This window comes from Paraburkholderia caledonica NBRC 102488 (assembly GCF_000685095.1).
Lineage (GTDB): Bacteria > Pseudomonadota > Gammaproteobacteria > Burkholderiales > Burkholderiaceae > Paraburkholderia > Paraburkholderia caledonica.
The window spans coordinates 1-57,671 of the sequence record NZ_BAYE01000023.1; the positions used below are offsets into that span (position 1 = coordinate 1).

At 60.5% G+C, this 57,671-nt stretch carries 45 protein-coding genes (1 of these 45 running past the window's edge); 14 read left to right on the top strand and 31 right to left on the bottom strand.

The features are described from left to right. Positions 1–48: 48 nt before the first annotated feature. Positions 49–387 carry an IS66 family insertion sequence element accessory protein TnpB gene (tnpB, locus tag BCA01S_RS28900; protein WP_027779895.1) on the top strand — a complete coding sequence of 113 codons (339 nt, stop codon included), beginning with the start codon at positions 49–51 and terminating at the stop codon, positions 385–387. Between the two features lie 63 nt (positions 388–450). Further along, the gene (gene tnpC / locus BCA01S_RS28905) at positions 451–2,031 is read left to right on the top strand and encodes an IS66 family transposase (protein ID WP_027779896.1); all 1,581 of its coding nucleotides are present in this window, start codon (positions 451–453) and stop codon (positions 2,029–2,031) included. Between the two features lie 1,162 nt (positions 2,032–3,193). Here the strand turns inward: tnpC and BCA01S_RS28925 are convergent. Continuing rightward, complete coding sequence (locus tag BCA01S_RS28925) at positions 3,194–4,276, bottom strand: SGNH/GDSL hydrolase family protein (protein ID WP_244146125.1); 1,083 nt, start codon at positions 4,274–4,276, stop codon at positions 3,194–3,196. A gap of 389 nt (positions 4,277–4,665) precedes the next feature. On the opposite strand from BCA01S_RS28925, the gene BCA01S_RS28930 reads away from it, so the two are divergent. Further along, positions 4,666–5,571 carry a LysR family transcriptional regulator gene (locus BCA01S_RS28930; protein ID WP_027779899.1) on the top strand — a complete coding sequence of 302 codons (906 nt, stop codon included), beginning with the start codon at positions 4,666–4,668 and terminating at the stop codon, positions 5,569–5,571. Positions 5,572–5,821: 250 nt separating this feature from the next. Here the strand turns inward: BCA01S_RS28930 and BCA01S_RS28935 are convergent, their stop codons facing one another. Next, positions 5,822–6,697, bottom strand: a complete 876-nt coding sequence (locus tag BCA01S_RS28935; protein WP_208459235.1) for a LysR family transcriptional regulator — start codon at positions 6,695–6,697, stop codon at positions 5,822–5,824. Between the two features lie 133 nt (positions 6,698–6,830). Between BCA01S_RS28935 and BCA01S_RS28940 the strand changes: the two genes are divergently transcribed. From BCA01S_RS28940 to BCA01S_RS28955, 4 genes are all read left to right on the top strand, one after another. After that, entirely contained in the window at positions 6,831–7,517 is a 687-nt protein-coding gene (locus tag BCA01S_RS28940; RefSeq protein ID WP_027779901.1) for a glutathione S-transferase family protein, read from the top strand. 288 nt (positions 7,518–7,805) lie between these two features. Next, complete coding sequence (locus tag BCA01S_RS28945) at positions 7,806–8,243, top strand: nuclear transport factor 2 family protein (RefSeq protein ID WP_027779902.1); 438 nt, start codon at positions 7,806–7,808, stop codon at positions 8,241–8,243. 183 nt (positions 8,244–8,426) lie between these two features. Beyond that, positions 8,427–8,807: a DUF2917 domain-containing protein gene (locus BCA01S_RS28950; protein WP_027779903.1), complete on the top strand. Its 381-nt coding sequence runs from the start codon at positions 8,427–8,429 to the stop codon at positions 8,805–8,807. Between the two features lie 294 nt (positions 8,808–9,101). Continuing rightward, a complete protein-coding gene (locus BCA01S_RS28955; RefSeq protein ID WP_027779904.1) occupies positions 9,102–10,373 on the top strand; it encodes an APC family permease in 1,272 nt (423 codons plus the stop codon). 708 nt (positions 10,374–11,081) lie between these two features. Here the strand turns inward: BCA01S_RS28955 and BCA01S_RS28960 are convergent. The 12 genes from BCA01S_RS28960 to BCA01S_RS36585 form a co-directional block, all read right to left on the bottom strand. Then, positions 11,082–11,861: a carbon-nitrogen hydrolase family protein gene (locus tag BCA01S_RS28960; RefSeq protein WP_027779905.1), complete on the bottom strand. Its 780-nt coding sequence runs from the start codon at positions 11,859–11,861 to the stop codon at positions 11,082–11,084. Positions 11,862–12,038: 177 nt separating this feature from the next. Continuing rightward, positions 12,039–13,187, bottom strand: coding sequence for an FAD-dependent oxidoreductase (locus tag BCA01S_RS28965; RefSeq protein ID WP_027779906.1), 1,149 nt, complete (start codon positions 13,185–13,187; stop codon positions 12,039–12,041). A gap of 485 nt (positions 13,188–13,672) precedes the next feature. Beyond that, a complete protein-coding gene (locus tag BCA01S_RS38150; RefSeq protein ID WP_156955098.1) occupies positions 13,673–13,798 on the bottom strand; it encodes a hypothetical protein in 126 nt (41 codons plus the stop codon). 280 nt (positions 13,799–14,078) lie between these two features. Continuing rightward, positions 14,079–14,783, bottom strand: coding sequence for an ABC transporter ATP-binding protein (locus tag BCA01S_RS28970; RefSeq protein WP_027779907.1), 705 nt, complete (start codon positions 14,781–14,783; stop codon positions 14,079–14,081). Positions 14,784–14,800: 17 nt separating this feature from the next. Next, positions 14,801–15,574, bottom strand: a complete 774-nt coding sequence (locus tag BCA01S_RS28975; RefSeq protein WP_013340264.1) for an ABC transporter ATP-binding protein — start codon at positions 15,572–15,574, stop codon at positions 14,801–14,803. Positions 15,575–15,592: 18 nt separating this feature from the next. Continuing rightward, the gene (locus tag BCA01S_RS28980; protein WP_027779908.1) at positions 15,593–16,762 is read right to left on the bottom strand and encodes an ABC transporter permease subunit; all 1,170 of its coding nucleotides are present in this window, start codon (positions 16,760–16,762) and stop codon (positions 15,593–15,595) included. A gap of 22 nt (positions 16,763–16,784) precedes the next feature. Then, the gene (locus tag BCA01S_RS28985) at positions 16,785–17,735 is read right to left on the bottom strand and encodes a branched-chain amino acid ABC transporter permease (RefSeq protein ID WP_027779909.1); all 951 of its coding nucleotides are present in this window, start codon (positions 17,733–17,735) and stop codon (positions 16,785–16,787) included. A gap of 1,065 nt (positions 17,736–18,800) precedes the next feature. After that, positions 18,801–20,198, bottom strand: a complete 1,398-nt coding sequence (locus BCA01S_RS35450; protein WP_042319759.1) for an FAD-dependent oxidoreductase — start codon at positions 20,196–20,198, stop codon at positions 18,801–18,803. A gap of 1 nt (position 20,199) precedes the next feature. Next, positions 20,200–20,514, bottom strand: a complete 315-nt coding sequence (locus BCA01S_RS28995; RefSeq protein WP_027779910.1) for a ferredoxin family protein — start codon at positions 20,512–20,514, stop codon at positions 20,200–20,202. Continuing rightward, positions 20,511–22,721: a molybdopterin-containing oxidoreductase family protein gene (locus BCA01S_RS29000; protein ID WP_084166984.1), complete on the bottom strand. Its 2,211-nt coding sequence runs from the start codon at positions 22,719–22,721 to the stop codon at positions 20,511–20,513. The genes BCA01S_RS28995 and BCA01S_RS29000 overlap by 4 nt, the downstream gene beginning before the upstream one ends. Then, a complete protein-coding gene (locus BCA01S_RS35455) occupies positions 22,666–24,129 on the bottom strand; it encodes an aldehyde dehydrogenase family protein (protein WP_042319762.1) in 1,464 nt (487 codons plus the stop codon). Before BCA01S_RS35455 ends, BCA01S_RS29000 begins: the two co-directional genes overlap by 56 nt. Positions 24,130–24,183: 54 nt before the next feature. Beyond that, positions 24,184–25,074, bottom strand: a complete 891-nt coding sequence (locus tag BCA01S_RS36585; protein WP_052369520.1) for a nuclear transport factor 2 family protein — start codon at positions 25,072–25,074, stop codon at positions 24,184–24,186. 86 nt (positions 25,075–25,160) lie between these two features. Between BCA01S_RS36585 and pdxR the strand changes: the two genes are divergently transcribed. After that, a complete protein-coding gene (gene pdxR, locus BCA01S_RS29015; protein WP_042319788.1) occupies positions 25,161–26,603 on the top strand; it encodes a MocR-like pyridoxine biosynthesis transcription factor PdxR in 1,443 nt (480 codons plus the stop codon). A 208-nt stretch (positions 26,604–26,811) separates the two neighbouring features. Here the strand turns inward: pdxR and BCA01S_RS37460 are convergent, their stop codons facing one another. Continuing rightward, positions 26,812–28,254, bottom strand: coding sequence for an ISKra4 family transposase (locus BCA01S_RS37460; RefSeq protein WP_084166985.1), 1,443 nt, complete (start codon positions 28,252–28,254; stop codon positions 26,812–26,814). A gap of 151 nt (positions 28,255–28,405) precedes the next feature. Continuing rightward, on the bottom strand, positions 28,406–29,353 hold the full coding sequence (locus tag BCA01S_RS29035) for a 5'-nucleotidase (protein WP_027779914.1): 948 nt from the start codon (positions 29,351–29,353) through the stop codon (positions 28,406–28,408). Between the two features lie 399 nt (positions 29,354–29,752). Between BCA01S_RS29035 and BCA01S_RS29040 the strand changes: the two genes are divergently transcribed. Together BCA01S_RS29040 and BCA01S_RS29045 are read left to right on the top strand one after the other, a co-directional pair. Further along, positions 29,753–30,532, top strand: a complete 780-nt coding sequence (locus tag BCA01S_RS29040; protein WP_027779915.1) for a hypothetical protein — start codon at positions 29,753–29,755, stop codon at positions 30,530–30,532. Positions 30,533–30,699: 167 nt separating this feature from the next. Beyond that, entirely contained in the window at positions 30,700–31,146 is a 447-nt protein-coding gene (locus BCA01S_RS29045; protein ID WP_027779916.1) for a hypothetical protein, read from the top strand. Between the two features lie 217 nt (positions 31,147–31,363). On the opposite strand, the gene BCA01S_RS29055 is transcribed toward BCA01S_RS29045, so the two are convergent. Then, positions 31,364–32,221, bottom strand: coding sequence for a hypothetical protein (locus BCA01S_RS29055; protein WP_027779917.1), 858 nt, complete (start codon positions 32,219–32,221; stop codon positions 31,364–31,366). 202 nt (positions 32,222–32,423) lie between these two features. Here BCA01S_RS29055 and BCA01S_RS29060 point away from each other — a divergent pair, with 202 nt between their 5' ends. Both BCA01S_RS29060 and BCA01S_RS29065 read left to right on the top strand, forming a co-directional pair. Next, a complete protein-coding gene (locus tag BCA01S_RS29060; RefSeq protein WP_244146096.1) occupies positions 32,424–32,708 on the top strand; it encodes a hypothetical protein in 285 nt (94 codons plus the stop codon). 71 nt (positions 32,709–32,779) lie between these two features. Continuing rightward, positions 32,780–33,190 carry a hypothetical protein gene (locus BCA01S_RS29065; protein ID WP_027779919.1) on the top strand — a complete coding sequence of 137 codons (411 nt, stop codon included), beginning with the start codon at positions 32,780–32,782 and terminating at the stop codon, positions 33,188–33,190. Between the two features lie 22 nt (positions 33,191–33,212). On the opposite strand, the gene BCA01S_RS29070 is transcribed toward BCA01S_RS29065, so the two are convergent. Continuing rightward, entirely contained in the window at positions 33,213–33,989 is a 777-nt protein-coding gene (locus BCA01S_RS29070; RefSeq protein WP_027779920.1) for a hypothetical protein, read from the bottom strand. Between the two features lie 177 nt (positions 33,990–34,166). On the opposite strand from BCA01S_RS29070, the gene BCA01S_RS29075 reads away from it, so the two are divergent. After that, the gene (locus BCA01S_RS29075; RefSeq protein ID WP_027779921.1) at positions 34,167–34,685 is read left to right on the top strand and encodes a hypothetical protein; all 519 of its coding nucleotides are present in this window, start codon (positions 34,167–34,169) and stop codon (positions 34,683–34,685) included. Between the two features lie 6 nt (positions 34,686–34,691). Here the strand turns inward: BCA01S_RS29075 and BCA01S_RS29080 are convergent, their stop codons facing one another. From BCA01S_RS29080 to BCA01S_RS35470, 9 genes are all read right to left on the bottom strand, one after another. Continuing rightward, entirely contained in the window at positions 34,692–36,326 is a 1,635-nt protein-coding gene (locus BCA01S_RS29080) for an ATP-binding domain-containing protein (RefSeq protein ID WP_027779922.1), read from the bottom strand. 24 nt (positions 36,327–36,350) lie between these two features. Then, positions 36,351–37,370 carry a WYL domain-containing transcriptional regulator gene (locus tag BCA01S_RS29085; RefSeq protein WP_027779923.1) on the bottom strand — a complete coding sequence of 340 codons (1,020 nt, stop codon included), beginning with the start codon at positions 37,368–37,370 and terminating at the stop codon, positions 36,351–36,353. A gap of 72 nt (positions 37,371–37,442) precedes the next feature. Next, positions 37,443–38,261, bottom strand: coding sequence for an SIR2 family NAD-dependent protein deacylase (locus BCA01S_RS29090; protein ID WP_027779924.1), 819 nt, complete (start codon positions 38,259–38,261; stop codon positions 37,443–37,445). After that, positions 38,258–39,814: a hypothetical protein gene (locus BCA01S_RS36590; RefSeq protein ID WP_052369524.1), complete on the bottom strand. Its 1,557-nt coding sequence runs from the start codon at positions 39,812–39,814 to the stop codon at positions 38,258–38,260. Before BCA01S_RS36590 ends, BCA01S_RS29090 begins: the two co-directional genes overlap by 4 nt. A 35-nt stretch (positions 39,815–39,849) precedes the next feature. Continuing rightward, positions 39,850–41,958 carry an exodeoxyribonuclease V subunit alpha gene (gene recD / locus BCA01S_RS29100; protein ID WP_027779925.1) on the bottom strand — a complete coding sequence of 703 codons (2,109 nt, stop codon included), beginning with the start codon at positions 41,956–41,958 and terminating at the stop codon, positions 39,850–39,852. Further along, positions 41,955–45,776, bottom strand: a complete 3,822-nt coding sequence (recB, locus tag BCA01S_RS29105) for an exodeoxyribonuclease V subunit beta (RefSeq protein ID WP_027779926.1) — start codon at positions 45,774–45,776, stop codon at positions 41,955–41,957. Before recB ends, recD begins: the two co-directional genes overlap by 4 nt. Beyond that, positions 45,773–49,429, bottom strand: a complete 3,657-nt coding sequence (gene recC / locus BCA01S_RS29110; protein WP_027779927.1) for an exodeoxyribonuclease V subunit gamma — start codon at positions 49,427–49,429, stop codon at positions 45,773–45,775. Before recC ends, recB begins: the two co-directional genes overlap by 4 nt. Positions 49,430–49,575: 146 nt before the next feature. Next, a complete protein-coding gene (locus BCA01S_RS29115) occupies positions 49,576–50,412 on the bottom strand; it encodes an SIR2 family NAD-dependent protein deacylase (RefSeq protein ID WP_027779928.1) in 837 nt (278 codons plus the stop codon). Positions 50,413–50,722: 310 nt separating this feature from the next. Next, positions 50,723–50,863, bottom strand: a complete 141-nt coding sequence (locus BCA01S_RS35470) for a hypothetical protein (RefSeq protein WP_169740546.1) — start codon at positions 50,861–50,863, stop codon at positions 50,723–50,725. A gap of 235 nt (positions 50,864–51,098) precedes the next feature. On the opposite strand from BCA01S_RS35470, the gene BCA01S_RS29125 reads away from it, so the two are divergent. After that, positions 51,099–51,440 carry a hypothetical protein gene (locus BCA01S_RS29125; RefSeq protein ID WP_244146095.1) on the top strand — a complete coding sequence of 114 codons (342 nt, stop codon included), beginning with the start codon at positions 51,099–51,101 and terminating at the stop codon, positions 51,438–51,440. A gap of 21 nt (positions 51,441–51,461) precedes the next feature. On the opposite strand, the gene BCA01S_RS29130 is transcribed toward BCA01S_RS29125, so the two are convergent. The 4 genes from BCA01S_RS29130 to BCA01S_RS38820 all read right to left on the bottom strand — a co-directional run. Continuing rightward, entirely contained in the window at positions 51,462–52,439 is a 978-nt protein-coding gene (locus tag BCA01S_RS29130; protein WP_027779930.1) for a hypothetical protein, read from the bottom strand. Then, positions 52,436–54,355, bottom strand: a complete 1,920-nt coding sequence (locus BCA01S_RS29135) for a P-loop NTPase family protein (RefSeq protein WP_027779931.1) — start codon at positions 54,353–54,355, stop codon at positions 52,436–52,438. The genes BCA01S_RS29130 and BCA01S_RS29135 overlap by 4 nt, the downstream gene beginning before the upstream one ends. Beyond that, positions 54,333–56,504, bottom strand: coding sequence for a hypothetical protein (locus BCA01S_RS29140; RefSeq protein WP_027779932.1), 2,172 nt, complete (start codon positions 56,502–56,504; stop codon positions 54,333–54,335). Before BCA01S_RS29140 ends, BCA01S_RS29135 begins: the two co-directional genes overlap by 23 nt. Before the next feature lie 62 nt (positions 56,505–56,566). Continuing rightward, positions 56,567–57,671, bottom strand: partial view of a helicase-related protein gene (locus BCA01S_RS38820; RefSeq protein WP_027779933.1) — the 3' portion only. It continues 1,610 nt past the right edge of the window; only the last 1,105 of its 2,715 coding nucleotides appear in the window; its start codon lies beyond the right edge, outside the window — the gene reads right to left on this strand; it ends in the stop codon at positions 56,567–56,569.

The following is a 57,671-nucleotide window of genomic DNA, read 5'->3' on the forward strand; positions in this document are numbered from 1 at the left end:
GACATCAGAGGCAGCACAATGCGCCGCCTGGCTGCGTGAGTGGCTCGCGTGATCCGCATTGATGAAGCGTGGCTGGCGGTCGATCCGCTGGACATGCGCGCCGGCTTCGATACGGCACTGGCGCGTGTCGTCAAGGTATTTGGTGCTGCGCATCCGCACCATGCTTACCTGTTCGCCAACCGGCGGGCCAACCGCCTGAAGGTGCTGGTCCACGACGGTATCGGCATCTGGTTGGCGTCGCGACGGCTGAACGAAGGGCAGTTTGTGTGGCCTCACTCTGGTAGCGAACCGAAGCATCATGCGCTCACGCAGGAACAACTCGCAGGTCTTGTGGTCGGCTTGCCGTGGCAGCGTATCGGCCCGAACGGTGTGATCCGCGTCGTATGAGGCCAGCAGGGACGTAAACTGTTGCGCTTCCACGGTGTCTGGGGTTCTGGCAGACTGGCCTGCATGAACCTGCCCGCCGATCTCAACGCCCTCAGCCCGGAACAGTTGCGCACGCTTGCAGAGCAGCTGATTGCCCAGGTCCAGGAGAGAGAGCGGGAGCTTCAGGACAAGACCCGGGAGGTCGATGAGAAGGAACGGGAACTGCATTACCGGCAGACCCGTATCGACCAGCTGACTCATGAGATCTCGATCCTGAAGCGCCAGCAGTTCGGCCGGCGCAGCGAACAGCTGGGCAGCGAGCAGATGAACCTGCTGGATGAAGCGATCGACGCGGATCTGGTCGCCATCGAACTGGAACTCGAGCAGCTTAAGCCGGACACCCCCACCGCCCCGTCGCGCCAGCAGCCTAAACGCACAGGGCTGCCAGCACAGCTGCCGCGCACAGAGATCCATCACGAGCCCGATAGCAAGATGTGCCAGTGTGGCTGCGAGCGTGTACGGATTGGCGAGGACATCAGCGAGAAGCTGGATTACACGCCAGGCGTCTTCACGGTTGAGCGGCATATCCGTGGGAAGTGGGTGTGCAAGAACTGCGAAACGCTGATTCAGGCGCCGGTGCCCGCACACGTCATTGACAAGGGCATCCCCACCACGGGACTGCTGGCGTCGGTGCTGATCAACAAATACGCGGATCACTTACCCCTGTATCGTCAAGAACAGATCTTTGCGCGCGCGGGTCTCGCGATACCGCGCTCGACACTGGGCGCCTGGGTCGGCATGTGCGGCGTGCAGCTGCAACCGCTGGTCGACGCGCTCCATCAGGAAATCCTGCAACAGGGTGTACTGCACGCAGACGAGACGCCGGTGCAGATGCTCAGTCCCGGCTCGGGCAAGACGCACAGGGCCTACCTCTGGGCGTATACACCGGCGCAGTTCAGCACACTGCGCGGCGTGGTCTATGACTTCGCCAACAGTCGTGCGGGCGAACACGCCCGCACCTTCCTTGCCGGCTGGCAGGGCAAGCTGGTTTGCGACGATTACAGCGGGTACAAGGCGGGATTCCAGCAAGGCATCACTGAAATTGGCTGTGCGGCGCACGCGAGGCGCAAGTTCTTCGATCTGCACGCCAATCACAGCAGCCAGATCGCCGGGCAGGCTCTGCCTTACTTCGCAAGGCTTTACGAAATCGAACGCGACGCGGCCGTGCTGGATGCCGAAGCACGCCGAAGGCGACGTCAGAGTCTGGCCAAACCGGTGTGCGACGCCTTTTACGAATGGATGGCGGCGCAGCGCAAGCTGGTTTCGGAGGGCTCGGCGATTGCGAAAGCGCTGGATTACAGCCTCAAAAGATGGGAGGCGCTCACGCGCTATCTCGACGATGGGCACGTGCCCATTGATAACAACTGGGTCGAAAACCAGATACGTCCATGGGCCATCGGCAGAGGCAACTGGCTGTTCGCCGGCTCGCTGCGAGCAGGTCAACGCGCCGCCGCAATCATGAGCCTGATACGCTCGGCACAACTCAACGGGCACGATCCGCACGCCTATCTGAATGACATCCTCACGCGGTTGCCGACCCACAGAGCGAGTGAAGTCGCGACGCTGCTGCCGCATCGCTGGCAACCGACTGCGATCGTCGGCTAGCTCCACCCGTCAAGACGGGTTTGCCGAGCGCTTACGGTCGCTCGGCCTCCGGAACCGATTTAGGATCTCGATCGATATAGAGCAGATAGCGCAGGCGCCACGCGCGGTATAGTACTTGTCGCCTTTTAGGCTCTCCATCAAGCAGAGTTACCAGTGCAAGTTGAAGGTGAAGCGTAATAGGCAACAGGTGCCTTTGGAAGTTCTGCACTGCGTCAACCGAAGGGTTGCATCGGTCGCTGACAAATTGAACGCTAACTTCTTGTTTCAGATATCGCACTTAGGGCGTTCTCCGCCGGCTACCGGCTACACCGACGGTGCGAACATCCGCTCGCCACTGCACCAGATCATGCGCAGACAGACCGCCCTGGCGACCGCAACCGTTTAACGCTTCGTCGACCCAACTGTGGCTCTTACGCTTTGCAATTGATCGGTCTAATCAGCGAGGCGACCTTAATCGGCGCTCGTCAGGCACACGGTGCAACATCCGAGGACTCTGTGCTTTGGACGCTGTTGCGCTGGCAAAGGGGCGACCGTGACGCGGTAGATGAGCGCTCGTTATGGCAACCGTGAGCCCCGCCACAAGCTTGTTGCCGACGAACGCGCCGAGTTGCAGGCAGTCGCGGGCTTGCCCAAATTCGGTAATCTGCCACCACGCCAGATCGTGCCGCGACTGGCAAACCAGTAACACTATATCGCCACGAACCGAGTTCTAGCGGCTACTGATAGCCGAGGAGCAACTCGCCCATCGGTGCAGCGAACTGTCAATCCATGCGCACAGCAAAGCGCGTTGGTTTGCGCCACGCATGGCTATCCGCTCAAGCGGTTCGATGACCCTGTTTGCCGCGCGAAGTTGGGTGCATCGGTGCGCCGGCACAGCAATGACATCGTCACAACGCGATCCGGCTTGCGCCTTCGGCGCGCCGTCATGCCAGCTTTGACCACGACATGCGGCATCGACGCGCGGCGGTGCATGGGTGTGTCGGCACCCTATCCGCTCCGATGGACAGCGTTTACGCGCTGCAGTTGCGCGTAAGTGCTGTCCATCCGAACCAGGATCGAAACAACAGTGCGGCAAGCACTCCGCAGCGGGATGACAAGGGGCGAAAGGCCCGCCGTCGTTGGAACGGCGTGCCCGCGGCAATAGGTTGTGAACAGTACGATATCAGTGCCTCCCCCTCGTGGCTTCAGACGGCTCCGCCTCCGATTTGCCTAGTTCCGGCAACAACACATCAAGTGGAATTTTGTCCGCCAAGACACGGTTTCCCGCGTCGCCGGGGTGCAAGTGGTCCCCCGAGTCAAACGCAGCGTTCAATCGTGACGGGTCCTCCCTGTCCCTTGCAAAAAGGTCAAAATCGAGCACAGCGTCAAAAGCTCCGCTCTTGCGTATCCATGAGTTCAGGCTCTGGCGCATGGCGTCCTTATCGGCGTTGAAATAGTTGTCCAATGGTGTACCGCGCAGCGCGTCGCGAAATGGCATCAAAGTCACTCCGACAATGCGGACGCCCCGGCGGTGAGCCTGCGCGATGAGCTGACGGAACCCGTTCTCTAGCGAGCCCAGCGACGCCTGCTGTCCGTTGGGATCGAAGGCCGTGCCTGGCCAGCTGATATCGTTGATACCTAGCAGTACGATGGCTGTACGAACGCCAGGTCGGTCGAGCACATCGCTCTCAAAGCGGGCGAGCGCATTGACACCCATCTTGTCGGATAGCAGCCGAGCCCCTGAGATGCCCGCGTTGATGACAGCGACGCCATGCGGTTCAAGTCTGGCCGCCAAGAAGTCCGGCCAGCGAGAATCGGCATCAACAGACGCGCCGTTACCGTCGGTAAGTGAGTCGCCGATCACGGCCACCGCCTCTCGTGCCGGACCGTCGGATTGCACTTCAACGCCCGTCAGCAGCGTGCGGGTGGTGATGGTCTCGGTTGAGGTTTTACGTGCGTCGATGGTAGGCGCGGTGGTCTGATCGCCACCAGCGATCCAGGCTGTTTGCCGGCCATCCCAGTGAAACGTCGTCGTTGGCGTGCTGGCTGGCAAGAAAACGCTGACCGTCACATGCTGTAAGGCTTGAACTGGAAGGTCAATCGGGTCGCTCAGGAGCGGAGCACCAGCGGGGATCGTCGCTGAAGTTTGCCCGCCAAAGGTAACTGTTCGCAGCGATTGCTTCTGGATCGCCGACCCGCGGCAGCTTAACGCCACCGATGCGCGTCCGACGACCAGCGGATGCTGACCATAGGCATTCGAGAACACCAGTCGCAAGCGAGCGCCTCCAAGACTGACACGCGCTACCTGTCTAACAGTCTGATTCCGCAAAACAGCGGGAATGTTCGTCGAGAAGGGAAAATCGGCGCCCCACGTTGGTTGAGGGCTGGCGGCCCAGCTTGCCACCCAGTTCCCTGGAGCAGACAGCTGCACTGTCTCCGATCCAGCAGCAGATGTGGCGATGGCGAGTGAAGTCACCAGCAGGGTTGATGTCAGACGCGATAACCGATTCGTGTGTCCGATAGCATCTGAGGAGATAGCAAAAGAAGACATATTCGTAACGTCGATTGGTTTGTCGATGATTGCTATATTCTGGATCCAAGGCGGCAGTTAGACTAGACTGACTCGACTACAAACAACTGTGAGCTGAACTCATTATGGCCAGACTGGAAGTCAACCGCTCAGGCGAACTAGAGGTATTCGTCCGAGCGGTCGAGTCAGGCGGTTTCACGGCGGCCGCTCGTGACTTCGGGATGACGCCTTCAGCAGTCAGCAAGCTGGTTGCGCGGCTCGAACAGCGTCTTGGCACTCGGCTGATCAACCGATCGACACGCAAGCTTCAGCTGACACCTGAAGGGTGTGCGTTCTACGAGCGCGGCATCCGTATCTTGGCCGACCTCGATGAGGCAGAGCGTTCCGCAGGCATCCACGGCACACCGCGAGGTCGCCTCCGGGTCAACGCAAATGTGCCGTTCGGCCATCATTTCCTGCTGCCGCTGGCTTCCGAGTTTCTCGCACGTTATCCCGATGTGGCGCTCGACATCGTGCTCACCGACCAGGTGGTAGATCTGCTGGAACAACGTACCGATATCGCCGTGCGAGCTGGTCCGCTCAAGGCCTCAACGCTGGTGGCCCGCAAACTGGGCGAGACTCGCATGATGATCGTGGGGGCACCCGCTTACTTCGCGCGCCACGGATGCCCACTCACGCCGAAAGCGTTAGGGCAACACAACCTGCTGGGTGCCAACTACGTCCGCGCCCAGCAAGGCTGGCCGCTGCAGGAGGGCGATGTTCATATGACCGCCACCGTCACAGGCAACGCACAGGCCAGCAACGGTGAAGCATTACGCGACCTAGCATTAGCGGGGCTGGGTCTTACCCGGCTCGCCGCATTCCAGGTGCGGGAAGACATAGTGGCTGGCCGCCTGGTTGCCGTGCTCGAAGACTTCAATCCCGGCGACAGAGAGGAAATCCACGCGGTTTTCGTCGGACACGGCGACTATCTGCCTTTACGTGTTCGCGCGTTTCTCGATTTTCTTGTCGAGCGCGTGATGCTTGTGTGAATGTGTGAACGGGCGGCAAACATCCTCACCTTCATGAACGGGCGCAGTCTGATCAAACAACTGGCACCGCTGGCAATCGTGTGTGCACGCTGGCGCCGCGGCTCACTATCCGCCGCATTTCTTGCATCGGTGGGCGGACCACGGAGGCCTGGAACGGCCCAGATTTTGGCGTCCCCCCGCTAAGCCGTGGCGGCTACGTCTGTGCGGGCAGCGTCGCACACTGGACGTTATGCTTCGGTTTACCGCACAGCTAGGGCAGGGTGAGGTGCTCGGCCAGATACGAGTAGACAGTCGAGACTTTCGGGATATACCTGGACTCGGGGTGCCTGAGTAACCACAGTTGGGTGTCGCACTCGTCCACCGGGTCGGACAACTGGATCAGGTCAGTACGCTCATGTGCGAGGAATAGAGGGATCAGTCCCACACCGAGTCCCGCGGCAATCGCCTCGGTGACGGACACGATGCTGTTCACCTTGTATCGAGGCGTGATGCTCGGGTGGTGCCGCTTCCTCCATAGCACGGACGGATGCCCCGGGAGATCATCGTCCGGCGCGATCCAGGTAAATCTGGCCAGATCTGCCGTACTGAGCGTCGGGATGTAATCCCCGCCGGACCCGAACAGGGCCACCCGTATGCGTCCGAGGCACTTGCCAATCAGGTGATCCGGTGGCTGCATTGTGGCGCGCACTGCGATATCTGTATCACCGTTGCTGAGGCTCACCTTCTGGTTGCTGGTATCTAGCACAAACTGCAACAGCGGCTGGCGCGTCGCCAATCCGTTCAGCACAGGCAGAATCAGCCGTTGCAGAATCGTATCGGTCGAGTTGATCTTGACCGTCCCGGTGATCAACCCATCCCGCCGCGGCAGTGTGACGGCATGAACGTTCTCGAGCACCGACTCGATCTGTTCGGCATGTTTCACAAGGTTCAACGCAAGCTCGCTGGGTAGTGAGCCAGCGCGGGAGCGTTCAAACAGACGCTCGCCCAAGCCCTCCTCGAGCCTGCGGACCATCCGGAACACAGTAGAACTGTCGACCCCCAGGCGTTTCGCCGCCTCGGCCATGGTGCCGGCCCTGACCAGCGTCAGCACAACTTCCAGGTCCGAGGGCGCTAACTTGAATTGCATTTTTGCAAGTACCGGTTGCATAGATGTCTATTTACGAGGCCTACGTGCAAATGCAATCGTATGGCAGACCCGTAATCTCGATCATATATCGAGGCGACGGAACGGTCATCGATCTTTCAAAGCGGATACACGAATGTCACTGGTACTGGTCAGTCACCATCTTTGCCCATACGTCCAGCGCGTAGCTATCGTGCTCACCGAGAAAGGCGTGCCGTTCGAACGACGCGACATTGATCTATCAGAAAAGCCAGCTTGGTTCGCGGCTATCTCCCCGCTGGGCAAGACCCCTTTGCTCCTGATAGACGATCAGCCGATCTTCGAATCGGCGGTGATTTGTGAGTACCTCGACGATGTCTTCCCTCCCCGCTTGCATCCCGCAGCTCCGCTCGAACGTGCGCGACACAGGGGATGGATGGAATTCGGATCGTCGATGCTCAATACCATCGCGAAATTCTACGGCGCATCTAATCGTGCCGCCTTGGACCAACAGTGCCTCGAGCTCATGTCGAAATTCCGGTTGGTAGAGGCGGAACTCGGAGCTCCTCCGTTCTTCGCGGGCACGAATTTCGGTATGGTGGACGCAACGTTCGGCCCCGTCTTCCGCTATTTCGATGCATTCGCGCGTGTCGCCGATTTCGGCATATTCGACGCCACCCCCAAGGTCAATGCGTGGCGCCACGCCCTTGCCGCGCGCGATTCCGTCGCTAACGCGGTCGCGGCTGACTATCCGGATCGGCTTGATGATTTTTTACGCACGCGACGTTCTGAGATATCCAGAATGATGGAACTGGGAGATTCGAAACGCCAAGTGCTCGCCTGATGCTGACCACATTGCATCGCATTGGCGACAGCGCTGTGTAGCGCGCTCGACAGTGACGCGGTCAATCGCAACGTCTATCGCCAGTACGACACCCGGCGCAAGCGACCTTCCTCACCGTTTGGCAAATGCGCTCTACCAGCGAAGTCCCGTCCACCGACTTGCTCTCAAAAAGTACCAGCCAGGTTGCGTCTTTTGATTTCATGATTGGCCTTATGTATTCGAGATGATTGGCATGATCTGTCAGGCCAGTTTGGCATAGCATCCTGAAAACAATCATAGGGACATGCAATGACATCAGCCGAACTGGTTCAACGTAATCGTGCAGCGCTTGATCGCTTCCTTGCAGCATGGGCGACGCGCGATCCCGACGCTGTGCTGGACAGCGTGCATCAGGATTTCGTGTACTCAGCATCGGTCGGGCCGGAGCCTGGGTCCACTTGGCGCACGCGCGAGGCGATCCGTGAAGGTCTGAAGGCCATGTTTGCATATGACGAGGGTTGTGAGACGGAGATCAGTGACATCCAGATTCACGAAGAAGTCGGTTTCCAAACCTGGGTGTATCGGTTCAAGCACAAAGACGGCTCTCACCACACCTCGTATGGATGTGATCTGCTTCGATTCAAGGACGGAAAACTGATCGAAAAAAATGCCTTCCGCAAGGTCCTGACACCTCCCTTGAGTGACACCGAAACCACGGGATCAGAATCCAGCTCGATAGAAGTCTAGGCCGCAGTCATCGATCAACAATTTCCCTAATGTCGAACAGTGACCGTCAATGGTCGATCGCTTCTCGGCTCAACACAATGCCGTTTGACGACTCCAAGCAATTTCAAGATGGTCGTGAGCGTGCTGGCGCAATGCTGGACATGACGACGGGCGCGTTCATGCACCCGGATGCTGGAGAGCAACATGGAACAGGCAAGTCTGCAGTGCATGCGTGAGGACGCGAATCTGACTGTGCGTCAGCAGAGCGGGCATCTGCTGAAGGTGGCGGTACATTTCTCGGTTGCGCCCGGCGCGACGCTATCATGGCGGGCCCAAGCGGACAGTGTCCTCATGGCTAAGGGCACAGGACTTTGGCTGACGCGCATCAGTTCGCCCTACGATCACTGGCTTGCGCCAGGACAAACGTTCCGACTGAAACGCGGCGAACTGATATGGCTCAGCACGGCCGGCGAGCGTGTGGCGCGTGCGTCGCTGACTTATGCGCTGCCCGCGAGGGCCGGCTTCATTAGGCGCTGGCTGACACGGCTCACGCTCTTAGGCCTCGGACCGCCAACGCCGCGTTGAGAAGCTTCGCCAACAACGGGCCGAGTAGGAACAATGTTTCATTGAACCGCATATTGCTGCGTCGTCTGCGCCAACCTTGACTCTGCTCGCTTAGGGCGGTACCAGGATTGTCAGAAACGCGTGTTCTCTGATTGCCCGAATTCTGCGTCTGGGATGCAACTGTCACGAAGGAATGGTCACTGCGCGACGCGGCGCAGTGACCATCCGATCGCGGAAAATGCAAAAAAGTGAATCGAGCGAGATTCAAACAATGAACGTATTCGTGTTATCAAGCATCCAAGAGGAGCCCCACGCATGAGTGCGACGTCTTCCGCGGGGACTCTGACCGCTCTGCAAGGCGCGGCGTTATACGTCGGTGCGGTGCTGGGCACTGGAGTAATCGCATTGCCTGCGTTGGCGGCCGCCACAGCGGGTCCCGCATCTTTGCTGGCATGGCTCGCGCTCGTACTTCTATCAGTGCCGCTCGCGGCGACCTTTGCCGCACTCGGCGCGCGCTATCCAGACGCCGGCGGCGTCTCCACCTATGTACGCAAAGCATTCGGACCACACGCCGCAGCCGTCGTTGGCTGGTGTTTTTACTTTGCTGTGCCGGTGGGATCTCCGGCGACCGCGATGTTCGGCGGTGCCTACGTGGCGTCGGCGCTCGGCGGCGGCCAGTCGACAGTGCTTATCACCGCAGCGGCCCTGATCGTCATCGTGACACTGACCAATCTGTGCGGCATAAGCTTGTCAGGACGCTTGCAACTGTTGCTGGCCGCGCTACTCGTCGTCCTGCTGTTGGCGGCCGTCACTGCGTCGATACCGCACGCGCGGCTCGCCAATCTACACCCCTTCGCGCCGCACGGCTGGCTCGCGATCACCAGGGCCGCGGCGCTACTGGTGTGGAGCTTCGCCGGTTGGGAAGCGATCAGCCACCTCGCCAGCGAATTCCGCCGCCCCGCGCGCGATCTGCCAATCGCGGCGGGCATCGCAGTAGCGGTGGTTAGCGTGCTGTATATGTCGATCGCTACTTCGAGCGTGATGGTGCTTGGGCCAGCCGGCAGTACGTCTAACGCTCCGCTTGCGGAATTGCTGGCGTCAGGGCTGGGCGACAAGGTTCGGCTTCTTACTGCGGCCGCGGCGCTGCTTCTGACGCTCGGTACGATGAATGCGTATTTCGCAAGTGCGGCCAAACTCGGCGCTGCCCTCGGCCGCGATGGTGCGCTTCCCGCGTGGATATCCGCTGGGAGCCGTGTCGGCGATGTGCCGCGGCGCAGTCTTTGCGTAGTCGCGGGACTAACAGTGCTGGCGCTAGGCGGGGCAGCTTGGACGGAAATCGGCCCGCGGCCCCTCGTGCTGCTGACGACGGGCTCGTTCGTTGCTGTCTACGCAGTCGGCACCGCGGCCGCTTTGAGACTGCTGCCCCGCGGCAGCTGGCCGCATCGCTCCGCGTGTATCGCGCTTGTTGCAGTCGTAGGGCTGTTCATGGCGACCGGCTGGTATCTGCTTTGGCCGCTGCTGATGACTGTAGGCGCGTTGACATACTTGCGGTGGCGCTCTACGGGAGTAGAGGCTAGCAGTCCGTAATCGATGGCGCATTTGGATTCTCACTCGCCAAGTGGCACGATAGTCGCGAGCGTCATACAACGCGAAGTCGCGCCTAGAAAATATTCAAGTTGTCGCCGCAACGTTTAGATTTCAGACGGCCTTTCACTCTTGGTTATCGCGCTGCGGAGTGCCTGCCAGGCGGTCGGCTCGATCCAAGTTCAGATGCACAATACTTACGCGCTGTGAGTAGCGCGTGCGACCTTTGCATCGAAGCGGATTGCGTTGCCGAGCGCTGTCGTAGAGCGCCAAGCATCGACCCAGAATGTCTCGGCCGAGGTTCCCATGACGTTGCGCCGGTGTCGAACCGGATCACCCCGTGACGATGCTCTTCGTTCTGCCAGCGCGCCGGTGCGCTCAACCAGGTGCGCGCGGTGAACAGAGTGTCGAATGCCTTGAGCGAATAAGCAGGCCAGCACTTATGTCTTGAACCGCGGCTGCAATCGGGGTTACGTGGTGCTTATGATTACAGCGGTTCCGCTAAGCATGGCGGCATGCCACAGATCCGCCTAGCGGCGAGCTCTGCCAACATTTATCATTCCCGGAGCGAGGAAAACTCTGGGTGCTGTGGGCTCAGGTCACCGAGCTCGTGAGAATGCACGGCGGTTGAATCACTCACCGCCGACCAGAGCTCCGGACGTGCGTCGCTCAAGCCGTGCTGCAACGTTCCAACGACCCTTGGAACCTTTCCTAATGCAACTCTCGCACATAACACGGATATTCGCTTTTCTGAGCGCGTGCGCGCCCCAAATCAATCGTAGCCACAGCGAGTGCGGCATGCGCCGATGTCTCTCCAGTCACCACGCCGTCTAATGCCATGGCAAATCCAGTGCCTCCAAACTCTTGCCCGAAGTGACCTAGGCCTTGGCGATTGGAGCTGACGAAGTGGGCGCCCGAAACTATAGCTGCCAACGACCCTGCGGCTTTCCAGCTGTGAATAGACGCCCCGCTAGCTCTCGGGCACACAAGCAGGTCTGCCCCCGCCCGCCCGTAGCCGCGAGCGTGTTCATTGAAGAACAATTCAGTACATAAAAGCACTCCGACTCTCACGTCGCCGACCGATACGATTTCGAAGCCCTCTCTTCCGCGGTCAAACCAGCTTTCCTCGAAGAAACCCGGCTCCTGCGGGAAGAACTGTTTGTGGTGAATGAACCGGTAGCAGTCATGTTCCAGAACGAACGCCTCGTTCGCCAACCTCCCAGCGAACGCGACGGGTCTCGATGAAATGATTGAGGCAACCTGGAGCGTTCGCAACGCTGCTAGTGCTTTCTCATGCAAATCGACCCATCGTAGAGCAGCATCTTCGTCGTACTCAGCACGTTCAGGGAGCCATTTGCCGAACGGCATTTCGTTGGTTACGAGAATATCCGCCCTTGCAGCATCAACGTTCCGTCGAATCCCTTCCCAGAGTCTTCCTTCTGTCGCAAGGCCGTCCGGCCACTGTACATATGCAATTTTTACCTGTTCCATATTTCCTCACGTAGTACAGGTCCAGCTTGACGTCTCAAATTCACTCCGACCAGCAATTCTCCGTACAACCAATTCGATCGAGCCACATTATCAAAACGCCTTATCGCAACAATTCCGGTCTTGATGCGCGTCTAGAGGGCAAGATGGCAGCAAGTCTCGACGGGAGATCACACTCACCTAGTGGCCCAGTTCGGCCAAGTTGCGCGCGAACGCGGACCGAAGCGGCGGGAGTTGGCCAAAGAAGCTGATAAGCGAGTTGCGCACCGACCTGCCAGCAGCGGACCTTACTGTCGCAATCCGCGTCATCCGATCAGTCGTCGCGACGACGTCCTTGGCGACGGCGTGCCGACTGCGCGCCCATTCGTCCAGACCCGCTTCGCCTCCGCCTCGCAAAACCGCGTCCAATGCGCGGGCGAGTGAAACTGCGTCCTGGATGCCCGTATTCATGCCCTGCCCGCCCGCGGGGCTGTGCACGTGTGCGGCGTCACCGCAGAGCAGTACTCGGCCCTTGCGCAGCGAGCGGGCGACTCTGTGCTGAACGCGAAAGCGAGATGTCCAAATCGCTTGCGCGATGCGCCCGCAGTGGCTCGGACCCCGGCGGTGCAGTAATGCTTCGAAAAACTCTACCGACGGATCCGACAACGCATCATCCACCGTTGCGACGATGCGATAGCGGTTGTCAGGCAGCGGTGCGACCACGACGAGCCCTTCCGGCGCGAAGAACAGCGATACCTCCTCGTTGTCGAACGGCCACTCCATACGGACGTCGGCGAGAACAAAGCTTTGCGCATAGGCGCCACCCTCAAAGGGAATATCAGTTTGTTGTCGAACGACGCTGCTCGCTCCGTCGCATCCGACAAGCCACGCCGTTTCCATTCGCTCCACGCGCCCGCCGGTGCTGATGCTGAGCTCGGCAGCGTCTGCGCTCGCTGAAATGCCTAAGACTTCAGCGGGACGCTTGACAGCACCGCCCATTGCTTGCAGTCGTTCCAGCAGGTGTCGCTCCATCTGGTTTTGCGGGCACATCAACGTAAAGTTGTAGCGGCTGTCGATCTTCTGAAAATCAATCTCGGCAAGAACGTTGTCACGGTCGAGGATGCGAAAGATCGGAACCTTGATGCCGTCTGACAGCAGTGCCGGGACAACGCCGAGCGGTTCGAGAGCCTCTAGCGTACGGGCCTGCACTACGGCTGCCCGGGACGTGTTGGCGCCTTCGGCCTGCCGATCGAAGACTGTCGGGCTATGCCCCAGACGGCGAAGCTCTGCGGCCAGTGCGAGGCCGCTTGGCCCCGCGCCGACAATGACGATATCTTGTGTGCAAGACATGAGACAAAACCCCTTTTAAGATGGTGCGGCCGGTGCCCATAGTCATGGGATACGGCGCCCCCTACTTCACTGAGCGTGTCAGAAACGATGCACCGCGTAGCACGCTCTGACGTTGTGGTCCTCGCTTGCCAGCACCCCCGCATTGGTGGCTCTGCCACCCAAGGAGAACGTGGGTGCCGCAACACGTCCAATGAATTTGCACAATATTCGCGGTTGCCAGACGTCCGGCACCAATCCAGGGCTGGCTCGTGTTGAAGGCGATCCGCTTTGCTGCAAATCGCGGAGGGCGGCACGGCATCCCATTCAATTGGGTGGCTTTTCGCCAGTCAACGATCAGCGCTCGCCGGTCGCCGTCGTAACGCTTATGCGAAGCAGCGGGTCACATCAAATGGTTTTCGGCCATTAGCATGTGGAAGCACGCGCGGGCGAGCCTGTGGGCCAGGGCCTTGCGTGCGATCACCGAATTCGTGGTGGCTCTCTTGCGCTCATACAACTGCCTGGGCTTCAGTGCTAAAGTGCATCGCGAAGTTGGCTGCTTCGATGAATGCCCGGCACAGGTATGGATTTCCGTTCCAGGTATTGCCATCGCTTCTTTTCTTGCCGTTGTTCATGCGCTGGCTGTCCGCGCACCGCGCATAGGAGGCGAAGTTGCCGTCACTGGCGGGTGCGCTCGGCTACTGCACTCGGTCAGTGCAATCGAAATCGGCTGCTCAGGCAGTCGAGGGTGCTGTTCGCTCACTTGACACCGGGCCCGCTGATGGGCGTCAACGAACTGATGGCATCAGGGCATCGCCTCTCACAACAACGTTATGCTCGCTACATGATCATTAGGGCCGTGCAGACCATCTTCGAAGCGCCAGAAGTGAGCTCGTGGCGCGTACCGCAAACAACTTACTCCCCTAGATAAGCCGCCCGCACCTTCGGATCATCCAGCATCTGCTTTGCGTCGCCCGACATCGTGACGAGACCCGAGTCCATCACATAGCCGCGGTTCGCCGCCTGCAACGCGAGACGCGCGTTCTGCTCGACGAGCAGCACGGTCATGCCTTCACCGGAAATCGCGCGCACCACTTCGAAGATCTTCTCGACCATGATCGGCGACAAACCCATCGACGGCTCATCGAACAGCAACAGCTTGGGACGCGAGATGATCGCGCGCGCCATGGCCAGCATCTGCTGTTCGCCGCCCGAGAGCGTGCCCGCGTATTGCGTGGCGCGCTCCTTCAGACGCGGGAAAAAGCCGAACATGCGATCGACGTCGGCCTTGATGCCGTCGTTGTCGGTGCGCAGATAAGCGCCCATCTGCATGTTCTCGATAATCGACATGCGCGCGAAGATGCCGCGGCCTTCCGGCACCATCGCGAGACCACGCTTCAGAAGCTCATGCGGCGGCACGCCCTTGATCGACTGACCCATGTACTCGATGTCGCCTGCGGCATACGGCTTGAGCCCTGTGATCGCCTTCATCGTCGTGGTCTTGCCCGCGCCGTTCGCGCCGATCAGCGTGACCAGCTCGCCCTGCGCGACCTCGAGGTCAATGCCCTTCACTGCCTGGATGCCGCCGTAATTGACCTGCAGGCCCTTGATTTTCAACATTGCTTGCGTCGTGGACATCAGTGGACTCCTGCACCCAGATAAGCTTCGATCACCTTCGGATCCTTCTGCACGTCTTGCGGCAGTCCTTGCGCAATCACCTTGCCGTAGTCGAGCACCGTCATCTGGTTGCACAGACCCATCACGAGCTTCACGTCGTGTTCGATCAGCAGGATCGTCTTGCCGTCGGCGCGGATCTTGTCGAGCAGTCGCGTGAGTTCGACTTTTTCCGTTGCGTTCATGCCGGCAGCGGGTTCGTCGAGCGCGAGCAGCTTCGGATCGGTTGCAAGTGCACGCGCAATTTCGAGGCGGCGCTGGTGGCCGTACGACAGGTTGCGCGACGTGTAGTCCGCGTACTGCGCGATGCCGACGTACTCGAGCAGTTCGATCGCGCGTTCCTTGATCTCACGCTCTTCCTTGCGCTCGGCCGGCGTCTGGAACACCGCGCCCAGCAAGCCGTGTTTCGTGCGCACGTGCCGGCCGACCATCACGTTTTCCAGAGCGGTCATGCCGCCAAAGAGACGGATGTTCTGGAACGTACGGGCAATGCCTGCCTTCGCCACCTGATACACCGCTGTCGGCGTGTAGTTCTGGCCGTCGAGCTTGAAGTCGCCCGAATCAGGCGTGTACAGGCCCGTAATCACGTTGAAGAAGGTTGTCTTGCCGGCGCCGTTCGGGCCGATCAGACCGTAAATCTGGCCGGCCTTGATTTCGAGGCCGACGTCGGACAGTGCCTGCAAACCGCCGAAGCGCTTGTTGACGCCCTTTACCGACAGTCGAATGTTATCGCTCATGTTTTTTCTCCCTGTCCGTCAGGCGCGCACCGGCTTCTTGCCGGCACGCTTCGACAGTTTCGCAATCTTGTCTTCGTGCTTCGGCGACGGCCACAAGCCTTCTGAGCGATACAGCATGATCAGCACCATCGCGAGTGCGTAGACCAGCTGGCGGATCACTTCCGTGTCGACGATTTCATGGCCGAACAGCATGTGCTGCAGCGGACCCATCGTCGAGCGCAGGAACTCCGGCAGCACGGCGAGCAGCACCGCGCCGAGAATCACGCCAGGAATGTGGCCCATGCCGCCCAGCACCACGCAGGCCAGCACGACGATCGACTCCGGCAGCGTGAACGATTCCGGCGACACGAAGCCCTGGAACGCGCCGAACATCGCGCCCGACAGGCCGCCGAACGACGCGCCCATCGCAAACGCGAGCAGTTTCACGTTACGCGTGTTGATGCCCATCGCCTTGGCGGCGATTTCGTCTTCGCGGATCGCGGCCCATGCACGGCCGATACGCGAGTGCTGTAAACGCGTACAGACCCAGATCACGAGCAGCGCGGCAAGCACGAACAGGTAGTAGTACGAGTACACCGACGGGAACTGGAAGCCGAACAGCGAGTGCGTCTGCGCGAGACTGAAGTCGCCCAGGTGCACCGAATCGATCCCGGTAATGCCTTTCGGGCCGTTGGTGATGTTCACCGGACGGTCGAGGTTGTTCAGGAAGATCCGGACGATTTCCCCGAAGCCCAACGTCACGATGGCGAGATAGTCGCCTCGCAGACGCAGCGTCGGTGCCCCGAGTATCACGCCGAAAAACGCCGCCACCGCCATCGCGCACGGCACGATGATGAGGAACGGCACGTGCAGTCCGTTCGGTGCGAGATGCGCGATCCACTCGAACTGCGAGGTCAGATGCGGCGAGGACAGCAGCGCTGCGGTATAGGCGCCAACCGCGTAGAAGGCGATATAACCCAGGTCGAGCAGGCCGGCAAAGCCGACCACGACATTGAGACCGAGTGCAAGCATCACGTACAGCATCGCGAAGTCGAGCACGCGAACCCAGTAGTTGCCGCCGGCGGTGCCGATGATCATCGGCGCAGCGATCACGAAGAACGCGGTGATGATGCCGACGGTCAGCGTCTTCGCCAGGTTCTTCTCGGGAATGAGCGTCGTGGACGGCTCGATCGGTTGAATTGAGGTCATTTGATTTACTCCTTGGCCTGGATCAAGCGCGATCCGCAACGCGTTCGCCGAGCAGACCCGACGGACGGAACACCAGCACGATGATCAGCACGATGAACGCAAACACGTCCTGATAGTTACTGCCGAACACGCCACCGGTCAGGTTGCCGATATAGCCGGCGCCCAACTGTTCGATCAGCCCCAGAATCACGCCGCCGACCATCGCACCGCCGAGATTGCCGATACCGCCGAGCACCGCCGCGGTAAAGGCCTTCAGGCCAGGGATGAAGCCCATGTAGAAGTGCGCGTTGCCGTATTCGGATGCGATCATCACGCCGGCGAGCGCAGCAAGCGCCGAGCCGATCATGAAGGTGGCCGAGATCACGAAGTTCGGATTCACGCCCATCAGCGAGGCGACGCCCGGGTTCTCGGCGATCGCGCGCATCGCGCGGCCGAGCTTGGTCTTGTGCACGAGCAGCAGCAGGCCTGCCATGACGAGGAACGCGACAACGATGATCACGATTTCAGTCATCGAGATCACGGCGCCAGGCGTCGTGTCGGTGGCCTTGATCACGTTCAACGGATCGGTGGGCAGAAGCTGCGGGAAAGGCAGCGGGTTGCGCGACCAGATCATCATGGCGAGCGTTTGCAGCAGGATCGACACGCCGATCGCGGTGATAAGCGGAGCGAGACGCGGCGCCTTGCGCAGCGGCCGGTAAGCCACGCGCTCGATCGTGTAGCCCACCACCGCGCAAACCACGGCGGCGATTGCCAGCGCGATGCACAGAGTCGGCACATTGCCGAGGCCAGGGAAGTGGTTTTGCAGCACGCCTATGGCGGAGAGCGCGACCATCGCGCCCACCATCAACACATCGCCGTGAGCGAAGTTGATGATGCCAAGAATGCCGTAAACCATCGTATAGCCCAGTGCGATGATGGCATAAACGCTGCCCAGCACCAGTCCGTTTAGGATCTGCTGAACCAGAGTATCCATGTCTTCTCCATTCGGCACCTTAAATGTGCGCGCATTAATACGGATTCAGTTACACCGAACTTTTTTACGCCGCTGCTGTTGGGACGGTCTTGCCGGTCGGAGACGGCCGGCAAGGGGGAACCTATAAATAAAACCGGCCATCGATTGCCTCTCCCGTCTCGAAGACGGCGGAACTCTTTGTCCGTCATCTCGTACAGCGGCGCATTGTTGATCATTGCAGCCCGCTCATATTCCCGACCGTCATTCCCGTCATGGGCTTGCCCACTCAATTCTTCGCCGGTGGGTCAATAATCCGCATCGCCGAATCACGTCATTGAATCTAACGAAACTGCCGAAATCGTTTGGCGGCCTGAAACAATTTAGCGCTCCGGTCCGCGCCAGTACACGCCCAGTGTTCGCCTCTCGAGCAGAACAGTTGCACGATTGGACCCAAAACAACCTCCAAGCGGTTATCGTCCCGGCCCGGAATGCGCAATGACACTATCGCCGCTAAGCCAATCCGCCATGCCGGCAATCAAACCGTCGCCCTCAACTAACACAACGGTATTTTGAAGGGGTAGCGCTTGCGCGTGCCTGGAAAGCGCGAACCAGCAACGCTCTGCTTTGCATGGTCCGCTCTTCGGTGACAATTGGAGCCTCAGCGTATGCGTCACTGGATCAACCAGACCGTGGACTCAACGCTCATCAGCATTCGCCGCTTCGGTTGCGAAGAACTGGTGTGGCGGAAGACTCTGACAGTGCAGGCCGCAACTTGCTCGCAACGTAAGCAACCGCCGCGCCATGACTCCCCGACGCGGTGATCAGACTCGCTTTTTCGGCTTCCGCATGTTCAGAACGGTATTGAAAGCCCCAGCGGCCTGAAGGACCCGGCGAGTTGAGTTTCCCGGACGAGCTAAAAGTAAAGATCCAAGGCGCTTGATTCCAGTTCCGAAGTAGGCGCCCTATGAATGTTGGGCCCGATCGTGCATAGAACACCGCAATGTCTTGGCGAAGATGCTCATTGATTTGCGTTGGCGCACAGTTGCACACTTGCGACGTCAAAGCAGCGTCGGAACAGACACATAGTCAAAAGTTATGTTCTGCAATAATCCTTTCGCTATCGTTATATCCGCTCGAAATCCTGATCAGTTCTTCGATGGACGTAATCTTTTCTCTCACCTTGCCGCTTGTTGATCCCCGGCATTTCTCGTATTGATCGATTGTTTTCCATGCTTCCCAGCTAACCGCTGAAACACCCCGGGTTGCTAGCGACGCTATGAACTGTTGACGGATTTCGCCCGAAACAATCCGCGTCGATAACCCATTGAGCACGTGCATGACCGTTTCGCTGCTATCGACGCGATTTGTTCCAATGATGCCTGTCGGTCCTCGTTTTATCCAGCCGGTCACATAGAGCCCGCGCACGGGGTTTCCTTCCAGACCATACACTTGTCCCTCGCGATGCGGAATGGTTCCGGTGTCGCTGTCAAACGGTACGCCTGAAATTTCCACCCCTCGATACCCGACGCAGCGAATAAGCAGGTCACAGGGAATCTCGACGGTAGAAGATGTCGGAACCGCACGCTGTGCAAACGGCGCCCCTCGCAGTGCGTTAACCTTGCATTCCAGCGCCCTGATGTGCTGATTGCCGCGTGCACGCGTCGGTGTTCTGAGGAAATCAAACGACAGGGTTTTTCCCTCGACGTTCGAAAGTCGTCCATTAGACACGGCTTCGGAGAGCAATTTGTAGGTCTTTCCTTGGGGACTAGTCGGATCGAGTATCTCTAGGTTGCTCTCAGCATTGAGCGTCAACGCACTCGGATCCGTCGATATGGAACAGCCATCGATCGCTGCCAGCTCGCGCAGTTCAGCAGGAGTAATCTTCATCTGGGCGGGACCACGCCGACCTACAATGTGGATAGACTCGACTTTGCTCCGTGATAATTGCTCGAGTGCGTGACTCGCGATGTCCGTCATTCTCAGTCGTTCGATTGGAGAGAGAAGTATGCGGGCAACATCACATGCGACGTTGCCTTGTCCGACAATTGCTACGGACCGAGTGTTCGTGAGATCGATTTCCAGATCGGCACAGTCTGGATGGCCGTTGTACCAATTCACAAACTGGGTAGCATGCAAAATACCTTTCAGTTCTTCTCCCGCAATTCCGAGATCAGCGCCGTTGCTTGCACCAGTAGCAACAATCACTGCTGAATACGCATCGAGTAGCTCGTCGACAAGAACGTCCCTGCCGATTTGGACGTTTCCAAAGAACGCAAATCGGGACGACGAAGCTATCTTCTCGAATACCTGCGTGACTAGCTTAATTTTTTGATGGTCCGGCGCAACCCCGAAGCGAGCCAAGCCGAACGGAACAGGCAACCGCTCATACATGTCGACATGCACGGATGGATGGCTACACAGCAACTTTTCCGCGGCAAAGAATCCACTTGGTCCACTACCTACGATGGCGACGTGCGGAATCATATTATTCGACTCCGTAACCTAGCATCGTCCGCCTGTTCTCCGCGTTCGGCAAAGGGACGAGTTTTTCGGTAATTGGCGGACAGCTTTCCGAGTTTTTAGCGTTGATCTGGATCCAGTCCTGTTTGTCTTCCGGCAAATCAAACTCGTCGAAGATTGCGTGGACCGGACACTTGGGAATGCACGCGGCGCAATCAATACAGACGTTTGGATCGATATAAACCATATCATCACCTTGCCGGAATGCCGCGACCGGACACACCGTCACACATTCGGTAAATCTGCACTCTGTGCAGTTGTCGGTAACAACGATTGTCATATATTGGTCTCCTCGTCGCGATGCGACATTCTTTTGACCTGAACTAAAGTGTCGTGAAAAGAAGCGCCACCGCCCCAGTCGCTCAGGGTGTCGTTAGTCAATTCATTGGCGACACCTGAATTTTGCGGTCCGCGCGCCGGCCACGCGAATGGCATGGTCACGAGTCCAGGCCCCACCTTTTCGCTCAGTTTCGCGATCACCTCGACTTTTCCACGATCGTTGAACACCAGTACTTGGTCCCCGTTGGAGATACCTCTTGCCTTCGCATCCTCTGTGGAGATTTCAAGCACACAGGGCCCTTCCGATCGACGGTGTCGCTCCATATTGGAGTAGCAGCTGTTCAGGAAATGCATCGACTTTGTCGTGACCAGTGTCAGCGGATAGCGAGCATATAAGACAGGATCCCCAGCGGGACTTTCGATCGGTGCAGTGAACGCCGGAAGAGGATCAAATCCTTGTTCGGCTAGCGACGGGGACAGAAATTCGAGTTTTCCTGAGGCCGTCGCGAAACCTCCCGTAGCGAATGGCAGCCAGCCATCAGGCATACCGACTCGTCGCCACCCGTCTTGCGACAATGTCTCGAATGTGACATCGGCCATCCACGGATGGTCTACATCCAAAGCATCGCGTACGAGTTCCTCGTCCGTTGCAAAGAGCGCGGGCTCCGTCAAATTCATTGCCTTGGCAAGTCGTCGGAAAAATTCGGTGTTTGACACGCATTCGCCAAGAGGCTTGATAGCCGGACGGTTCAAGGCAATATTTAAGAATCCCCATGATGGAACGAGGTCTAACTGCTCAATCTCCGTTGCGGCTGGAAATACATAGTCGGCGTATTTGCACGTATCGGTGACGAATTGATCTAAGACGACCGTCAGAAGATCTTCTCGTTCTAGTCCAACTCTTACTTGAGACGCGTTAGGTACTGTAACGGCGGGGTTGCAGTTATAAACCAGAAGCGCGTCGACGCCCGGTTCTAAAGTGGTTGATGTCAGTACATCTCCCAGTTTGGCCATGTTCAGTGTGCGACTCTGCTGACGGCCCAGATCAGGCCGAAGGAGTTTGTCGAAATTGAGCATCTCCCCGAGGTAAGAGAAGGTCGACCGTGTCAACCCACCGCCACGCAACCTCCATGCGCCCGTCAGGGCCGGAAGACAAGCGATGTTGCGAAACATCATCGCCCCGTTCTCATGGTGCTCGAGCCCGATCATGAGCCGAATGCAGGCCGGCTGCGTCGTGGCGTATGCGCGTGCAAAGAGTTCGATCTCGTCGACCGACAGCCCGGTGATGGTCGCAACGCGTTCTGGTGGAAAATCAGCAAGTCGCTCTTGCAACTGCTCGAACCCTACCGTGTACGCTTCGATGTAGGCGCGGTCGTGGAGGCCTTCGCGCACAATGACATGCATCATGCCCAAGGCCAATGCTCCGTCGGTCCCCGGCAATGGGCGGATATGCCAGTCGGCCGCGTCCGCAGTCCGTGTCTTGATGGGGTCGATCACAACAATTTTTGCACCGGCTGACTTTGCATCTCTGATAGTCGGCCACAGATGCAAATTGTTCGCCATCGTGTTAGTGCCCCACAGTACGATGAATTTGCTGTATCTAAGGTCGAGTGGGTCGATACCTTTCGCGTCACCTTGGGTCGCGGACAAGCCTGCGCTTGCGGTATCTCCACAAAGTGATCGTACCAACCCACTGGTCCCAACATACGATGCGAATCTACGATCGAGTGAAGAATACTGCAACAGCCCCTGCGACCCCGCAAAACTATAGGGCAGAACTGCTTCCGGACCCTTCGCGGCAATCACGCGTTGAAGTCGCGCCGCAACTTCGCTCAAGGCCTGTTCCCAACTGATCCTTTCGAAGCGGCCATGACCTTTGGGGCCTACACGCTTGAGCGGATAGAGCACCCGGTCTGCGTGGTAGACACGCTCCAGAAAATGGCTCACCTTTGCGCAGAGTCCACCCCTCGTGATCGGATGATCTGGGGCGCCGCGCAAAGCAGTGGCTCGTTCGTTCGTGACAGTTACATCCCAGACACATGAATCCGGGCAATCATGAGAGCACACACCTCTGACAGTCCGCGTATCAACCGGAACGATTGGAATCGCGGCCGTGCCTTGCTCTTTCTGGTTCGTGGCTACCATTTCAACCTCATTGAACGTTCCGGACGGTTTCCTTACGATTGCTGTCAAGAGCGGTACCGACATTCAAGCAGATGACCTTAGGCTCGGTCATCTCCAGCATTGCGCTAGACACCCCTTCGCGACCAACTCCCGATTGCTTCATTCCGCCAAACGGCATGGTGTCGACCCGAAAGTCGGTCGATCCATTGACAATCACCGTTCCAGTCTGAAGGTGGCGCGTCGCGTGAAACGCAGCACCGATATTTCCGGTGAAGATGGCGCTCTGGAGGCCGTAGTTCGTGTCATTCGCGACATCGATCGCTTCGTCTAGAGTCCCAACGCGCTGAAGCACCGTGACGGGGCCATAGATTTCTTCCTTGCAAAGGAAATCTTGCCGTCCCACTGCCTCTAAAACAGTCGGTTGCAGAAAGCTCCCCGAAACGTCGCCGCCACAAAGCAGTCTCCCGCCTGATCGAACTGCCTCTGTGACCCGACTGGCTACACGACTCGCGGCCGCCTGGTCGATCAGAGGTCCCATATCTGTACGGTCATCCATCTTCTTGCCTACCCGAAGAGACTTTGCGCCATCCACAAACCGCTCTCGTACCTCCTCATATACATCGTGTTGGACGATCAGACGCTGCACGTGGAGGCAATTTTGGCCTGCGGCCCAGAATGCGCCGGAGACGCAATCGGGGATAGCAGCTTCGAGGTCGGCGTCGGAGAGGATAATCGTGGCCGCATTGCTTCCAAGTTCCATCGAGAGCTTTTTCAACCCAGCAGCTCGCGCAATGTCTCTCCCGGTCGCTACTCCCCCCGTAAAACTTAGCAAACGCACCCTTGCATCCGCGGCAATTGCGGGGACCAAGTCTCTTCCGGGCCCAGTAATCACTTGAAGAATCCCACCGGGCAGCCCCGCTTCCTGAAAGTATCTTGCCAACCTTAGGGCGCTAAGTGGAGTGGATGAGTGTGGTTTGAGGATGACCGAGTTTCCCGTTGCAATAGCCGGACCTAGCTTATGAGCAACGAGGTTTAGCGGGTCATTGAATGGCGTGACAGCGAAAACTACGCCGACGGGATCTCGGACGCAATAGCCAACCCTTCCCTCGCCGTGAGTTTGATGATCGAACGATAAGCTCTCGCCCCCAAGTCTCCTCACTTCCTCTGAACAAAAAGAAAGGGTATCAGCGGCCCGCGCCACCTCTCGCCTTGCCTCCCGGATCGTCTTGACTCCTTCGGTAGCGATCAATTGTGCGAATGATTCAGCGTCCCTTCTCAACATGTGTGCCACGCCTTTCAGGATGGACGACCGCTGCCACCCTGAAAGGCGGCGACTGGCGACCGCACCTCGACCTGCAGCGCATTCCAGTGCGACTTCGATGTCGTCACCGGACGCGACAGGCACCGTATCGATAAGCGACGAGTCCTCTGGATTTCGAACTTCAATTACCGCGCCCCGGCTGACCCACGAGTCGGCCAAAAACATTTTCATCTTGCGATCTCCATTTAAATCGGTAGCACCATTTCCTCCGGATGCAGGCGAAGCTCAATAAGTTCCATCTTTCAACGCCGCGGACAGATATGCGATCGGGGAGGGTTCGGCGCAGAGCATTTTGTCGACCCATGCATCCCGTTCTGACGTAATAACGATCTGTTCCCACACACAACTATCGTACGGCTTATCTACGGGCTGGAAGGTGCCGCGACTGTTGTCGAGAGCAGATAGCAACTGGCAGCGGATATCGTGATGCACCCACCAGCTGAACAGCAACCAAGTGGCATCCTTTCCTTGATGGACAATTAGAAATCCCAAGCGATGATGATTGCCTGTCGACTCAACGTCGCCAATGCTGTGCTCAACACATCGGCGTGCCGCAGACCAAGTTTCCTCCGTGATGCCCGATTCACGTAGCGAGATTCCGTAAACCTTCACGTCAAGGGGACGAATGCTCCATACGCCCCTGAACTCAAAATGGCGCGGTTGATAGGCGACTGCTGCTGGCACATCTACCGTCGAGGATCGCGGGCTTTCACCTCCTGTGTTGCTAAGGGGGGGCGTCAGGACCTTGCGGAAGGCATTCTTTTCGATCAGTTTTCCATCCTTGAATCGAAGCAGATCACATCCATACGAGGTGTGGTGAGAGCCGTCTTCGTGCTTGAACCGATACACCCAGGTTTGGAAACCGACTTCTTCGTGAATCTGGATGTCACTGATCTCCGTCTCACAACCCTCGTCATATGCAAACATGGCCTTCAGGCCTTCACGGATCGCCTCGCGCGTGCGCCATGTGGACCCCGGCTCCGGCCCGACCGATGCTGAGTAAACGAAATCCTGATGCACGCTGTCCAGCACAGCGTCGGGGTCGCGTGTCGCCCACGCTGCAAGGAAGCGATCAAGCGCTGCACGATTACGTTGAACCAGTTCGGCTGATGTCATGGCATGTCCCTATAAATGTTTTCAGGATGCTATGCCAAACTGGCCTCACAGATGATGCCAATCATCTCGAATACATAAGGCCAATCATGAAATCAAAAGACGCAACCTGGCTAGTACTGTTTGAGAGCAAGTCGGTGGACGGGACTTCGTTGGTAGAGCGCGTTTGCCAAACGGTGAGGAAGGCCGTCAGCGCCGGGCATCTTCGGCGGGGCGACCGGTTACCGGCGAGCCGCGTTTTGGCGATAGATCTTGAGGTGTCCCGCATCACTGTCGAAGCTGCATACGGCCGGCTCGAGGCGGAAGGCTACGTCGTAAGAAAGGTTGGTAGCGGCACATTTGTCGCTATTAATGCGGCGCCCTTGGCGCAGCGCCACCTGGCGTCAATGACGACAGCGGTCGGATTGTCGGCGCGCGGGAGCGCGCTCGTCGCAACCGGCGGCTGTGTTGACTCACGGGTGGCCCGTGCTTTCACCGCTGGGTTTCCGGATCCACGCGCCTTTCCAATCGACGTCTGGCGACGACTCATAGCGAAGGCTATGCGTGGCGATCCTGCGGAGCTCTTCTCCTACGGCGATCCGCTGGGCTTACCCTCATTGCGCGAAGCGATATCCGCCTATCTTTTTCAGTCACGTGGTGTTAGGTGCAGCCCGGACCGCATCATGGTGACGACCAGCTCTCAGCAGGCGCTCTCACTGATCGCCAATTTACTTGTTGATCCCGGAGACAATGTATGGGTAGAGGATCCCTGCTATCCTGGCGCCCGCACCGCATTCCTGGGCGCGGGCTCTTCACTTCGCGGCATCCCCGTTGATAGCGACGGCATGCTACTGCCATCGATCACTTCCGTTCCGAGGGTCATTTATCTGACGCCGTCAAACCAGTACCCAACTGGTGCAACGCTGTCGTTGGAACGTCGTCTTCAACTCCTCAGGCAACCTGAACTAAAAGCTAGCTGGATCGTTGAGGATGACTATGACAGTGAATTTCAGTATCAGGCGAAAGCTGTACCCGCGCTGCAGGGCTTGGACCAACATGGGCGTGTGATCTACGTTGGCACCTTTACTAAGGCCCTCTTCCCTTCTCTTCGCCTCGGTTATATGGTGTTGCCTCCCTCGCTCGTGGAGGCCTTTGTCACTGCACGAACGACGCTGGACGGCCATCCAGCATACCTATCGCAAGCTGTAACAGCCCAGTTCCTTTCCCAAGGCCATTTTTCGGCGCACGTTCGGCAGATGCGTCGACTCTATAAAAGTCGGCACGACTGTCTGATCGAGGAACTTGGCCGGTTCGCGCCTCGACTGGAGCGCAGTTCCTCCGCCGGCGCTGGCCTCCAGTCAACAGTGTTTGTTGAAGGCTTGTCTGATATGGAGTTCGCGCGTAAGGCACCTCAGGCGGGCATTGAGCTTCGCTGTCTCTCGCCACTGTATCTTAATAGTGCGAAGCGACAGGGGTGGATATTAGGATTTGCCGCGCTAGAGAATGAGACTATTCGTTCCAGTCTTAGACGCCTGGGAAAGATGCTGCGCTAGCCGGGAAGCGGGGCGCTCTTGCTATCAGCAACGATCGCCCCGTCTGGTGGCGCGTATCGCCGCCGGCTCACACTGTCCTGAACGATCGCCTCTGCCTGTCCAAGCTCGACAACGGTGGCGCGCGACGAAATCCCCCCTGGGAACGGGTGACAGATAACGGGACATAGCGTCAATTTGGGCAATCTGATGCTGGTGTTGGCGGAAGCCGTTAAAAACCCCGGGATGTGCGTCGCCAAGGCCACGTAACGCGGCGCTCTCCAATCCATGGGAATTGCCGTCGCGCGAGCTCGTCGAATTCGTGGTTGAGCAACGCGACGCGCAACTGCACGACACTGTGCGCTCCTATGCGGCTCCACCGCATATGCTGACCCTTGCACATTCGTCGGCCGACGATCCGATTAATCGACGATTCGACGAAGCCAGTAGAGATCCGCCGCCCCACGTGTTGCCATGTTCGATAGTCGATCAGCGACTCAACATTGCTCTTGAGATAGTCGACCACATTGAAGAGGGCATAGAGTGCTCTTCTGACCTGAACGCTCATCGCCTGGTCTCGCTGTTCACGAAGATCAAGCAAATGGGCTAGCCTGGCAGCGAACTTCTGCCACGCCTCGTTGTCACCGACCCAAACGTAATGACGGAAGCGGACAAACAGATCCCACAGTTCGAACGCTGATCCATTCTTCGTCAGTCGTCCATATGCTAGCGGTGCGATGGCCTGATCAACCCGACGCAACAGCCGCCCAATATGCGCCCAATCGAGAATCCACTCAGTATCGTATGGAAGGTCTTTCGCCACGCCAGCCAGGTCTCGAGCTCCGTCCGACAGGACGACAACTTCATTCGGATCCCCGCATCCACTGGTCTCGAGGAATCGGATCATTTCCTGATTGAGTCTTTTTGTACGCGGCATGGCTGAAGCCCAAACGCGTGGCTGCTTACCGGCCTCGCTCAGCGCAGCAACCACCACTGTGATGGATGCTGATCCGTTCCAAACTTCCGCGCGATTTTGCTTTCCCGAACCTTTGCGATTGCAATGTGCCCGACGGACGTAGCCGACGTCGATGCCGAGTTCTACATCTGGCTTTGTCGTCTCGCACCAGTGGCGCGCTGGCTCCGCATTATTGATCGACTTTCCGATGGCCACCGTGTGGTTGCGAATCGTTACATGATTATCGCGACCTGAGCTGGGTAACAAAAGGTCCATGACGACCTGTGCTTGCCGATAAGGCATCGTGGCTCCAAGCTGCGCATGCAACCACCTCAGTTCACCAGTGCTTGCCTCCGTCAACCAGTTTTTGAGCGGCGAAATACATCGTGAAGGGTCGGCGCCACAACTGCAGGCCTTCCATCGTTCCCGACAATAGAAAACCTTTCCTAGCGTTGTCTTCAACTCCGAACAATGGTTGTCGTGCAGACGACGCTGTACGCCGCATATCAAACAGGATCTACGCGCCGCACGAAAACGGTCAATCTGTTCGACAACGAACTCTTGCTGCACGCAATTGACCAATGACTTGCCTTCAGCGAGTGACAGCCCTACGTCTCCGGCTGTCGGCTCTTCGATGGTCCTGTGAAACCGCATTAGCTCGACCCGCTTCGTTTCACCCCCATCGCCGTTATCGAACTCAAGAACAATCGTGCATTGCATGGTGGCTCCTCGTCCGGGGATTGAGGTGACGATACGCCTCCTTCCATCGGCCTCCCAACCTTTTTAACAGCTTCCACCAACAACTGGAACTTCGTCAAAACCGGAACCGATGTGCGAGGAATGCGGTTCCTGAGCGCTGCGAGTAATCGCATCAAACCGACCGCGCTGTTGCTTCCTGCATGTCCGTTAGCGGAAAGTAATCGTCAGTTTCGTTGTTGATGCCATAAGGCACGTGTCCCGTCGCAACATGCCGCGACGCTGACTCGCAGGTACTCAAATGGTCATCGAAGAAAATATCGGGCTCGAATTCGGCGAGAAAAGGCGCCTTTGGCCGGCCGCCGAGAAACAGGGCTTCGTCGACCGTCACGCCCCACGCCATCAATGTTCGGATCGCACGCTCGTGCGCGGGCGCGCTGCGCGCTGTGACAAGCGCGACGCGCACCGCAACGGATGATCCCGAGCGCCTACGTAGGCGGCAAAGCGCGCTTAGCAGCGGCTTCAGCGGCCCCGCCGGCAAAGGCATGTGTGCATGACGGACTTCGTGCTTGATGAACTGCTCCAGTTGCATCAGTCTCAAGACGCGCTCCGCCTCGTCACCGAACAGAACCGAATCTCCGTCAAACGCGATACGCAATTCGCTGCGGGCGCGCGGCTGTCTTGCGGGAGACGCATTAGGATAAATTCGCGCCGCGGCAAATCCCGCCGCCAGCGCCGCACGGACATCGCCAACGTGCGTCGAAAGAAAAAGCGTAGCGCCGAGCGGGCCGAGATAGCGATGAGGTGCAGCGCCGCTCGTGAAAATGGCGCGTCCAATATCCAAACCGTGATGCCGCGCCGAAGCAAACACGCGCAACCCGGTTACGGGATCATTGCGCGAGAGAATTGCGACTTCGACATCGTCCGCGCCGTCGCCGTTAAGGGCGAGAAGCTTTCGGACGAGTGGAAACGCCGCGCCCGGGCGAGCTGGCAGGCCGATCCTTGATTGCTGGAGCGCGCGATACTCAGCCGGATCTTCTTCCCGAAACGCCCGATTTTCCTCTTCGAAGTCGAATAGCGCTCTCGCCGAAACCGCGACCGTCACCTTTTCGCCTGGAATCATTCACCCCTCGCTCAGCATCGACAACGAGGATCGTAGCGAGGCATCGGGACGTTTCATGTCCCAAACGTGATGGACAATTGCCACGGGCTTATTCGCAAAGCGCAGCCCCACCTTCAGAAATCGCAAGAGCCGCCGATATCCCAATGGAGTCACCGACACGTCGCGACATGGCGAACTCGAGAACGCATATGAGGGAGTCAGCGAATCGGCGAAAACGCGCCGAGAGACGGGACTGGCAGGCGTCGGTGCTTTACAGAGAAAGATATTTGAGCGCAAAAGTCGACTGACGGGAGCATAACCTCCCGTGCCCCGCAGCCTGGGACAAACGAGTTTTGCGAACTACGAAAGCAGCTAGAACGGTATGCGGTACCGCCCCATTACGATCTTGAACATGAAAATATGAGCACACTCGACCAATCCTGGCTTTCCTGCCTCGAAAGAAACTATGACGTCGCCAGCCAGGTCCTGATGAATCGAGATATCGACACTGCACTGCACAGCTACGGTGTCGACGCCAGTACTATCCGCGCGATGCCGACCGGTAGCGACGCTGTTCGCCCGATGTCCATCTTCTCGGAATGGGCGCGCGAGCAGGATTCCGCTCTTGGCATTGCGACAAATGGCGGCGGTTACACGTTGTCGCCTACGAGCACCGCAAAAGGTCTGATCACCGATTTCGCCAGCTGGCACAAACAACTCGCGAGTTCTATGGCCGCGCATTGGGCAAGCCGCATGAAAAACGTCACTGCGCAGGAACGAAAGAATGCAAATGGGGAAACGTACGTGCGGAAGCAGTATAAAACCCTCGGCGTCGCCCATAAGTACAAGCTTGTGGACCTGTACGTTCGCAGCCTCCGCCTTCGCGTTCCGCACGACTCGGAAGTGGGCCGAGCAATCATGCAGCACGCCAACATTCCTCTCGACAAGAAAAGCATTGCCGTAATCGAAGCCATTCTTCAAATGCCCAAGCGAAGCACGACAATGGGCGATATCAAAACAGAACAACAGTACCAGCACTATCAAAAATTGGCGGAGGATATCTGTCAGCAGATTCAGTTGCCGTCGGACGCTCAACCCTCGAAACTGGTATTCGATACTTTCGCGTGGCATCACCCGAAAGCGCAGGCGGAATATATGAAATCGCCGTCTGCGACGAGCCAATTTAAATTTGTGCCGTAAATAGCCCAAACGCGCTTTCGCCACCGGAAGATTTCGAATACTACGGTGTTGGCTGGAGTTGCTGAATTTCTTTCACGCAACTCCAACCCGCGCGACAACACATACCTCCAAGGACATAATCTGTCCCATTCGCGTCCGACAATCTTGTTTTTCTCTTGAGAAACAACATGATCGGAACTCCACTCCAATGCTTCGGCCGTTGCAATGCATTAGCGGTGCGCCTCGAGCGCATCGTGCATCTCGACTCGATGCTTGTCGACTGGCACTTCTTCGCCCCGACTCGCTCGGAACTCGAAGAGGAACTGTCCGACTTGCGCGGCGCGCTTCTCGACGGCGGATTGGAGGTACCCGGACTTGAAACGGCGAACACCATCGACGACCTCGAGGACGCTTTGTATAACGTGGCCGGCGATACCGTGCCGGCACTCGGCTTCCTCGTCAAAGCGCGCCAACCGTATTTCCAGATTGAAGGCGAGCGGCTCGGTTACTCCTGGGAGGTAAGTCGCAGCCAGTGGTTCCACGCGCTCACGTTCGAAGACGCGATCGAAAAAGCCTGTATCTGGGGCCAAGCCTTCCACGATGAGGCGTGGACTCGGGCACGCGGACGCAGATAAGCCTTCCGCAAGCACGGTGCGCGCAAAACAGCTCGACGCGAACACACACATGCGCCCGCCTCGCCCACATTCGCGGCCGTTTCAAGTCACAAGACGCAGCGCGGTCCGGCAGCGTGCTTTGGCACCGCGTGGCGCCCATTGGCGAAGCAGCCGCTCGTATTCGGCGCGGTACTCGCTGCCGCGAGCGACGAGGATCTCGCGCGCAATCTCGGCTTCTTCATGCTTGCCTGAATGAAGCAATGCCGCATAAATAGCCGCTCTTAAGCCGCACATAATGGAGATGCGTTCTGTTACGTGGGGCAAGCGCAAGCCGACATTCCGACGGATAGTCCAACTCCGCTGCCTTGACACTCGTACTCGCGCGAAAGCAGGTGCCTTCAAGATCGAAGATTTCCATCGCGAAGAGTGCACCATTAGAGGCGGCTGCCAGCAGGCCGGCCTGATCGACAAACTCGTTTTGCGCGAGGTCGGCAAGGAATGCGTCGTGACACACCAGCATCATTGCATCGAATTCGTCGTCCAGCCGCGCTGCGGCCGCGCATGGTTCGAGCCACACCTTTCGAGACCCGTTGACGGCGGTCACAGCGTACGCATATAGCGGCTCGGTGAGCGGAATAAATGGCGTCGCACCGGCAAGCTTCGTCCGATTCCGTGCGCCGAAAAGCGTGGCCGTCAGCCGATACGCGTACGGAGCGTCGAGCCGAAGCGCCTCCTGAAGATGCTTCGCAAACGAGCGAAGCACGACTGGTGGTATCGCCGATAGTGGCATATCCGCTGGTGCGGGTTCGTAGCAAACCGGCAGCAGGTCGATCAGATCCCACGCCTCTTCTTCCAGATCCTGCTGTGTCGTGACGCGCGCCATCACGTCGTTCATCCGCCGCCAGCTCAGCATCGAACTCGCTCTGCAAACAGCCTCTCTCGCGCACTCTTCAGACATGCCCGGCACCAGTTGGCTCAGTCGGCGAGCTTTCGCGTCCGCGCGACGCAGCAGTTCTTCGATAAACGGGCGCAGCGCGGCGCCCTTCCATTCGGGCAGCCGCAGCGCGGTAGCCAGTATGCAGAAGCGTTCGTACAACCCATGATCTCCTTGAACTTGACCGCGATTATCTTGTGCGATAAGGACAAGTTGTGTCCCTTCGTACGCTTGAGTAGACGGTACGAGGGGCATCGTTCTGGAAAGAGACACCAGGTGTCCCGATGCGAATGGATACTGGCTACGTTTCCATCACGAAGACAGGACGATGATCGTAGAAACTGGAGTCTTAACATGCATCGACGTGGAATACGCACGACAGGCGCGATATCGCAAGCGTTTGCAAGCCTTGAGCCATCGGGCACCGCGCTATCTCGTGCGGTATCGGCTTGGCGCGAGCCCTATCACCGAGGTCGTCGCGACCGCTCCTTTGTCTCGCAATCTGATCGCCGGGATTCGCGGCAGCAGATCAGGCGACCATGTTGAAGTGTGGCTCTCGGACGACGGCGTGAACCTGCTGAATTGGAATAATCTCACTGCGCAACGTCTGTATGACGAGGCGGGGATCACATGGGACGAGTCGGACTGAGTGACTGGCTTTGCCCTTCTCCCAGTATCGAGCCTGAAGGCTACAACAACGTAAAACCACGGAGAACCACGATGCCGATGCTGCTGAAGCATATCGACGCAATCGCCCGCGAGAAGCAACGCGATGTTCTGTTTCTGTCATTTCCGCCGGCGGAACAACGGGCTAACCGGATACCTTACGAACAGATCGAGAGCCGCAAACAGATCATCGCGTGGCTCGACGCTCATCAGATGAAATGGCTGATGTGCGGTGACGTCGCAAACGAGAACGTCATGCGATCCTACGCAGGTCAGATCCACATCGACGTGTGTTACGACCCCAACGATCCTTCGTATCAGGCACTACAAGAGCTCCTGGAATACCCGGACGGCAATGTGCGCTTCGAAGGCGTCAGGTTCTGGATCGTTTCGCTCGAACTGGCCATGAAAAACGCTCATCACGACGAGCCCGGCTTCTGGGAGAAATGGGCCGAGGACTTTTAACCCGACGGGCGCCGCGCACCCGTTAGCGCTTCTTCGTCGGGTCTTTCCGAAAGCTCCGCGCGTTGAATCCGTGCTGCGAGATGCGATCCTTGTCGCTGATAACGACCATCGGTTGCGACTCCGGCGCGAGAATGCCGCCCCAGAACATGTCCAATTCCTGAAAAGCCGCGGCCGCACCGAAGAGCCGATAGAACTGGATTCCCTTCAACGGCGGATTGATTTCAAGTAACGACTTTTCGAATTGTCCGCTAACGTGCAGCACGGCTATCGCAATTCGATTTTCGGCGCTCCATTGCATCAGTTCGTCGCTACCCTGGCGCTCGAAGAAACGCTTTAGCCCTTCATTCAAGCTTCCCTCGGCAAGCGGATTTCCATACTCGAGAAAAGAATTCCGCTTCCTTTTCATCCGCTCCTCGCCCAGCAGAACCTGAAGGTACTGTTGGGACTCTGCTGCATCGTAGAACACCCGCTCCTCTGCGTTGCTCTGCTGCTGCGCATTGTTCTCAGCCTGTTCCGTGCGCGCCGCAATAGCTCCTCCGCGCAACCGCACAACGCGAAGTGCCTTATACACGCGGCCGCAGAAAAGGACTGCGCAAGCGCCGAGCAGCACGCGGTCGCGCTTCAGTTCGAAGCTGCCCGCGATTCCGGAGAGGCGACTGTAGCGGTCCCAAAGTCCACTGCCATCGCGTTCGAGTGTCAGCCTTTGCGATTCCGGCGTGCGAACGAAAACCCGAGACTGATCGCTCCCATGCGCCATTGCGCTGTCATAGTAGTCGTTGAATGGGCTGCGGATTTTCATATGAGTTATCGGATTGAACAGTTCAGCGGATTCGTTTGGCAACGGCTTCTCAACAGTCACTTTATCCAGAGTATTGGACAAACAGTGTCCCGATACTCAAGTGGGTTTCGGGACACTGTTTGACCCAATGCACTTGCACACTACCTACATCGGAATGACTGGGAGTGCCCTGCATCCATGACCAAACCTACAGATTCGATCCACGCATCCGCAACGCAGCCTCGTTTCGACAGGCGCGAGAACCGTCAAACGCTATGTATTGGACTACGGCTGTGGGGTTTCGATGAGCGCGAAGCTCAGAGGTGGACGACCTTGTTGCGTCAGCTCGACGGTTCCATCGCGTGGACGATCGTGCGCGATCGCTCTGCCAGCGGTGCTGACATCGTCGTGCATGTGGTGAAGCCGTCAACGCAGCGACGTGCGTCGTTTTGCTGGAACTCCGTGGGTGCGAGCTACGCGGTATCGAATTCGCTATCAGCGTGCGGAACCGAGATCACTCTCTTCATGGGCAATGAAGATGAGTTGCCGGAAAAGCGACCCGGCCACTGGGCAGTAGCCGGATCGCTGTCGCCGCTCTCGGCTCTTGGACGGCTGGGCCGAATGCTGCTGGCGTGTTGCGCGCGCCAGCCGAATGAGGCGCTCACGGTGCGGCACGATCTGCTCGGCTTGATCGCGTCTCGACTCGACGCCGCGTAGCGCGGGCTAACGCATCCGTTCGATCAACAACCCGGCCGCCCGCTCCGACATCACCACGATCAGCTTCATCGTCGCGCGGGTCGCGGCAACAAAGAGACGCCGGAAAATCAGATCGTCGAAATGCTCAAAGTCGACTTCCGTCAGGATCACGCACGGCGCGCTCTGCCCTTTGAAACGGTAAATCGTTTCGAGCGTGATATCGCCGTCGCGATAGATGGGTGCGCCGTGCTCATCGTAATCGCCGGTGAAACTGCGCAACGTGTAGCGCCCGAGGCGGTCGAGCACAGGCAGCATCGACTTGTCACGGCCTCTGAACGTCAGCAGCGCGATATCGGCAGGCGCGAAGCCCATGGCGACCGCTTCATCGAGTGCATCGCGCGTGGCCTGCGTCGCGCTGCTGCCCGCATAAGTGACGAGCCCAACATCCGATTGCGTGAACGGACCGGCCGCCTCGACCGCCATCGGCGCCCCGGCGAGCATGCCGACAAAGCGCACCACGTCGTGCGGGCTGCGGTGGTTTGCCATCGCGCGCACTTCGACGCAGTTGGGCAGCGCCACCGTTTCGCGCCGATACAGGTTCTGCATCGGGTCTTCGAGCCACCAGAATCGCCCTTTGTCGCGCAGCAATCGTTCAATCGGTGCGACCCATTCCTGACGAAAGTCCTGTCCTTCGTCGACGACCACCGTATCGAAGCGCTCGTCGCCGGCGGGTTGCGAAGCGAGCATGGCCTCTTCAAGCATGCCGAACACGCGCCCGTCGGCGAAATCGACCTTCCGGCCCGCGCGCCGCGCAACCTGTTCGCAAAGCTGGTGATACGTGAGCACCGTGGAACCGGCTGGCGCGATGCGCCGGATATGATCCGCAAGCGGCCGGTTGAAGCACAGATAGAGCGCTCGCCGTCCGGCGTTCACCGCGTCTTCGAGCACGCGGATTGCGAGCTGTGTCTTGCCCGATCCCGCCGTGCCCGTCACACGCAGCCTGAACGGCGTGCATTCGATCGAACGCGCCCATGTCGCGAGACCGCCGGAGACGCGCGTCACGTGCTTCGCAACCTGCCCGACCATCGCGCGCACGTCCGGCGTCAGCGACAACTCGTCGGCGAGGAACGCATGAATACGATCGAGGCAAGGCAGCGGCAGCTCATCGGCGGGAAGAATGGTCGTTATGATCGACACCAGCTCGGCGCTGCGCGTGGCATCGACAATGCGCGTGGGATTGACGCCCGCGATCGCCGGATTTTTCACGCGATAGTCCGGGCAATACAACATCTCCTCGAGCCTGTAGTTTTGCCCGCCGAATGCGGCCTTGAAGCGGCCATGCATGCCGCTGATAGTGCGTGCGACCTGAGCGGACACGCTCTTGCTTTTGCTGGCGTACAGCTTCATCAAACCGTCGGGCGACTCTTCGAGCAGCCCCGACTTCTGCTCGATCACGAGCACGCGGCCGGCCGGGCTCACGACCACGTAGTCGGCCTCTCCGAAAATCGAAAAGCCCTTGTTCAACTGCGTCCAGTGCACACCGTGATAGACGGAGTACGTATCGGGAAGATCGCGTTGCAGCACCTGCAGCGTTTCGACCTCACGTTGCGCAGCGCCGCTCACCAGCTGATCGTTCCAGCCGCTCGGGAAAATCTGGGCCATGTCCGGATGCCTCTTCGCCAGTAATTAGTTCGAGTAGATCTTCGCGAGTGCGGCGGCTTCTTCGGCCAGTTCAGCGCGCAGGCTTGCCGGTCCGATGACCTCCACATTCGGCCCGAACGAGCGCAGCCACCAGCGCAGTCGCTGGCTCAGCATCACAGTGCCCTGCACATGCAGCGCATCGTCCTTGCGCGTGCTTTTCTGGTCTTTCGACATCGGCGCTTCAAGCAGATGCTCGCCCGCCGCGCCGACAAACTTCAGCTTGAGCTGTACTTCCTTCTCGACCATGAAGTCGAAGCTGCGCTGCTGCCTGACGTACGCATCCAGCGAGAACGACGAAGGATAGACAAACGATTCGAGCCGCGCCGCGGCGCGCGCGATACGATCCATGCGGTACATCGTCGGGTTGGGCTTGCCTTCCATGCCTGCCACCAAATAGACGAGTCCGCCCACTTCCACGATGCCGAACGGCAAGACGGTCTTGGCGCGATCGTTGTCGGCATTGTTGCGCGGCCGGTACACGATCTCGAGCTGGCGCTCCTCGAACAGCGCTCTCGACACCGTCGCAAACTGCTCGCGATCAATCGACGGGTAATGCAGCGCGAAGCCGCCGCTTTCCACCGCGACCTTGCTTGCCCAGCGCGAATACTTGCGCTCGGTTTCATTGTTGGTGCGTTGCAGGCGCGTATCGGCGACATCGAACATGGGCGACAGCGAGTCGGCCACGAGCCCCGGGATCTGTCGCGACGAGAAGCGTCTGAGCGTTTGCAGCGCCAGTGCCTCGTCGAAACTCATCATCGCGCCGCCCTTGGACGCCATGCCGCTCGCGCCGGCCTTCTTGCGCCACACGGTTGCCCTGCCGCGCTCATCCATCTCGACAAGGCCCTCTTCCTCGAGTTTCGCCAGATGCCGATAGATCGTTTTCGACGAAGGCATGTTCGGCACCGTGCTCATCAAACGACGATGAATGTCCGGCGTGCTGAGATAGGTGCTTTGCGTGGCGGCGTCGGGAAGGACGCGCATGATTTCGCGGTCGATATCGGACATTGAACGAGTCGCTCGTTTGAATGGAAGGTCTCGGGTTTATCGGCAGCTTTTATGGTTTCTTGAGCGCGCGGATCAGTTCGTGGCAAGCAATGCGTCGAGTGCGTCGAGTACATCGAGAGCGGTGCCTTGCAAGCCGACGCCCTCGCCCGCCACGTCGTATTCCTCGGGGTTGATGCGGATCAGCGGACCGCGCACCGACTCCGCGAACATGCGCACGCTCGGCACAGCCGTACCGGCGCCCAGTTCGATAACCACGGGGCGCTTCACGGCACGCAGCCACGTACCCATCCTTTCCCACTGCGCCGCCGTGCGCTTTTCGACCCAGTGGTGGTCGTCGAACAACAGGAAGTTGGGACGCGCAACATGACCGCAGTGCGGGCAACGCGGCAAAGTCGAAAGCGTGAGCGCGTCGGGATCGACGTTAGCCATCGTGCTGTCCGACGGCCAGATTGCAGCCCCGCAGGGCTTGCCGCACTGCATGAAATTCATCGTGCCATGACATTCGAGGACACGAGCCTCGTCGTAGCCCGCCGCCTGGAAGTGGCCGTCCACGTTGCTGGTGAAAACGAACGCGCCGTTAGCGACGCGCCGCGCCCAGCGAGCGAGCATCGCATAACCGCGATGTGGCGTCAGTTGACGGCACACCTGGAACGCCCGCCCGTAGAACTGCCACGCTTCGACGGGCCTGTCCAGAAAGCAGTCGCCTTGCGTTAGCGAGCCGACGTCACGCTCCGTCATACCCGCGGGCAAGAGCGATGTCCACAATCCGTGAGTGCCCCGGAAGTCGGGCAGTCCTGAATCCACGCTCATGCCCGCGCCTGCTGCGATCACAATGCCGTCCGCGTTGCGAAGCCACTCGGAGGCGCGTTTGAGCTCGCTTGTATTGATCATCGTGTGTATTCGTCGTGAGTCCGCTTCTTACCGATCGACACGAGCCGTTCGCGGAAGTCGTCGAACCCGTCGCCGAAGAAACGACGGAAGAGATCAGTGGGCAAGAACTCGCTGTCGAGCAAACCGAAGTGCGTACCGACCGCCCGTCCGACCGACAGCAGCGTATTGGCGGAATGAGGGGTGCCCGCGAACCCCACCGCGATCAGCCGCCCGGTGCGTGCGTCGGCCTTCGATTCAAGCTCGTAGCAATACCCGGCCAGTCCGGCGCAAACCAGGCACACCTGCTCGCGCTCATCGCCCGCGACAAATTCCGGCTCGCCGTTATTCGCCACCAGCAGCCCGCTTTCCTGTCCCTCCTCGATTGCACGCACCTGCTCAAGCGTGCGTTCGGCGAGATTGAATTCGCGTTCGCCAAGCGGATACTGGTAGTTCGTGAAATTGTTCGCGATGGCGACGTGCGTGTCCGGGTGCGGATTGGCCTGCAGCCACACGTGAAATGCGTGCGCGCGCGGGTCCAACGGACTGGTTTCTCGATACGCGCGATAGGCGCTCAATACATTGCCAAACGGATGTCCTGCGGGCACATAGTTTCCGCTGCCATCAGGGGCAGGCGGCGGACCGCCCGCATCCGGTTGAGCGGGCAACCCGTCATCGTCGCCGAAACTTTTCAGGTCGTATCCGATCATGAACAGGGCGGCCTCGAACGCATGGCAGCGCGCGGCCATTTGGCTCGCCGCGCCGCTCGCGGACTCGCCGGCGAACAGTGTGGTCTGTTCGAGAACAGCGCGAATGATCCAGCCTGTCTTCAATTGCCATCGCGCCCAGTCCTCGAGGGACACTTGCGAATAGAACTGCGGCGATGCGGTCAATCCCAGCCCGGCAGGATTGCGGATCTGGCGTCCACGCGCGGCCCCCGACGGAAAGCCCAATGCGTCATGCCGCACACCGTCTAGCGCGGCGTCGCGTCTGAACATCTCATACAACATCGCGAGCGCGGCGCCCACGCGGCTGTCGTAAATCGGCGAACCGGTCGTATCGAACAGCGCATGGATTTTGGTCATGCCCGAGTCGAAGCGCTGCACGTTGAGCGCGTTCAAAGTGTCCAGCGTCTGGTCTGCGTCGAGCGCAAAGAGCGGCGCCAGTTCCCGCAGATACGCACACCACTGGTTGTTCCGCACCTTGCGTTCGATAAACGGAATCGCGCTGCGCACGCCGCCCCAGCGCAATATTTCGCGTGCCGCGGCTTCCGCCTCCAGTTCGTCGCCCTGCGCGACACTCGCGCGCAGCCAGGCGCCCAGTTGCGCGAGCGACGCACGCGTCGACGCCCAGTCACCGGATTCCACCTGTTCGCCACTGCCCGGCCTGCGCCAGCTCGCGCGCCAATGGTAGCGCGCGAGAACCGCCTCGATGCCGAACACCTGTGCGTCGATTCCACCCGGGACATACTTGCTGTGCGCGACGCGCAGCCTTACCGGCAATTCCGGCAGGCGTCGCACAAGCGACGTCACGAAACCCTGAACGCCAGGTTGTGCAAGAAACTCTTCACGGTTCATCACTATGTGCTTCCTCGAAAAAAGCCCTAAAAAAGCTATTTAAAATTGAATCCGGCCGACAGTCCGCTTGCGCGGAGCACGCACGCCTGCACCGCCCTTTCGACGATCGGCCTTCCGCCCGCGCTCGCGATGGTCAGGAAACTGCGGGCCCGCGTGATGCCCGTATAGACCAGCTCGCGCGTCAACACGGGGCTCGACGTGTCGGGCAGTACAAGCGCCGCGTGGGTGAACTCCGAGCCTTGCGATTTATGGACGGTGAGCGCGAACACCGTCTCGACGGCCTGCAGGCGGCTCGGGAGCACCCACTTGATGCGCTCCGAGCCATCGCCCGCGCCGAACGCGACGCGCAGGCTCCAACCGCCATCGGACGATGGCAGCGCAAGCGTGATGCCGATATCGCCGTTCATCAGGCCCAGTTCGTAGTCGTTGCGCGTCACCAGCACCGGTCGCCCGACATACCATTCGCCGGTCGCCGCGATAAGCCCCTCCTGCTGAAGCAGATGCGCGACCCGCCGGTTCAGTCCTTCCACGCCCCACGCGCCCCGCCGCAACGCGCACAGCAACTGGAATTCGCCATGCGCGTCGAGCACGGCGTTCGCCCAGGCATCGAATGCCGGCTGAGCGGCATCGTGCGACGGCTGCTTATCGCGCAAGGTTTGCAGATACTGGCGATAGCCGTGCCGCGCATCCACCGCCGCGTCGCCTTGAGGGGACGCAGCCACGCCATCGACAACAAGCGCCTTGAGCGACGCATCGCCCTTTTCCATCGACTCGATGAACGCCAGGTCCGCATGGCCGTGCGCCCACACCTTTGCGACTCTCGCCGGCTCGCCGCTGTTGACCGCCTCGGCCAACTGACCGATGCCGCTTTCCTTCGAGAAGCGGTGGCTAAAGCGCAGCATGGCAATCGACTGATCGAGCGCGCTGCCCGCGTCGTTCACGAGCGCGGCATCAATGCGCTCGCCCGTTACGGCTTCCAGCCAGTCCTGCGTCGCGCGGGTGTAATTGCCCGCGCCCGCCCGCTGGCACAGTTCGCCGAGCACGGCGCCGGCCTCGACGGAAGCGAGCTGGTCCTTGTCGCCGAGCAGGATCAGGCGCGCGTGCTCAGGCAATGCATCGAGCACGGCGTTCATCATTTCGAGGTCGACCATCGACGCCTCGTCGATCACCAGCACTTCAAGCGCAAGCGGATTGCCAGCGTGATGCGTGAAACGCCGCGAGTTCGGACGCGTGCCCAGCAGCCGGTGCAGCGTGGTGACCGCGACGGGAATCGCGTCGCGAATCGCCTCGCCTTGCGCGAACGCATCGAGCGGCAAACGCGCGACCGCGCTCGCAATCGACTCGCTCAACCGCGCGGCCGCTTTGCCCGTCGGCGCCGCGAGGCGGATGCGCAACGCGCGTGCGGCATCGCCCGCCAGTGCCTGCGATTGCAGCAACGCGAGCAGCTTCACGACGGTCGTCGTCTTGCCCGTGCCAGGTCCGCCCGTGACGATGGTGAACGCGCTGCGCGCGGCTAGCGCGCAAGCGAGCTTTTGCCAGTCGCACCGGCTGTCGTCGTCATTGCTCGTCCGCGCTGGAAACAGCGTCGCAAGCGCAGCGCGCAAACCGTTTGCGTCGAGCCCGCTTTGCAACTGCTTCGTCGCCTCCATACGGTGGCCGATCGCGCCGCACACGCTCTGTTCGTACTGCCAGTAGCGCCGCAGATAGAGCCGCATCCCGATGAGCACCAGCGGTGTGCCGCCCGCGCCGTCTCCTACCAGGTCTGCATGCGAAAGCGCCGCGCGCCAGCGCTCCAGCGTGATGTCCGCCAGCACCTTCGAAGGCAGCATCAACTGATGCCCGTCTTCATCGTCCGCGAGGAGACCCTCAGGCGGAAGCGAGAGAACCGTCGTCGGGTCGTCGAGCGTTGCGGCGAGATCGAGGCACGCATGGCCCCGCCCCAGCTGATGGCTCGCGAGCGCCGCCGCGAGGATCAGCAGCGGATGCGCATCCGGCACCTCGCGCGCGAGAAAACGCGCGAACGCGACGTCGACGTCGCGCAGCCAGCCCCGCTCGGCCCAGCCCTCGAGCAGCCGTTCAACCTGGTCGCGGCTTGCCACGCCCTGGGTCACCGCGTCGGTCGTTTCAGGATAAATCGTGCTCATGCTGTCTCCAGATTGGCGACGGCAACGCCGCCCGCGAACAATGCGTCGAGCCGTTCGATCAGCTCGCGCGGCGGCTTCTCGGCATAGATCCCCTGCGTCGACGAGTTCAGGCCTCGCAGAAACAGATAGACCGCGCCGCCAATGTGCGTGTCGTAGTCGTAGTCGGTCATCCGCGCCTTCAGCAGCCTGTGCAGCGCGAGCAGATACAGCACGTATTGCAGGTCATAGCGCGAGCGCAAGATCTGCGCGCTAATTCGCTCCGGCGTGTAGGCGGCATTGTCGGCGCCGAGCCAGTTCGACTTGTAGTCGGCCACGTAGTAACGCCCTTCGTGCTCGAACACGAGGTCCATGAAACCCTTGAGCATGCCGTTCAGCTGGGCAGGCTCGATCGCGGGACGTTCGGCGCGACCGGCGGTGTGTTCGGTGACGAGCCTGTCGATGACGGCGGTATCGACGTGATGCGCGGTCAGCCAGAACTCCATTTCGGCAATCGACGCACGCAGATCGGACAGCGTAACCGATGTCGCCTTGATGCCCTGCTTTCCGGTCAATCCGAGCGGCGTCGTGACAATCTGCCTGATCCATTCGGTCAGCGGGTCGATCCAGCGCTCCCAGCCGCGCACGTTGCAACGACGCGCGACCACTTCGCGCAGCGGCGCGCTGTCGGCCGCGACTTCGCCGAACCCGTGCCGCGCCGCCCATTCGAGCAGATCGTGCAGGAAGGTGCCTTCGTCGGAGCCGCGCGGAAAATCGTGCAACACGCGCCCGGCCGGCTGCACTGCCGCGGCGCGCAGCGGCGGTGACGGTGCGTCGTCCTCGTCGACTTCCAGCTCGGCATCGCGCGCCTCGATAAAGCCTTCCTCACTGGACGTGTCCGGCGCAATCCACGCGCCGTGGCCCATCTTCTTGAGGCTCGAATAGCTCGCCACCGACCACGCTTCACGCATGACCCGCGCCGACTTGAGTGCCCGACCTTGCCGCGCGGCATAGTCCTGACGCACGAACCGTTCGCCGTCCGGTTCGGGCGCGGGCGCAATCGCGATGTCCGCCGAGTCACCGAATGCGTTTTCGAGGCTCGAAACGAGGTCGTCCGATTCAAGCGCTTTTCCACCGTTGAGCAGATAGCCGATCGCGCTTCGCTCGAATTCCTTGATGGGCGTGAGGCCGATCCAGGTCGCGTAACGCGCGCGCGTCATCGCCACGTAGAGCTTGCGCAGATCTTCGCCGCGCCGCTCGTCGTCGACCTTTTCAAGCAGGCCGCCCGTATTGGCCAGCGCAACCTGCAACTCGCCTTGCGCGTCGTGCCACTTGAGCGGCATGTCGTCGGCCTTGGCCGGACGATGCGCGCAAATGAACGGCAAAAAGACGAGCGGATATTCGAGTCCTTTCGACTTGTGAATCGTCACGACCTGCACGAGATCGCCGTCGCTTTCCAGACGGACCTGCGGCGCTTCGCCACCGCCACTCCCTTCGGACGCGTCCTCGCGCTGTTCGGCGAGATAGCGGATCAGGCCGTGCTCGCCTTCGATCAGCGTGCTGGCGTGCTGCAAAAGTTCGGCCAGATGCAGCAGGTCGGTCATGACACGTTCGCCGTCTTCCGCGTTCCGCCCATCGTGACCAGTCAGGCCGAGCAGCCGCGCGGGTACGCCGAAATCGTTGAGCAGGCGGCGCAGCATCGGCAGCACGCCCTGCCGGCGCCAGCATTCGCGATAGCCGCGAAACTGGAGCACGCACGCTTCCCACTTCATTTCATCGCTGTAGAGCGCGTCGAGGTGGGTCCAGCCAAGCCCGAGCGTCGAAGTGGCAAGCGCGGTGCGCACGCGCCGCCCGTCGTCGGGATCCGCGCAGGCCGCGAGCCAGTGCTGCAATTCGGCCGCCTGCGGACTCTGGAACACCGACTCCTTCTCGGACAGATAGACCGAGCGCACGTTGCGCTTCGCGAGCGCCGAGCGGATCGCTTCGGCTTCGATGCGATTGTTGACGAGCACCGCCATGTCGGCCGGACGCAGCGCGTCTCGCCCATCCGCGCTCACGAACCCGGCGCTGCCGCACTGCCCGAGGCGAAGCAGACGCACCATCTCGGTCGCGCAGGACTGCGCCATGGCGTCGATATACGCGTTCTTGTCGATCGGCTCGCCGTCGCCGGAGGCAGGCAGCCACCATGCCGTCAAGGCACGTGGCGTCGCGCCGTCGACGACAAACGCGGCGTCGCGGCCTTTCGCGCCGACGTTCACGAACGGCACCGGATTGCCATCGCTCGTGCGGAACTGGAACGCGCCGTTGCCATCGGCACGCTGCTCCGCGACGTCGAAGCAGTGATTCGTCGCGCGGACCATCGCATGCGTCGAGCGGAAGTTTGTCGCGAGCGTGTAGAGCCGTGTGCCGCAAGAGCGGCGCGCGGTGAGATAGGTGTAAATATCCGCGCCGCGAAATGCGTAGATCGCCTGCTTCGGATCACCGATCAGGATGAGCGCGCTCGCCGCGCTGTCTCTCATAACGTCGGTCGCGAAGTCGTTCGCGCCTTGGTTCGTCTGACGATAGACGGTGTCGAAAATACGGTACTGGACCGGATCCGTATCCTGGAACTCGTCGATCAGCGCGACCGGAAACTGCTTGCGAATGATCGCCGCGAGACGTTCGCCATTCGGCCCACCCAGCGCGGCGTCGAGCCGCGTCAGCAGATCGTCGAAGCCCATCTGCGCGCGCCGCGCCTGCTCCGCGGTGAAGCGCTCCGCGACCCAACGCGCCGCATGCGAGTAGAAATCGTCGCGCGCATGGGGCAGCGCCTCCAGGTCGGCTCGCAGTGTCACGAGCGCGGCGAAGCCAGGGTGCGACGGCGGCGTGCCGTGCTGACAATACGCTGCGAGTCCAGCCGGCGTCAGACGCTCCCAGCCGTTTTTGTTCATCGCGGGCTTATCTTGTAGCGGATCGCTTGCCCATTCGGTCAGCGCATCTAGCCATTCCTTGCAATTCGCCGGTCCCAACTCTCGTCCGAAGTATTGCCGCGCGTCTCGTGCGGCGTCGAGTACCTGCTTCATTTCGGCTGGCCACGTCTTCCACGGCGCCTTCAGTTCCGCGAGCCGCTGTGTGGTTGCTTCGCGCGCTTCCTGCAACGCCATTGCAGGCGCGGATGCGTCCTTGAGCAGCGGCGCCAGACCGACCAGATTGCGCAGCTTGCCCTGCAAGTCCTGCGGCGTGGCTGCCCATCGAGCGACGCTTGCCGCGTCCGCCGCATCGAGCGGCGCGAGGAAGGTGCGCCAGTAGTCGCGCACCACTTCGGCGCGCAGTTCGCCTTGATTGGCATCGAGCGTCTGGGTGAACAGGCTGTCGCTATCGAACGCGTGCTCGCGCAGCATCCGGTTGCACCAGCCGTGGATGGTCGACACGGCCGCTTCGTCCATCCATTCGGCGGCGAGTTGCAACCGGCGCGCGCATGCGGGCCACTGATCCTCCGGATAGGTTGCGCGCAGCGCGTGCAGCAGATCGGTCTTGCCCGGCGCGAGCGGGGTCACGTCGGCCGGGTCGGCCTGAAAATATGCCGCCGCTTCGGTCAATCGCGCGCGGATACGGTCGCGCAGTTCCTTGGTCGCGGCATCGGTGAAGGTCACCACCAGAATTTCCGGCGGCGTCAACGCGCGGGCATGCTCGTTCGACGGATCGTGACCCAGCACCAGCCGGACATAGAGCATCGCGATCGTGAAGGTTTTGCCCGTGCCCGCGCTCGCTTCGATCAGGCTGCGGCCGGACAGCGAAAAGCGCAGCGGATCGAGCGGCTGCGGCACGTTCATCGGGATGGTGGAAGGGGTAGGCCCGTTCATTCATTCGCTCCTGCCGCGTTGAGCGCGGCCTTGTCGTTATCCTTGCTTTTATCCTTGCTTCGGCCCTTGTCTTTCTTCTTGACCGCGCGAATCAGCGGCCCGAGCAGCATTTCGGCAAGCGCCGCGAATTCGCCGCTCGCGGACAACGCATCGAAGTCGGGATACGCACGGCACAGCGCCGCGCTCTTCGCCGTCTCTCCGGACGAAAAAAAGCCGTCGTATTTTTCGCGCGCGGCCTTCGTGGCGGCCGCTTCCGGGTCCTGGCTGGGTTTCCCGTTATCGCCAAAAGCGCCGCTTGCGAACAGCCATTCGACCGCCGTATCGACGGCAAGCGGCAGCGGCCTGCGCATGCCTTCTTCCCACGCGCGCAGAAGCGTGCCGAGATGGGCTGCCGCATTGGCTTCTTCGAGCGGTTCGAACTCGACCGTCCCCTTCTTGCTGACGATCACCGTCGTCACGTCACGTCCTTCGAGATTCGCCGCGAGGTGTTGAACCCAAGGTCCAATCAGCTTCGCATAGCGATATCGGTTCGCCTTCCCATCCGCGAGTTCGCTCGTTTCGAGCAACAGTCGCGCGAGCTTGCCGTCGGCATCCGTGCGCCATTGGCCGAGCCAGTCCGAGACGGCCAGCCGCCCGAATTCGCCTTGAGTTTCAAAACGAATCGCCTGCTCGCGCGAGATAGATGCGGGCCAGCGTTCGAGCTGCTTGCGATACTCGGTGAACACCTTCTCCATCGGCTCGACCAGCTTGCCGGCGGTGAGGTCGCCAAAGCCGCCCGCCGCAACGTCGCCCCGGCGACGAATGCCGGCGAGAAGCGCTTCGCGCACGGCGGCAAGGGCCGCATCGTCGTTGCCGTCATGAACTTCGGCGGCCTGCGCACGGATCAGCTCGTTCTGGAGCGTCCACGTCTCGAGCGCGTTCAGCTTGAACGGCTCCTGGTCGTCGCTCGCCGCTTCGCGGGCGTCGAGTTCGACGCGCAGACGCTGGCTGAAGAACGCCTTGACGGGATTTTTCAGGAAGTCGGCGAGATCGCGCAGCGACAACGGCTCGTCACGCACGAGTGCTGCAAGTGGCGCGTGGGGTGTAGCGGTGTCACGTGCCGCTTGCGCGGGCGCGGTCCGCCACTCGGCTGCATAGGTGAAGAGCGGCGACGTCTCATCGGTAGCCGCAGGGAAATACTCGGCGCTGAACGGCTGCAAACGATGCTCGACCGTCAACGCATCGACCAGCGCTGTAGGCTTATCGTCGCTCTGATCAGGGAGCCGCCAACCTGCTACGAGGTGATCGCGAAGCTGGCCGATCAGCACGGAAGGCGGACGCTCGCTGTTGTCGGTGATGCTGCGCCCGACCCACGACACATGCAGATGATCGCGCGCCGACAGCACCGCTTCGAGCAGCAGATAGCGGTCGTCCTCGCGACGCGAACGGTCTCCCGGGCGATAGTGGCCGCGCATCAGGTCGAAATCCATCGGCACCCGCATGCGCGGATAGTCGCCGTCGTTCATACCGAGCAGACAGACGCGCCGGAACGGGATCGCGCGCATCGGCATCAGCGTCGCGAACGTCACCGCGCCGCCGAAGAACCGTTGCGCGAGACCCATCTCGTCGAGTTGACCCAGCCAGTAATCGCCGACAACGGAAAGCGGCAGCGTGTCGTCGAGTCCCGCTTGCGTGCACGCGTCGAGCCACGTCTGCAGGATATTGTCGAGGCGCGACAGCGTATAGGCATCGTTGCCGTCGTCGGCGCTGAAGAATCCCCGCTTCAGTTCGCGCAGACGCTCGCACCAGACAGCGGGCGTCGCCGGCTCGCTCATCGTGCGCCACGCTTTATCCAGTTCGTCGATCAGCCTGACGATCGGGCCGAGCAGCGCGGCGTCCAGTCCACCCACTTCGCCGAACGGCTCGATTTCGCCCCACGCGCCCGCATCGCCGCCCACCGCGTAGCCGAGCAGCATCCGGCGCAGGCCGAACATCCAAGTATGCGGCGCGGCCGCGTTGTCGTCCTTCGGCAAGCCAAGACTCGCGCGATGCTCGGCATGCAGGCCCCAGCGGATATTCGCGCCGCGAATCCATGCGCGCAGCGTGGGCAGATCGCTTTCCTCGATCGCCAAACGCCTGCGCAGCGCTGGAACGTCGAGCAGATCCAGCAGATCGCTCACGCTCAGGCGCGAATGCGGCAAGCTGAGCAGCGTCTCCAGCGCTCCCACGAGCGGGTCCGCCTTGCGTTGTCCGCGATCGGCGACGCTAAACGGAATGTAGCGCGGGTCGCCGCGCTCGAGCAGCCCGAAGACGGCCTGGATATGCGGCGCGTAAGCGTCGATATCCGGCACCATCACGATGATGTCGCGCGGACGCAAGCTGGGATCGGCGTTGAACGCGGCGAGCAGCTGATCGTGCAGGATTTCCACTTCGCGCTGCGCGCTGTGCGCGACGTGAAACCGGATCGACTCGTCACAGGACGGATCGAGCGGCGGCCATTCGGTCCGCGTCTCGCTCAGCGGGCGCAAATCGCGGATATCGTCCTGCAGCTGTTGCAGCAGCGTGCTTGCCTCGCGCTCGTCGAACAGGTCGATGCGCTGGCCAATGCCCGCGAACTGCGGGCGATAGCGCTCCCGCGCTTCGGGGTTGTCGAATTCGTCCAGCAAGCCGATGAAGTCGCGTCCCTGCTTGCCCCACGACGCAAGCAACGGATGCCCATGCAGATGCAGCTGTTCCTCGTGCATTTCGGCGGGCGCGCCCTCGCGGCGCTGCTGCCGCGAATGGCGCGCGCGGAGCAGCTCCTTGTCGGGCACGATGTCGGCCCAGTAGTGGGCGCACGGATTCGGCACGCACATCAGCACCTGAGTCCAGCGTGCGATGGCGGCCAGCGCCTCCAGCGACTGGCGCGGCAGACTCGAAATGCCGAACACGATCACCCGCCGCGGCAACCTGGGCGGACGCTCTTCGCTGTCCCACGCGGCGGCTCGCGCGAGGAACGCCTCGTGAACGGCGGCACGTCCGCCGTCCGACATCGCTTCCAGATCAGCCGAGGTCTTCGCCGAAGTCCTGACGTCCTTGACCAGTTCGCGCCATAGCGCCGCCTGCCAGCGCTGTTCGTCGGGCAAAGGATGCGCCTCGTTGCGCGCGTCGAGCACGCTGTCGTCGCCATTCGCCCACCCGGCGAGCCAATCCGAGCGATACATCTGGTACTGGTCGAACAGATCGGCGATCCGCTCGGCAAGCTGAAAGCGCTTACGGCGGTCGTCGTCGCGACTGATGAAGCGCCGCAGCGGCTCGAACGCCGGCCGGTCGACGAGCGCGGGCAGCATCCGCATCAGCCGCCAGACGAGGCGCGATTTGTCGAACGGCGACACCTCGGCCACTGACCCCGCACCCAGCACCGCGCGATACGCCTGCCAGATGAAGGTGGACGGCAGCGAGATTTCCAGCGCGGCGGCGATACCGCAGCCGCCGGCGCCGGTTGCCGGATCACGGTCGGCGGCGAGCGCGAGCTTGAGCCATTGCGCAATGCCGTTGCTTTGCACGAGGATCGTCTCGTTTTCGAGCGGTGAAAGCGGGTAGCGCTTCATCCATTCGACGAGCAGATCGCGAAGCCGCTCCGACCGATTGCCGTGAATCAGCATCAGTCCGGGTGAAATCGAATTTGAGGTCAACAAAAGCTCCTTGAACGCGGGAGAAGGTCAGCGTCGCGCGTGTGCGTCGCGGGGCCGCTTGCTTTCCGTGCGGTACGCGTGGTCGTGAGTTGAATAGCGGCAAACACGTTGACGGCGATGGTGGATGGTCGGCGGATCAACGCTTTTTACGTGCCGGTGGCCTGAGTGAACGCGTGATCGAGTGCAACGAGTGTCGCGAGCGCTCCGCCCTGAATGCCGATGCCTTTCGCCGGGTCGATCTGCGGCTCGCGGGCATTGATCCGGATCACGCGCGGCCCGTGGCGTTCGCTGAAACGGCGAATGGTCGGCAACGTCGTGCCCGCGCCGAGTTCGACCGTCACGAGACGACTCACGGAACCGAGCCAGCGATGCAGGCGTTCTTCCTGTGCGTCGGTGCGCTGCGAGAGCCAGGCGGCGTCGTAAAACATCAGCACATTGGGCCGCGCGATTGCGCCGCATGCGGGGCAGCGCGGATAGGCTCCGACTAAACGGCAGGCCGGTTCGTCGACGATCGGTTCGAAACCCGTCGCGGACCAGATGCTCGGGCAGCACGGCGACACACACTGCAGATGGTGAATCGAGCCGTGGCACTCGGCGACGCTGCGCTCGGGAAAGCCCGCGCGTTGAAACTGCCCATCGACGTTGCTGGTGCGCACAAACGCGCCGTGTCGCATGCGTTGCGACCAGCGTTGCAGGATCGTGAACCCCTGGTGAGGCACGACATCGCGATACAGCTTGAGCCGATGCCCGTAGAACCCCCACGCAAGCGCGGGATCGTCGGCAAACGACGCGGGATTGGCGATCGCCTCGAAGCCGATCCGCGCCGCGCCCAGCGCCGGGTATGCGCGCCACAGACCTTCGTTGCCGCGAAAATCGGGCAACCCCGAGTCGACCCCGATGCCGGCGCCTGCCGTCACGAGGAGTCCGTCCGCCTCGCGCAGCCAGGCCACGGCTTGCTCCACTGCCTGATGTTGTTCTTTCATGCCGTCCAACCTTCGTTTTTCTGGCCGCCTGTCGGCGGTGGTCCGTTTCGTTGTCAAGCGTGATGCTGTGGGCTAGCGCCTGAAGCGCGACTGTTTTCCTAGCCGGCCCTTGATCCATTCCGCCAGCGCGCCGGGGCTATCGAGCGGACCCGCAACGCGTATGTCGAGATCCGTCGCCGCGCATCCAGGGCAGGCGCCGGGCACCGCAAGCACATCGCTGCGCTGTGGGAGCACACGGGACCAGCCGCAAATGGGACAGGTCACTTTCATAGGCGATGCAGGGATCGGCATGAGCTAACGCGTCGATTGTTCACGCGGCGCTGGACGCGGCATTCTGCGCATCGCGGCGCACCTTCTCGACATATTTGCTGAGCACGACTGTCGACAGGATGCCGGCGGCAAAGACAATCGCAAATGCTGCAAGGCTTTCGAGCGGCGAATTGTTGTTCATTATGTTGCGTTCTCTCAGGTCGTTATGGCGAATCCGTGCGACGGATCGCATGAATTCACCTCGGCAATTACGGCAGCGCGCGGAGATTCTTGAACATCGGCCGGTATGCATCGTTATCGAATGACGATGTTTAGTCGTTGTATTCGGGCGAAGCGTGCGGGGCCGTCGGTGCGTCACAAGGACAGCACTCTAAAGCCGCATTGGGACAATTCATGTCCCAGACATCGCGACTGTGGTGCCGCACAACACGAACGCCCTAGAGACGCGAAATGTCCTGATTCCGGTTGAGGATCTCGTCTCCACGATTGCTGACCGGATTCAGATGCTCGCACCCAACAAGCAGAAGCAAGCGCCCGCAAAACAGGCATCAACCAGCAGTACCAGCCTCTATACGAACAAGAACCTCGATGCCGCCATCGCGCATCTTGAACTTGCCGCGCGCTTCGACTGCAAAGCGGCGGTTTTCGGCAAGCGATACTGGCATGCGCGCGTGCGTCAGGCCTGCCTCACAACAGGGATTACGCCGCCGCAGTTGCGCAGATTGCAGCGGCTTCTTGCTACGCTCAACGCCGGTTGAGTGGGCGGGCGATGCGATTCCTCAATGACCAAAACCCCGCACAGCCTCCACAATCAGCAGAAACACCGCCATCGCCGACGCCCCCAAACTGCCGTACACGAGTCGAATCATCTTGCTCTGGCGCGATTGCACTGTGGTGACAGCCCCTTCCAGCGCGGCCTGCGCGACCTGTATGGCCGTGCAATGCTGTTCGTTCTGACGCCGTAGCGCGACGTCATACTGTTCCATCTGCGCCTGCAATGCGCTGCCCCGTGCGTCGAGTTCGCGCATGTGAGTCAGCCACTGAGCGCGCATCTCGTCGATAAGCCCACGGACGTCCGAGCCAAGCGTTTCCATGCGCGCTGCCGACTGCCGATCCAGCGCGTCCACACGCGCATGCCATTGTTCGTCGAGCTTTCCAAGTCCATCCAGCACCTGATGAATGCGAGCATCGTGCGCACGAATTCCGTCGCCGATAGACATCTCGATGGACGAAAAGCGCCCATTTGCATCCGCGCGATGACGATCCGTGTCTTTGACGAAGGCTTCGAACGCATTGAAATGCTCGCTGGTCTTCGCGGACGTCAGCGCGCCTTGCTCGCTCAGGTCTTCGATACGCGCTTCCTGGTTCCGCGCGCGACTGAGACTCTCCGCGAGCGCTTCGTCGATCGTCTTGCGAAGCTCGCCTCCCTCCACCGCCGCCGCGCGCTGCATCTCCTCGATGCCCGCGAGGCGTGGCTCGATTTGCTCGACCAGCGCAACCGGGATCTTGCGCACCTCGCGGACTACGTCGCCCTTGAGCGTGCCCAACTCGGACGTCAGGTTATCTTCAGAGGTCTTCCTGATCTCGTTGATTCCCCGCGAGACCGACTTCTTGATCTCCTCGACCGCCGTATCGACCTTGACTCTGACCGTGCCAGCCTCGCGGGACAAACGCTCGCCGACCGGATCGTTGATCATTTTGATCAACAGCGCGCTGAGACCCGCTTCGGCGGCGCTGGCCGTTTCCTGCATACTCATTCGCCCTCTCCATCCATAAGGTTCGCCAGTTCGTGACTGACGACCTGTTCATACATCAAACGATAGAACGCCCGCGTCGAATCGGTTTCGTCGTGGAAGAGACGTCGCGCCCCGTCGAGCGCCGCATCGTGTGCCCGCGCCATGTGTGCACGAAACTGCTTGCTGTGCTCGACGCTGCGCTGCATGCGCGTTTCGAATTCCTCGCGTTGCTGTTCGGCGAGCAAGCGTTCGTCGTGAAGCGATTCAAGCGCGGCATTCCTCTTGTTTACCGCCGCAATCGCCAGTTCACGCGTCGTTTCGTGTTCTCTCAGCTTCTTCTTCAGCGCGTCGGCCTCGGCCTTCATCTGATCCGCGGTCGTCTTGCGGGCTATGTTGACGAAACGCTTGCGCGCGGTGCGCACGGCATCGACGAACTCGTCGTAATCGCTATCGAGCGCGGAAAAAATGGGCGAATAGCGGTCGATATAGTAGTTCTCCAACCGGTCGATCACACTGTCGATCTCGCGAACGTTGGGCGACGCGCCCAACTTCGCGAAGAACAGGTGGGCGTTGTCTCGATCGCCGCTTTCGGGCTGATCCCGCTCGCCGATATCAAAGCACTGTGCGCTCGACTCGTTCCACGCCTCAAGAAGCCTGTCGCGCGCATGTTGCGCGGCGTTCGCCACATCGGATGGCCGTGCCAGCGACGCTTTCGATGGCACGATATCGCTCCATGGAAATCTGGCTTCGATTTCGGCGTCCAGCCGGTCGGCTTCGGCGGCCGATACCAGCGCTTCCCGCCGCTTTCCGAGCGCGACGCACTCCTTCGCCAGCCCGTCGACATGCGACTGAAAGCCGCTCAGCACGCGCCTTTCCTTGTCGATCCGCTCGGTCAGTGCTCGGGGGGTTTCCGCGCTCTCCTTGTGGAACGTGGCCATCTTCTCATCGGCTGCGTGTTGAATGCCGAAGGCCATCCGCATCCGCGAATATGGATTGGCGACACTCCGAACGCTCTCCATGAAGTCGGTCCAGAGTTCGTCGGCCGCGCCTTTCGCGCTTTCGAAGTAGTCGCCACCCGCCTGCTTCAGAGCGGCCCACGACTGGCCGAATTCGAGCGGATACAGATAGCGCGCAACCTCGGACGTTATCGCGATGTCATGAGATCGCAACTCTTTAATCAACCGCTCGCGAACCTCTCCGATCGTGGGGGCGTGCTCGATGAAATACTCTCGGAGACTGGCCGACGAGAACGAGTACGTCAGAACGACGCGGAATCGCATCGGAAAGCTGGTCCAATCCTGTAACTGCGGCAGTTGCAGTTCGACCGGACGCAAAAAACCGAGGTTGTTGATGCGCCCCACGAGTACGACCAGATCGGCGTTGAGCACATAGGTTTCGGCGATACGTTTAACGTGCTCGGCTTCGTTTTTGTTCGCCGCGTTCAGCCCCGGAAGATCGAGCAGACGGATGTCGGACGAAAACGCTTCGCTCTCGGACGAGAAACACCGGCGCGGAATAAACACATCGACGACATCCGGCGCAGTCGCCGCGCCCGCTTCCACCTGCTCGCGCAGCGCGCCGAACCACGCCACCGCTTCGGCGTTGTCGAGCGACGCGCTGTTCGAGCCGAGATGCCAGCTGTCGTCCGACGACTTGCGATAGCGCAGCGCGGTGACCGTCGATGACGTGCCGACCGGCCGTCCCCCGCGCAGCACTTCTCCGACTTCGGCGGCATGCTCGCTACCAATTCCAAGCATGTCGAGCATCAGCGTCGTTTTGCCGACTTGCGTCGAACCGTACACGACAACCGTCACGTGCTCGGATCGACCGACACCCGAGGTGAGTTCGGGATCAATGCCTTTCACGAAATCCGCGAAGGCATCGAATGCCCATTGGTGACGCGTTTCGTACAGGTCAAGCCAGAACTTGTCGATCACGGACGTCGCTCATCAGGTTGAGGCGGGCGCGTTCGAGCGCGGCGAGACAGCGCAGCATCTGGTCGCGGAAACCGGACGACACATCGATGCGATATGCCTTCGCGAGCGTGCGGTGCATGCGCTCATTGATCTGTTCCATCAATTGATCGTAGACGTGAAGCTGATGCGCGATATGTTCGTTGCTCAGGTGATCCATCACCGTGTTGATGTAGCCGAAGCGCGCCGCATCGTATTGATGCACTTCCTTGATCGCCGAGTGAAGCAGGAACCCGGCGGCCAGAACGCCCGACGCGATCAGCGAGGCCGTCGCGCCCGCGGTCGCGGCCGCTGCCGTACCGGCCGTGCCGAAGATCGCGTGAATCATCGTCGGGATCGTGTCGACCGAACCGTCGATGATCACGTCCACGGCGAGAATGCAGCCCACCGCGCGCAAGATGCTCTTGAGCGAATCGCTCGCTTCGAGCGTGCTGCCAAGGTTCTTCCCGGCGTCGCCCAGCTGGTTCGCTGCGACGCCTTTCTCGGAGTCCTTCAGCTTGCCGAGTCTCGCACGCAGTTCCGGTTCCGCAACCACCATGCCCTGATTGATACGAACGAATTCCATCATGATGGCCGGGATCAACTCGACCACGCGTTGCAGCGATTCATGATCGGTATGGCTCAGATCGGTTGGAACGGCGGGTTCATCGTTTGGGACGACCAACGCGCGCTTGAGCCCTGACGTCACATGCGGCGCCGCCCACGACGGTTCACCCGACCTCTCTATGGCGCCGCTCTTGTACCCGAGCATCGGCAGCATCGGCGTGTTGGCGAGCATTCCCTCCGCGGCGGGAGAATCTATCTCGAGATACGACTGGCTCATGCGCGACAGCACGCAGAAGTCGCTGTCCAGCAGGGTCGCCGGTCCTTCGCCTGCGGGCGCGCTCCAGCTATCGACGATTCGCCGGATATGCGTCTGCTCATCCGCGCCCGATTGCAGCATCATGAAATTCTTCACCTGACGAAGCTTGTTCTGCAGACCGACTTCTTCGTTCTGGTAGCGCTGCCTTGCGGTCTCTCGCGCGCGGTTCGCATAGACGCGCGTCTGGCTGCGCAGTTCACGCTCGTATCGGAGCCGGTACGTGGCAGCCGCCGTCGTGAAATGCTCCACGATGACCGTGCGATGGCGTTCGGCCACCGACTGCATCATCGCCTTGTCGACCAGCGAGTTCTCGATACGCTCCTGCAAGTCGGGCAGTTCGCTGTCCAGCAGATCGAGCATGTCTTCAATGCGCAGTTCGGCCGACTCCGCCGCGTGCAGCGCATAGCGGTTCAGCGCGGTGAGCAGCGCTTCGGACCATTGCTTGACATACTCGTCGCCCACGCCCGTCGTGACGACGCGGTCGCGCTCGTCCTCCGGCACGCCGAACACTTGCGCCGCGCGCTCGACAACACCCGCGCGATCGTTCGGCTCGAGGCTCTCCGTCTTGCTGGCGACGATGATCGGCTTGCGTCGCGCCAGACAGGTACGAGCCAGATCCTCCGCGATCTCGCGCTGGCTGCTTTCGGCAAGGCGCGCCGCCTCGGTCACAACGACGGTGCCAAGCGCGAGACGCAGCGTGCGGCGCATGAGCTTTTGCCAGACGGTGTTGTCTTCGCTCTCGATCTCGTAGCCGGGAAGCAACACGAAGCCCATCTTGCTGCCGTTGAAATGAAGGCGCGGCACGAGCAGCTTCGGCAATAGTTCGATCTTGCCTGCGTCGTCGCCCCAGCTTCTGATGCGGTTCCCAAAGTCTTCCGCGCTGAGCGGTTCTTCTTTTTCGTTCAGCTGCCCCGTCTTTGGGTCGATGCATTGCACGACGCCCTGCGGTTCGCTGATCCCGTCCTGTTCGACGATAAACACGGGCACCTTCTCGCCACGGCCTTCGTTGTCGTCAAGCCAGGTGCGGTCCAGACCGTACAGTTCGCGCATCAGACGTGTCTTGCCCGCCCCCTGACTGCCCGCGACGGCAATGTAATAGCGCTCGTTGAGTTCCCGCATGATCTGAAGCTTGCGGACCACTTCCACGATGGCCGCCGTGTCGGCTTTGTCGGCGCCGGTGCCGACACTCGCCTTGAGGACGCCTGCCAGCGCGCTCGTCAGTTTCTCGATAGATGCCGTGTTGAATGCCATGTCTTTCTCTTATGTTTGTTCGCGTGCTTCGAACCGGCTTCGAACCGGTTTCGAACCGGGGGCTAGGCCGCTTCGTCCGCGGGCGCGAAATTGGGTGCGCCGTCGTTGATCGCCTTGATTTCTTCCTCGAACCCCGGCGCCGCCTCCGCCATGTGCGGCGGAATCACGACGCCGTGCAGTTGCGCGCGCAAGTCTTCCCAGCGCTCGCGCAACACGGCCCAGTTCACTTCGTCGTAAGTGCCCTTGAAGACGATCGGCCTCACTTCGATCTGCGGAACCGGTGCGTCGCGCCGTGGATCGCGCAGCGTTTCGCGCATCATTGATTCCCACAAACTACCGAGCCGATCGACGCGCCCGATCTGCTGTTCGACCACGCCCGGATTCCATTCCGGATGCAGCAGCACGACGGACCGGCACGCCTTGTGAAGATTCAGACCTTCGCGCCCCACCAGCGATTGCGCGACCAACACGCGCGGGAAGCTGTGCGCGCGGTTGAACGCGAGTTGAAGCATTCGCCGCGTCTCGGGCCGCGTCTCGCCGAACATCAGGCGCGCGAAGCCACCTTCCGGCCGGTTGTATTCGTCCCTCAACCGCTCTTCGACGGCCGTCCACGCGGCGTCGAAATCGAAGTCGGCGAGATCCGGGTGATCGCCGCCGTCCTGGCCGTCCGAACGTTCGACGTCACGCTCGTTCGTGGCTTCCATCAGCTCGATGAAGGCACTCGTGTAGACCGACGCGTTGCCCTCTTCCATATCGCCGGCGCGCAGTTCGTGCATCGCACGCGCCACGAGCGCCAGTGCGCTGGTGCTACCCGTATCGGTACGCGTGTCGTTGATCGCACGACGGAAGGCCTCGAACATGCCGCGCGCGAAGCGATGGGTGGTGTCGTCCGCGAAGCCCTTCTCGATGTTCTGGATCAAACCGGTGCGATAGCGCTCGCGCTCCGCTTCGAGTTTCCCGTACTGACGATCTAGCGCCGCGTCGATTGCCTCACGCTCCACCAAGCCGGGGCGCCCCAACTGACGATGGGCCGCAACGACCGCTGGCCACTCGGTGTCGTGCACCTTGCGTCGCGGCCAAAGATCCGTGCCATTGCTATCGAGACAACGCAGCATCGCGCGCGCATTGAGCAGATCGACGAGACTGCGCAGCGGCCGGGTGAAGCGG

Bases quoted from the DNA above. Each gene is read 5' to 3' on its own strand.
- tnpC (WP_027779896.1), top strand. From the start codon at position 451: ATGAACCTGCCCGCCGATCTCAACGCCCTCAGCCCGGAACAGTTGCGC.
- BCA01S_RS28930 (WP_027779899.1), top strand. From the start codon at position 4,666: ATGGCCAGACTGGAAGTCAACCGCTCAGGCGAACTAGAGGTATTCGTC.
- BCA01S_RS28935 (WP_208459235.1), bottom strand. From the start codon at position 6,697: ATGCAATTCAAGTTAGCGCCCTCGGACCTGGAAGTTGTGCTGACGCTG.
- BCA01S_RS28940 (WP_027779901.1), top strand. From the start codon at position 6,831: ATGTCACTGGTACTGGTCAGTCACCATCTTTGCCCATACGTCCAGCGC.
- BCA01S_RS28945 (WP_027779902.1), top strand. From the start codon at position 7,806: ATGACATCAGCCGAACTGGTTCAACGTAATCGTGCAGCGCTTGATCGC.
- BCA01S_RS28950 (WP_027779903.1), top strand. From the start codon at position 8,427: ATGGAACAGGCAAGTCTGCAGTGCATGCGTGAGGACGCGAATCTGACT.
- BCA01S_RS28955 (WP_027779904.1), top strand. From the start codon at position 9,102: ATGAGTGCGACGTCTTCCGCGGGGACTCTGACCGCTCTGCAAGGCGCG.
- BCA01S_RS28960 (WP_027779905.1), bottom strand. From the start codon at position 11,861: ATGGAACAGGTAAAAATTGCATATGTACAGTGGCCGGACGGCCTTGCG.
- BCA01S_RS28965 (WP_027779906.1), bottom strand. From the start codon at position 13,187: ATGTCTTGCACACAAGATATCGTCATTGTCGGCGCGGGGCCAAGCGGC.
- BCA01S_RS38150 (WP_156955098.1), bottom strand. From the start codon at position 13,798: ATGAACAACGGCAAGAAAAGAAGCGATGGCAATACCTGGAACGGAAAT.
- BCA01S_RS28970 (WP_027779907.1), bottom strand. From the start codon at position 14,783: ATGTTGAAAATCAAGGGCCTGCAGGTCAATTACGGCGGCATCCAGGCA.
- BCA01S_RS28975 (WP_013340264.1), bottom strand. From the start codon at position 15,574: ATGAGCGATAACATTCGACTGTCGGTAAAGGGCGTCAACAAGCGCTTC.
- BCA01S_RS28980 (WP_027779908.1), bottom strand. From the start codon at position 16,762: ATGACCTCAATTCAACCGATCGAGCCGTCCACGACGCTCATTCCCGAG.
- BCA01S_RS28985 (WP_027779909.1), bottom strand. From the start codon at position 17,735: ATGGATACTCTGGTTCAGCAGATCCTAAACGGACTGGTGCTGGGCAGC.
- BCA01S_RS35450 (WP_042319759.1), bottom strand. From the start codon at position 20,198: ATGATTCCGCACGTCGCCATCGTAGGTAGTGGACCAAGTGGATTCTTT.
- BCA01S_RS28995 (WP_027779910.1), bottom strand. From the start codon at position 20,514: ATGACAATCGTTGTTACCGACAACTGCACAGAGTGCAGATTTACCGAA.
- BCA01S_RS29000 (WP_084166984.1), bottom strand. From the start codon at position 22,721: ATGTCGGTACCGCTCTTGACAGCAATCGTAAGGAAACCGTCCGGAACG.
- BCA01S_RS35455 (WP_042319762.1), bottom strand. From the start codon at position 24,129: ATGAAAATGTTTTTGGCCGACTCGTGGGTCAGCCGGGGCGCGGTAATT.
- BCA01S_RS36585 (WP_052369520.1), bottom strand. From the start codon at position 25,074: ATGACATCAGCCGAACTGGTTCAACGTAATCGTGCAGCGCTTGATCGC.
- pdxR (WP_042319788.1), top strand. From the start codon at position 25,161: ATGAAATCAAAAGACGCAACCTGGCTAGTACTGTTTGAGAGCAAGTCG.
- BCA01S_RS37460 (WP_084166985.1), bottom strand. From the start codon at position 28,254: ATGCAATGCACGATTGTTCTTGAGTTCGATAACGGCGATGGGGGTGAA.
- BCA01S_RS29035 (WP_027779914.1), bottom strand. From the start codon at position 29,353: ATGATTCCAGGCGAAAAGGTGACGGTCGCGGTTTCGGCGAGAGCGCTA.
- BCA01S_RS29040 (WP_027779915.1), top strand. From the start codon at position 29,753: ATGAGCACACTCGACCAATCCTGGCTTTCCTGCCTCGAAAGAAACTAT.
- BCA01S_RS29045 (WP_027779916.1), top strand. From the start codon at position 30,700: ATGATCGGAACTCCACTCCAATGCTTCGGCCGTTGCAATGCATTAGCG.
- BCA01S_RS29065 (WP_027779919.1), top strand. From the start codon at position 32,780: ATGCCGATGCTGCTGAAGCATATCGACGCAATCGCCCGCGAGAAGCAA.
- BCA01S_RS29070 (WP_027779920.1), bottom strand. From the start codon at position 33,989: ATGAAAATCCGCAGCCCATTCAACGACTACTATGACAGCGCAATGGCG.
- BCA01S_RS29075 (WP_027779921.1), top strand. From the start codon at position 34,167: ATGACCAAACCTACAGATTCGATCCACGCATCCGCAACGCAGCCTCGT.
- BCA01S_RS29080 (WP_027779922.1), bottom strand. From the start codon at position 36,326: ATGGCCCAGATTTTCCCGAGCGGCTGGAACGATCAGCTGGTGAGCGGC.
- BCA01S_RS29085 (WP_027779923.1), bottom strand. From the start codon at position 37,370: ATGTCCGATATCGACCGCGAAATCATGCGCGTCCTTCCCGACGCCGCC.
- BCA01S_RS29090 (WP_027779924.1), bottom strand. From the start codon at position 38,261: ATGATCAATACAAGCGAGCTCAAACGCGCCTCCGAGTGGCTTCGCAAC.
- BCA01S_RS36590 (WP_052369524.1), bottom strand. From the start codon at position 39,814: ATGAACCGTGAAGAGTTTCTTGCACAACCTGGCGTTCAGGGTTTCGTG.
- recD (WP_027779925.1), bottom strand. From the start codon at position 41,958: ATGAGCACGATTTATCCTGAAACGACCGACGCGGTGACCCAGGGCGTG.
- recB (WP_027779926.1), bottom strand. From the start codon at position 45,776: ATGAACGGGCCTACCCCTTCCACCATCCCGATGAACGTGCCGCAGCCG.
- BCA01S_RS29115 (WP_027779928.1), bottom strand. From the start codon at position 50,412: ATGAAAGAACAACATCAGGCAGTGGAGCAAGCCGTGGCCTGGCTGCGC.
- BCA01S_RS35470 (WP_169740546.1), bottom strand. From the start codon at position 50,863: ATGAACAACAATTCGCCGCTCGAAAGCCTTGCAGCATTTGCGATTGTC.
- BCA01S_RS29130 (WP_027779930.1), bottom strand. From the start codon at position 52,439: ATGAGTATGCAGGAAACGGCCAGCGCCGCCGAAGCGGGTCTCAGCGCG.
- BCA01S_RS29140 (WP_027779932.1), bottom strand. From the start codon at position 56,504: ATGGCATTCAACACGGCATCTATCGAGAAACTGACGAGCGCGCTGGCA.